The organism is Citrobacter sp. Cs237, from assembly GCF_030332325.1.
GTDB lineage: Bacteria > Pseudomonadota > Gammaproteobacteria > Enterobacterales > Enterobacteriaceae > Citrobacter_A > Citrobacter_A sedlakii.
In genome coordinates this window covers 57,672-115,342 of the sequence record NZ_JAOWIB010000106.1, presented here as the reverse complement: position 1 = coordinate 115,342, position 57,671 = coordinate 57,672, and the positions used below count along the sequence as shown (strand labels likewise).

Genomic DNA, 57,671 nt, shown 5'->3' with positions numbered 1-57,671 from the left:
GAGCTAAGTAAAGCGTTCGTGCGTATGGACAGCCGTTTCGGCGGCCTCGGGCTGGGGCTGAGTATCGTCAGCCGCATCACGCAGTTGCATCGCGGCGAATTTTATTTGCAAAACCGGGTGGATGCGACGGGAACCCGCGCGTCGGTGAGGCTGGAGAAGATCTAATAAGTGGTGACCCAGACGTACAAAAAACTGCTGACAATCAGCACGCTAAAGACAGTGGCGACACGTTCATAAAGACGCTTTTTCATCATACTCTCCTCCAGATTATGAAGGAGAGTATGCCCGTCAGAGATTAAGCAAACCTTAAGACGCCTTTACTCGTCGATACGTGGATGCTGCTGAACCAGACGAGTCCGTTTCTCCTGGAGTTCAGCAATTTCCTGATCGATATCTTCGATTTTCTGCTCGATGTTATCGTAGTGCTCGCCGAGGATTTCTTTCGCTTCCTGAATGTCAGACGCGGCAGGCGTCGCCCCTTTCAGTGGACGGTTGGCGGTCTCTTTCATGGTCATACCGGTAATGAAACCAATCACCGCAATCACCATCAGGTAATAGGCCGGCATCATCAGGTCCCGGGAGCTTTCCACCAGCCAGGCGGCCAGCGTTGGCGTCAGACCGGCAATCAGCACCGAGATATTAAATGCCGCCGCCAGCGCGCTGTAGCGAATGTGCGTCGGGAACATCGCCGGGAGCGAGGAGGCCATCACGCCGGTGAAGCAGTTCAGGATCACCGCCAGCATCAGCAGACCCGCAAAAATCAGCCCGATCACGTTACTGTTAATCAGGATAAATGCCGGAATCGCCAGCGCAAACAGCGCGATACTGCCCAGAATCACAAACGGGCGGCGACCAAAACGGTCACTCAGCAGCCCCATCACCGGCTGCACAAACAGCATCCCGATCATAATGGCGATAATAATCAGCACGCCGTGATCTTCCGAATAGTGCAGGTTATGCGACAGGTAACTCGGCATATAGGTCAGCAGCATGTAATAGGTTACGTTGGTGGCAATCACCAGACCGATACACGCCAGCAGGCTGCGCCAGTGTTTGGTCGCAATCTCTTTAAACGAAACTTTTGGACCTTCCTGCAAGCCTTCGCGGTCGCCCTGCTCCAGTTTTTCGACGTGCTGCTGGAACGCCGGGGTCTCTTCCAGCGCATGGCGCAGGTAAAGCCCGATAATCCCCAGCGGCAGCGCGATAAAGAACGGAATACGCCAGCCCCAATCAAGGAAGTTTGCTTCCCCCACCACCGTGGAGATCAGCACCACGACACCTGCGCCCAGCACGAATCCGGCAATCGAGCCAAAGTCCAGCCAACTGCCCATAAAGCCGCGTTTACGGTCCGGGGAATATTCCGCGACAAAGATCGACGCGCCGGTGTATTCGCCGCCGACCGAGAAGCCCTGCGCCATCTTGCACAGCAGCAGCAGGATAGGCGCCCAGATACCAATAGAAGCGTAGGACGGTATCAGGCCGATACAGAACGTACTGATCGACATAATGACGATGGTGATAGCCAGGATCTTCTGACGCCCATATTTATCGCCGAGCATACCGAAGAACAAACCGCCAAGTGGACGAATCAGGAAGGGAACAGAGAAAGTCGCGAGCGCGGCAATCATTTGCACGCTGGGGTCAGCCCCCGGGAAGAATACTTTACCTAACGCGTAGGCAACGAAGCCATAAACACCAAAATCAAACCATTCCATCGCGTTGCCGAGCGAGGCCGCGGTGATCGCTTTACGCAGTTTACCGTCATCAATAATGGTTACGTCGCGAAGCGTTATCGGTTTTACTTTTTTCCTTTTCAGCATAGCTGTCCTCATAGACTAAGCCCTGTCTCGCTGCATACCGCTTCATTGGCGCAAGCTGCGCGAACGTCACCGTCGAGCGTTGGAATCACGCAGGCGCAATTCCTTTACCAAGCGTAGCAGGTTTACTTACACTGACCGGTTAAGGACTGTACAACCGAACCTGTTGACGCCTGAAGTGGGCGGTTAATGACCTCTTTACCCTACCAGTGTTTAAATTTGTGATCAACTTCACATATATGTTTGTGTTTCGTCAAAGAACGTAAATAAGGTGATCCTCACTCTCTTTTTTGACGTGGCAACGTTGCGATTCTTTTTTGCTTTCGTTGCGATGACATTCATCGTCACGACCAAACATTTCCCGGCGACACTATTAATCTGCTATGCAAATTCCCCTGGCTTTTTTACACCTTGTTTACGTTTATTTTAAATAATCCAAAAGCCGCCGAATGTTTACATTAATTATGTGACAAAGATAACTAAAACACTGTTTCGTTTTCATTGAATCAATATTCCAATGAATGCAAGATAAGAGACGAGGCAACACCACCGGGGAGCGAAAGAGGCCGCCAGCAGGCGCAATCGCTACGTACAACGTAAAGGGAACGCAGTATTTTCTGCGCTTCGCTTCGATATAACAAACTGAATTCAATACCTTTTGCCACCTTGTCCGTTTGTTTCGCGGGTAAGAAGTGAGGACGTTTATGAAAATTAAAGCCACCATAGAACGCATCCCTGGTGGGATGATGTTGATTCCATTACTGCTCGGCGCCGTTTTAAATACCCTGGCGCCAGACACGGGCGCGTATTTCGGTTCATTTACTAAAGGAATGATAAGCGGCACGGTGCCCATTCTGGCGGTATGGTTCTTTTGTATTGGCGCTTCTATCGATCTGCGCGCAACCGGTACGGTATTACGTAAATCCGGTACGTTGGTAATCACGAAAATTGCCGTTGCGTGGGTGGTGGCGATGATCGCCGCCTCGTTTATTCCGGACACCGGCATTCAAACCGGTTTCTTCGCGGGTCTGTCTGTTCTGGCGATTGTTTCCGCAATGGACATGACCAACGGCGGCCTGTACGCCAGCCTGATGAACCAGTACGGCACCAAAGAAGAGTCCGGCGCGTTCGTGCTGATGTCACTGGAGTCCGGTCCGTTGATGACCATGGTCATTCTTGGTTCCGCTGGCCTCGCTTCTTTCGAGCCGCATCACTTTATCGGCGCCGTATTACCGTTCCTGATCGGCTTTGCCCTCGGCAACCTCGACCACGATCTGCGTGCGTTCTTCAGCAAGGCAACGCCAGTCCTGATTCCGTTCTTCGGCTTTGCGCTGGGTAACACCATTAACCTGAGCGTGATTGTTGATACAGGTCTGCTGGGCATCATGCTGGGCGTGGCGGTCATCATTATCACCGGTATTCCGTTGATTATTGCCGACCGCGTGATCGGCGGCGGTAACGGTACAGCGGGCGTAGCGGCGTCTTCTGCGGCGGGCGCTGCGGTGGCGAACCCGGTCATTATCGCCCAGATCAACCCGGCGTTTGAGCCCGTCGCGGCTTCCGCGACGGCGCTGGTTGCCGCCAGCGTGATTGTCACCGCCATCCTGGTGCCGATCATCACTGCGCTGTACGCCAAACGCTTCGGCAACGTTCAGCCTCCGGTCAATGCGGAAGAAAAAACCGCTGAATCCATGAATCACTAACCTTCAGTCGCCCTCCCGCTCTGCGCGGGAGGGCGCGACGTCTAACGACTGCGCCCGCTTCTCTTCGCGCCTTTCACCTCGCTTTCTTCCAGCCCCCCTTTCTTAAAACGCGAGTAGTCCCGACAACGTTGGGGATTTTGTGTATAATTGCCGCCTTTTTCGGCAATCTGCCATGCTTTTGGGGCGCGTTTGCCCCTGCTGACTTTTGAGGAACTCACCATGTCATTACCTAACTGCCCACAATGCAACTCCGAATACACCTACGAAGACAACGGCATGTATATCTGCCCGGAATGCGCCCACGAATGGAACGATGCCGAACCGGCGCAGGACAGCGATGAGCTGATTGTGAAAGACGCTAACGGCAACCTGCTGGCCGACGGCGACAGCGTGACCGTGATTAAAGATCTGAAGGTGAAAGGCAGTTCTTCGATGCTGAAGATCGGCACCAAAGTGAAAAACATCCGTCTGGTGGAAGGCGATCACAACATTGACTGCAAAATCGACGGTTTCGGCCCGATGAAGCTGAAATCGGAGTTTGTGAAAAAGAACTGATTGTTATCCTGCCTGCCTGATATTGCCCGGTGGCGCTTCGCTTACCGGGCCGGGGGTAACTACACTTAATGGGCTTCCCTTATCAGAGGTCCAGATCATGTCGTTAAGTCCCTATCTCTCTTTTGCTGGCAACTGTGCCGACGCCATTGCGTTTTATCAGCAAACGCTCGGCGCAGAACTGCTCTATAAAATCAGCTTCGGCGAAATGCCCCCGTCGGCGCAGGACAGTCAGGACGGCTGCCCGTCCGCAATGACCTTCCCCGATACCGCCATCGCCCATGCCAATGTGCGCATTGCGGGGAGCGACATTATGATGAGTGACGCCCTACCGTCAGGCACGGCGCACTATTCCGGCTTTACGCTGGTTCTTGACACGCAGGATGTCGACGAAGGAAAACGCTGGTTCGACCGCCTCGCTGCCGAAGGAAAAATTGAAATGGACTGGCAGGAAACCTTTTGGGCGCACGGTTTTGGCAAGGTCAGCGATCGTTACGGCGTCCCGTGGATGATCAACGTCGTTAAGCAGCAGGCAAACGGTTAACCTCGCGGGAGGCCCTGCCTCCCGCCCTGTCATCTGATTCCACTCAATTCTTCATCATCAGGTCATCACAACTTAACCCAAACGTCACATTAATCCGCCACGATGGGGCCACTTTTTTCAGAGAGGCCGCATCATGCAAACGATTATTCGCGTCGAAAAACTCTCCAAAACGTTCAATCAGCAGCAGGCGCTGCACGCCGTCGATCTGAACATCGTTTCCGGTGAGATGGTGGCTCTGCTTGGGCCGTCGGGTTCCGGCAAATCCACCCTTTTACGTCACTTAAGCGGGCTGATCACCGGTGACAAAGCGCCGGGCAGTCACGTCGAGCTGCTTGGTCGCACCGTCCAGCGCGAAGGCCGTCTGGCGCGCGATATCCGCAAAAGCCGCGCCCATACCGGCTATATCTTCCAGCAGTTCAACCTGGTCAATCGCCTGACAGTGCTTGAGAACGTCCTGATTGGCGCGCTCGGCAGCACGCCGTTCTGGCGCACCTGCTTTAGCTGGTTCACCCAGGAACAGAAGCAGCGCGCGTTACAGGCGCTGACCCGCGTCGGCATGGCGCACTTCGCGCACCAGCGCGTTTCTACCCTTTCCGGCGGCCAGCAGCAGCGCGTGGCCATCGCCCGCGCCCTGATGCAGCGGGCGAAAGTGATTCTGGCCGACGAGCCGATTGCCTCGCTGGACCCGGAATCCGCGCGCATCGTGATGGATACCCTGCGCGACATCAACCAGACCGACGGCATCACCGTCGTCGTCACACTGCATCAGGTGGATTACGCCCTGCGCTACTGCGGACGCATTGTGGCGCTGCGTCAGGGGCATGTGTTCTACGACGGCAGCAGCCAACACTTCGATAACGATCGCTTTGACCATCTGTACCGCAGCATGAACCGCGTCGAACAGAACGCGCAGGCTGCTTAATTCAAAAAGACCAGGCAAGTGAAATAGCCTGGAACAATGCGAGGATAATATGAATTACAAAACGGTTGCCGCGTTGGCGTTTACCAGCATGTTCAGCGTCAGCACCCTGCTCACCCCGGCACATGCCGAAGAACAGGAAAAAGCGCTGAACTTTGGCATTATTTCGACCGAGTCACAGCAAAACCTGAAACCGCAGTGGGACCCGTTCCTGAAGGATATGGAAAAGAAACTGGGGGTCAAGGTCAATGCCTTCTTCGCCCCGGACTACGCCGGGATCATCCAGGGGATGCGCTTTAACAAAGTGGATCTCGCCTGGTACGGCAATCTTTCCGCGATGGAAGCGGTAGATCGCGCCAACGGCCAGGTCTTCGCCCAGACTGTCGCCGCTGACGGATCGCCCGGCTACTGGAGCGTACTGATCGTCAACAAGGACAGTCCGATCAACACTCTCGACGATCTGATCGCCCAGCGCAAAGATCTCACTTTCGGCAACGGCGATCCTAACTCCACCTCTGGCTATCTGGTTCCCGGGTATTACGTCTTCGCAAAAAACAATATCTCCGCCAGCGACTTCAAACGCACCGTTAACGCCGGTCATGAAACCAACGCACTGGCGGTAGCGAACAAGCAGGTCGACGTCGCCACCAACAACACCGAAAACCTCGACAAGCTGAAAACCTCCGCGCCGGACAAGCTCAAAGAGCTGAAGGTGATCTGGAAGTCGCCGCTGATCCCGGGTGATCCCATCGTCTGGCGGAAAAATCTTTCTGAAACCACCAAGGACAAGGTGTACGACTTCTTTATGAATTACGGCAAAACGCCGGAAGAAAAAAGCGTGCTGGAACGTCTGGGCTGGGCGCCGTTCCGTGCCTCCAGCGACCTGCAACTGGTGCCGATTCGCCAGCTCGCCTTGTTTAAAGAGATGCAGGGCGTGAAGGACAACAAAGGACTGAGCGACGAAGAGAAAGCCAGCAAAACCTCAGCGATTAAAGGGCAACTGGACGATCTCGACCGTCTGACTGCCGCGCTCGGCGCCATGACCAGCGTAAACAAAGCGGTGCAATAACCCCTGGCTGTAGGCCGGATGGCGCAGCGCTTATCCGGCCTATACCCGCGTCAAATCGTCGTCACTTAGGGAGCAACTATGCAAACCATTACCGTCCCCCCGCCGAAGCGAAGCTGGTTCTCGCTCTTGAGCTGGGCCATCCTGCTGGCTGTACTGGTCGTGTCGTGGAAAGGCGCCGAAATGGCCCCGCTGACGCTGATTCAGGATTCCGGCAACATGGCGACGTTCGCCGCCGACTTCTTCCCGCCGGACTTCAGCCAGTGGCGGGACTACCTCGGCGAAATGGCCGTCACCCTGCAAATCGCCGTCTGGGGCACCGCGCTGGCGGTCATCCTGTCCATTCCTTTTGGTCTGATGTGCGCCGACAACCTCGTACCGTGGTGGATTTACCAGCCCATGCGCCGTCTGATGGACGCCTGCCGCGCCATCAACGAAATGGTGTTTGCGATGCTGTTCGTGGTCGCCGTCGGTCTCGGTCCGTTTGCGGGCGTGATGGCGCTGTTTATCCACACCACCGGCGTGCTGTCGAAACTGCTTTCCGAAGCGGTCGAAGCTATCGAACCCGGCCCGGTAGAAGGTATCCGCGCCACCGGCGCCAATAAGCTCGAAGAAATTCTCTACGGCGTACTGCCGCAGGTCATGCCGCTGCTCATCTCCTATTCGCTGTACCGCTTTGAGTCCAACGTCCGCTCCGCCACGGTGGTCGGCATGGTGGGCGCAGGCGGCATCGGCGTCACCTTGTGGGAGGCGATACGCGGTTTCCAGTTCCAGCAAACCTGCGCGTTGATGGTGCTCATCATCATCACCGTCAGCCTGCTGGATTTCCTCTCCCAGCGTTTACGTAAGCACTTTATCTGATTCGCGAGGCATTGATGGCTATGCACTTGTCTACACATCCGACCAGTTACCCGACGCGTTATCAGGAGATTGCCGCGAGACTTGAGCAGGAGCTTCGTCAACATTACCGCTGCGGCGACTATCTTCCGGCGGAGCATCAGCTTGCCGCCCGTTATGAGGTGAACCGCCATACCCTGCGCCGGGCCATCGATCAGTTAGTTGAACGCGGCTGGGTGCAGCGTCGTCAGGGTGTCGGCGTGCTGGTGCTGATGCGCCCGTTCGACTACCCGCTGAACGCCCAGGCGCGCTTTAGCCAGAATCTGTTGGATCAGGGCAGCCATCCCACCAGCGAAAAGCTGCTGGCGGTACTGCGACCGGCTTCCCGCCACGTTGCTGATGCCCTCAGCGTGCAGGAAGGCGACAACGTCATTCACCTGCGAACGCTACGCCGGGTCAACGGTATCGCCCTGTGCCTGATCGATCACTACTTTTCCGACCTCAGCCTCTGGCCGCTGTTGCAGGGCTTCCATAGCGGCTCGCTGCATGACTATCTGCGCGAACAGTCCGGGCTGACGCTGATGCGTACCCAGACGCGCATCAGCGCCCGCCGCGCGCAGGCGAAAGAGAGCAAGGTACTGGAAATCCCGAACATGGCGCCGCTGCTCTGCGTGCGCACCCTGAACCATCGTGAAGGTGAGGAGCAGGCAGCGGAATACTCCGTCAGCCTGACCCGCGCCGACATGATCGAATTCACTATGGAGCACTGAATGCATATCGATACCGCCACCCGCCAGCGCTGGATGCGCGCGTTGTCCTGGAGCAACGCCGAAACGCTGAACGCACTGATGCAGGCGCTGAAGCTGGCGCCGGACTACACACTTATCCGCGCGCCGGAAACCGGTCTGATGCAGATCCAGGCGCGCATGGGCGGCACCGGCAACCGTTTCTTTGCCGGCGATACCACGCTCACCCGCGCGGTGGTGCGCCTGAACAGCGGCACGCTCGGCTACAGCTACCTGCTGGGACGCAATAAACAGCACGCCGAACGGTGCGCCGTCGTCGACGCGCTGTTACAGGAGCAGGCCCATTTTCAGACGCTCATGGAAACCTTAATCGCCCCGCTGGAGGCCGAACGCGAGGCGCAAATCGCTGCCCGCCGCGCTGAAGTGAACGCCAGCCGGGTCGACTTCTTTACGCTGGTACGCGGAGATAACGAATGACACGATCCACGGAACTACAAACCGCCTTTACCCTGCCCGTTCAGGACGCGCAACAGAGCTTTCGCCGCCTGCTGAAAGCAATGAGCGAACCGGGCGTGATTGTCGCCCTGCATCAGCTTAAGCACGGCTGGCAACCGTTGAACCTTGCCACCACCAGCGTCCTGCTGACCCTGGTCGATGGCGACACGCCGGTATGGCTGTCACCTGCGGTGAACAACGACATCGCCAGCCAGAACCTGCGTTTTCATACTCAGGCGCCATTGGTCGAGCAGCCGCAGCTGGCAGCGTTTGCCGTCACCGACGAGCGCATCAGCCGCGAGCAGCTTAACGCCCTTTCCGCGGGTTCCGCCGTGGCGCCGGAAACCAGCGCCACGCTGATCGTCCAGGTCACCAGCCTCAGCGGCGGGCGGATGCTGCGCCTGACCGGGGCGGGGATCGCCGAAGAACGGATGATCGCGCCGCAGTTACCGGACTGTCTGATCCACGAACTGACCGAACGCCCGCACCCCTTCCCGCTGGGCGTCGATTTGATACTTACCTGCGGCGAGCGCCTGCTGGCCATCCCTCGCACTACCCACGTGGAGGTGTGCTGATGTACGTCGCCGTTAAAGGGGGCGAGAAGGCGATAGCCAACGCCCATGCGCTCCAGGAGAACCGCCGTCGGGGCGATGCCGCCATCGATGAACTGAGCGTGGCGCAGATTGAACAGCAGATGAACCTGGCGGTTGACCGGGTGATGACCGAAGGCGGTATCGCCGACCGCGAACTGGCGGCGCTGGCGCTGAAACAGGCCAGCGGAGACAACGTCGAAGCCATCTTCCTGCTGCGCGCCTACCGCACCACACTGGCGAAGCTGGCGGTGAGCGAACCGCTGAACAGCGCGGAGATGCGCCTGGAGCGGCGTATTTCCGCCGTCTATAAAGACATTCCCGGCGGGCAGCTTTTAGGCCCGACTTACGACTACACCCATCGCCTGCTCGATTTCACCCTGCTGGCGAACGGCGAAACGCCGCCTCTGCGCACCGCCGATCACCCAACGGAACCCGCGCCGCACGTCTTTTCCCTGCTGGCGAAGCAGGGGCTGGCAAAGCGCGAAGAGGATACCGGCGCACAGCCGGACGATATCACCCGCACACCGCCGGTCTACCCCTGCTCGCGCGCCTCACGCCTGCAACAGCTCATGCGCGGCGACGAAGGCTACCTGCTGGCGCTGGCCTATTCCACCCAGCGCGGTTATGGCCGCAACCACCCATTCGCGGCGGAGATCCGCAGCGGCTACGTTGAGCTGGAAACGGTGCCGGAAGAGCTGGGATTCGCGGTAAACGTTGGCGAACTGCTGGTGACCGAATGCGAAATGGTCAACGGCTTCGTCGCCCCGGACAATGATGCGCCTCACTTCACCCGCGGCTACGGGCTGGTGTTCGGCATGAGCGAACGCAAAGCCATGGCGATGGCGCTGGTGGATCGCGCGCTACAGGCACCAGACTACGATGAAACGGTCACAGGACCGGCGCAGGACGAGGAGTTCGTGCTGGCGCATGCGGATAACGTCGAGGCGGCGGGTTTTGTTTCGCACCTCAAGCTCCCTCATTACGTCGATTTCCAGGCCGAGCTGGAACTGCTTAAACGCCTGCAACAGGAGGCCGACCGTGACGACTAACCTCTCCGGCTACAACTTTGCGTACCTTGATGAACAGACCAAACGCATGATCCGCCGCGCTATCCTGAAGGCGGTGGCGATCCCTGGCTATCAGGTGCCGTTCGGCGGCCGCGAAATGCCGATGCCCTACGGCTGGGGCACCGGCGGCATTCAGATCACCGCCAGCGTGATCGGCGAACCGGACGTGCTGAAAGTGATCGACCAGGGTGCCGACGACACCACCAACGCGGTGTCGATCCGCAACTTTTTTAAGCGCGTCACCGGCGTAAACACCACCGAACGTACGGAAGACGCGACGCTGATCCAGACCCGCCATCGGATCCCGGAAACGCCGCTGACCGAAGATCAGATCCTGATCTTCCAGGTGCCGATCCCAGAGCCGCTGCGCTTTATCGAACCGCGCGAAACCGAAACCCGCACCATGCATGCGCTGGAAGAGTACGGCGTAATGCAGGTGAAACTGTACGAAGATATCGCCCGCTTCGGCCACATCGCCACCACCTACGCCTATCCGGTGAAGGTGAACGGGCGCTACGTGATGGACCCGTCGCCGATCCCCAAATTCGATAACCCGAAAATGGACAGGATGCCCGCTCTGCAACTGTTTGGCGCCGGGCGCGAAAAGCGCATCTACGCCGTACCGCCGTACACCCGCGTGGAGAGTCTCGATTTCGACGATCATCCGTTCAGCGTCCAGACCTGGAATGAGCCGTGCGCCATTTGCGGGTCAACCCATAGCTATCTCGACGAAGTGGTGCTCGACGACAGCGGCAAACGGATGTTTGTCTGCTCCGACACCGACTACTGCCGCCAACAGAGTGAGGCCCAACGCCAATGACGCAGCCGCTGCTTTCAGTGAATAACCTGACCCACCTTTACGCGCCGGGCAAAGGCTTCAGCGATGTCTCGTTTGACCTGTGGCCGGGCGAAGTGCTGGGCATTGTCGGGGAGTCCGGTTCCGGTAAAACCACCCTGCTGAAGTCAATCTCTTCGCGCCTGACGCCGCAGTCCGGCGAGATCCAGTATCAGAACCGTTCGCTGTATGCGATGAGCGAGGCCGACCGTCGCCGCCTGCTGCGCACCGAATGGGGCGTGGTGCATCAGCATCCGCTGGACGGCCTGCGACGCCAGGTCTCAGCGGGAGGCAACATCGGCGAACGGCTGATGGCGACCGGCGCGCGCCACTACGGCGAAATCCGCGCTACCGCGCAAAAATGGCTCGAGGAAGTGGAAATTCCGGCCTCGCGCATTGATGACCTGCCGACCACCTTCTCCGGCGGAATGCAGCAGCGTTTGCAAATCGCCCGCAATCTGGTCACCCATCCAAAGCTGGTGTTTATGGATGAACCGACCGGCGGGCTGGACGTCTCGGTGCAGGCCAAACTGCTGGACCTGCTGCGCGGGCTGGTGGTGGAGCTGGATCTGGCGGTGGTGATTGTCACCCACGATTTGGGCGTTGCGCGCCTGCTGGCGGACCGTCTGCTGGTGATGAAGCAGGGCCAGGTGGTGGAAAGTGGATTAACCGACCGCGTGCTCGACGATCCGCATCATCCGTACACGCAGTTGCTGGTGTCGTCGGTATTACAGAATTAAGAGGCCAACATGATTCGCGTTGAAAACGTCAGTAAAACCTTTGTTCTCCACCAGCAAAACGGCGTGCGTCTGCCGGTACTGCAAAACGCCTCGCTGACGGTAGCGCGCGGCGAATGCGTGGTGCTGCACGGTCACTCCGGCAGCGGAAAATCGACGCTGCTGCGCTCGCTGTACGCTAACTATCTGCCCGACGAAGGGCAGATCCGGATTCGTCACGGCGACGAGTGGGTGGATCTGGTGCAGGCGCCAGCGCGCAAGGTACTGGAAGTACGTCGTTCTACCATCGGCTGGGTCAGCCAGTTTTTGCGGGTGATCCCCCGCGTGTGTGCGCTGGACGTGGTAATGCAGCCGCTGCTGGACCTCGGCGCGCCGCGAGAAGCATGCGCCGCCAAAGCCGCGAGTCTTCTGACCCGCCTCAACGTACCCGAACGCCTGTGGCATCTCGCCCCCTCGACCTTTTCCGGCGGCGAGCAGCAGCGGGTCAACATCGCCCGCGGCTTTATTGTCGATTATCCCATCCTGCTCCTCGACGAGCCCACCGCCTCGCTGGATGCCAAAAACAGCGCCGCCGTGGTGGCATTGATTACCGAAGCGAAAGCGCGCGGCGCGGCGATTGTCGGCATTTTTCACGATGAATCCGTGCGCGACCGGGTGGCGGATCGTTTGCATCTTATGGGAACAACACCATGATTATCAACAATGTAAAGCTGGTGCTGGAAGACGAGGTAGTACAGGGATCGCTGGAAATGCACAACGGGATGATCCACGCTTTTGCCGAAACCCAGAGCCGTCTGCCGGAGGCGCTGGACGGCGAAGGCGGCTGGCTGCTGCCGGGACTGATTGAACTGCATACCGATAATCTGGATAAATTTTTCACCCCGCGCCCAAAGGTGGACTGGCCCGCCCATTCAGCGATGAGCAGCCACGACGCGCTGATGGTCGCCAGCGGTATCACCACCGTTCTGGACGCGGTGGCGATTGGCGACGTGCGTGACGGCGGCGACAGGCTGGAAAATCTGGAAAAGATGATTAACGCGGTGGAAGAGACGCAAAAGCGCGGCGTCAACCGCGCCGAGCATCGCCTGCATCTGCGCTGCGAGCTGCCGCATCACACCACCCTGCCGTTGTTTGAAAAGCTGGTCGGCCGCGAGCCGGTCACGCTGGTTTCCCTGATGGATCACTCGCCGGGCCAGCGCCAGTTCGCCAACCGCGAGAAGTATCGCGAATATTATCAGGGCAAATATTCCCTCACCGACGAGCAGATGGCCCGCTATGAAGAAGAACAGTTGGCGCTCGCCGCCCGCTGGTCGCAACCTAACCGCAGCGCTATCGCCCGGCTTTGCCGCGAGCGCAACATCGCGCTGGCAAGCCATGACGACGCGACGCCCGACCACGTGCGCGAGTCACATCAGCTTGGCAGCGTGATCGCCGAATTTCCCACCACCTTCGCCGCGGCGCAAGCGTCGCGCGAGCATGGCATGAATGTGCTGATGGGCGCGCCGAACATCGTGCGCGGAGGTTCACACTCCGGTAACGTCGCCGCGCATGCGCTTGCCGAACTGGGGCTGCTGGATATTCTTTCGTCCGATTATTACCCCGCCAGCCTGCTCGACGCCGCCTTTCGCGTCGCCGACGACGATGCCAACCGCTTTACCCTGCCGCAGGCCATTCGTCTGGTGACCCGCAACCCGGCGCGGGCGCTGAATCTGAACGATCGCGGCGTTGTCGCCGAGGGCAAACGCGCCGACCTGGTACTGGCGCACCGCAAAGGCGACCACGTGCATATCGATCACGTCTGGCGTCAAGGAAAAAGGGTGTTCTGACTATGGGAAAACTGATCTGGCTGATGGGGCCGTCCGGCTCCGGTAAAGACAGTTTGCTGGCGGCGCTGCGCCAGCAGGAACATGCGCAGCTCCTGGTCGCGCACCGCTACATTACCCGCGCGGCCAACGCCGGAAATGAAAACCATATCGCCCTGAGCGAACAGGAATTTTTCACCCGTGCGGGACATAACCTGCTGGCGCTGAGCTGGCACGCCAATGGTTTATACTACGGCGTCGGGGTGGAGATCGACCTGTGGCTGAACGGCGGATTCGACGTGGTGGTTAATGGCTCCCGCGCCCATCTTCCCCAGGCGCAGGCGCGTTACGGCACAGCGCTGATGCCGGTCTGTTTGCAGGTCTCCCCTGCCATTCTGCGCCAGCGGTTACAGGCGCGCGGACGCGAAAGCGAAGCGGAGATTGCCGCCCGTCTCGAACGCGCCGCCCGCTACGCGCCGTTTGACTGCCATACGCTGAACAATGACGGCAGTCTGCTACAGTCAGTCGATACGCTGTTAATGCTGATCGGACGAAAGGAGAAAAGCCATGCCTGCCTGTGAACTGCGTCGCGCCACGGCGGACGACACCCACGCCGTCTATGCCCTCATTTGCGAACTAAAGCAAGCCGAGTTCGATCATCAGGCGTTCAGCGCCGGCTTTGCAGCGAACCTGCGGGATAGCAATCTGCGCTATCAGCTTGCGCTGCTCGACGGCGAGGTGGTGGGTATGATTGGTCTGCATATGCAATTTCATCTCCATCACGTCAACTGGATCGGCGAGATTCAGGAACTGGTGGTAATGCCCCAGGCGCGCGGCCTGAAAATCGGCAGTCAACTGCTGGCCTGGGCAGAGGACGAAGCCAGACGCGCGGGGGCGGAGATGACCGAGCTTTCCACCAACGTGAAGCGTCTTGACGCCCACCGCTTTTACCTGCGCGAAGGTTACACCCAGAGCCATTTTCGCTTCACCAAAGCGCTGTGAGGCAACCGATGAGCCTGACCCTCACCTTAACCGGAACCGGCGGCGCACAAGGCGTTCCAGCGTATGGCTGCGACTGCGCGGCTTGCTGCCGGGCGCGCCAGCATGAAGCGTATCGTCGTCGCCCGTGTAGCGGCGTGATTAAATTTAATCATGCGGTAACATTGCTGGACGCGGGCTTGCACGATCTTGCGGATCGCTGGCCTGCCGGATCTTTTGAGCAATTTTTACTCACCCATTATCATATGGATCACGTGCAGGGGCTGTTTCCGCTGCGCTGGGGCGTGGGCGCGACGATCCCGGTGTACGGGCCGCCTGACGAACAGGGCTGCGACGATCTGTTTAAGCATCCCGGCATTCTCGACTTCAGCCATACCGTCGAGCCGTTTGTGGTGTTTGATTTGCAGGGATTGCAGGTGACGCCGCTGCCGCTGAATCACTCAAAGCTGACCTTTGGCTATCTGTTGGAGTCTGCCCACAGCCGGGTGGCGTGGCTTTCGGATACCGCCGGGCTGCCGGATAAGACGCTGAAATTTTTGCTCAACAACCGCCCGCAGGCGATAGTGATCGACTGTAGCCATGAACCGCGACCGGACGCGCCGCGCAACCATTGCAATTTAAACACCGTGATTGCGCTGAATGAGGTGATTGGCTGCCCACGGGTGATCCTGACGCATATCAGCCATCAGTTTGACGTGTGGATGATGGATAACCCGCTGCCGGACGGCATCGAAGCGGGGTATGACGGGATGGTACTGGTGCTGGACTAAGCGTTTTCCCTCCTCTGCGGGAGAGGGCAACAGACTGCCCTTACCACCGTTCGTAATCTTCTTCCAGCCTGCGTTCGTCCTCTTCTAATCGACGTCGGTCGTCATCCAGCTGGCGCTGGCGTTCGTCTAAACGGCGGCGCCTGTCTTCGAGCTGTCGGCGGCGATCGTCGTACTGTCGACTGTCGGTTTGACGGCTGCGATCGTAACGATCGTCATCATCGTCATTACGGCTGCTGCCGGGATTATAGGCGTCGTTGATCGCCTGCTGAATATTGCCAATGGCGTCATCAATCACATCGGCATACGCCGAAACGGTGCTCAGCGACAGTAAGCTGAATAAAAAGAGCGTGGAGTAGCGTTTCATAGCGTTAGCCTCAACGGTGGACTGGCTCTACGGTAATCATCGGTCATTCTCGCGAGTAGCGGAGGAATCTCAAATCCAGCCTGCCGGGCAGAATGAGCGCCCATCGCCGCCTTCGTCACGTCAAAACTGTCGACAGCCTGTTTTTCGTCAGGGTTTTGTCCAAAATTTGCCCGTAATATCAGGGAAAGTCCCCAATTAAAATGTGGCATAAAAGATGCATACTCAGGGCGACAAGCGTGTATGCGCGATTTGATTAACTGGAGCGAGACCGATGAAAAAAGTCGTCACGGTTTGCCCGTATTGCGCATCAGGTTGCAAAATCAACCTGGTGGTCGATAACGGCAAAATCGTCCGGGCTGAGGCAGCGCAGGGGAAAACCAACCAGGGGACCCTGTGTCTGAAGGGCTACTACGGCTGGGATTTTATTAACGATACCCAGATCCTGACCCCGCGCCTGAAAACCCCTATGATTCGTCGCCAGCGCGGCGGCAAACTGGAATCCGTTTCCTGGGATGAAGCGCTGAATTACGTCGCTGAACGCCTGAGCGCCATCAAGGCGAAATACGGACCCGACGCCATTCAGACGACCGGTTCGTCGCGTGGCACCGGGAATGAAACCAACTACATCATGCAAAAATTTGCGCGCGCCGTTATTGGTACCAATAACGTTGACTGCTGCGCTCGCGTCTGACACGGCCCATCGGTTGCAGGTCTGCACCAGTCGGTCGGTAACGGCGCAATGAGTAACGCAATTAACGAAATTGATAACACCGATCTCGTGTTTATCTTCGGGTATAACCCGGCGGATTCCCACCCCATCGTGGCGAATCATGTGATTAACGCGAAACGTAACGGCGCGAAAATCATCGTCTGCGATCCGCGCAAAATTGAAACCGCGCGCATTGCCGATATGCACATCGCGTTGAAAAACGGCTCGAATATCGCGCTGTTGAACGCCATGGGCCACGTCATTATTGAAGAAAACCTGTACGACCAGGCGTTTGTCGCTTCGCGTACGGAAGGCTTTGAAGAGTACCGTAAGATTGTCGACGGTTATACGCCGGAATCTGTTGAGGATATCACCGGCGTCAGCGCCCACGACATTCGTCAGGCGGCGCGGATGTACGCCGGGGCGAAAAGCGCATCGATCCTGTGGGGCATGGGCGTCACCCAGTTCTATCAGGGCGTGGAAACCGTTCGTTCGCTGACCAGCCTCGCGATGCTGACCGGTAACCTCGGTAAGCCGAGCGTCGGCGTCAACCCGGTGCGTGGTCAGAACAACGTACAGGGCGCCTGCGACATGGGCGCGCTGCCGGACACCTATCCGGGCTATCAGTACGTGAAGTTCCCGGAAAACCGTGAGAAGTTCGCCAAAGCCTGGGGTGTCGACAGCCTGCCGGAACATACCGGCTATCGCATCAGCGAGCTGCCGCACCGGGCGGCGCATGGCGAAGTGCGCGCGGCGTACATCATGGGCGAAGATCCGCTACAGACTGATGCCGAGTTGTCAGCCGTGCGTAAAGCGTTTGAGGACCTGGAACTGGTTATCGTGCAGGACATCTTTATGACCAAAACCGCGTCGGCGGCGGATGTGATTTTACCGTCTACGTCGTGGGGCGAGCATGAAGGGGTCTTTACCGCCGCTGACCGTGGTTTCCAGCGCTTCTTTAAAGCGGTCGAACCGAAGTGGGATCTGAAAACGGACTGGCAAATTATCAGTGAAATCGCCACCCGGATGGGCTACCCGATGCACTATAACAACACCCAGGAGATCTGGGACGAGTTGCGTCATCTGTGCCCGGATTTCTACGGCGCCACGTACGAGAAAATGGGCGAACTGGGCTATATCCAGTGGCCGTGTCGCGACACGTCCGACGCCGATCAGGGCACCTCGTATCTCTTTAAAGAGAAATTTGATACCCCGAACGGTCTCGCGCAGTTCTTTACCTGCGACTGGGTTGCGCCGATCGACAAGCTGACCGAAGAGTACCCGATGGTGCTGTCGACGGTTCGTGAAGTTGGCCACTACTCCTGCCGCTCAATGACCGGTAACTGCGCGGCGCTGGCTGCGCTGGCGGACGAGCCGGGCTATGCGCAAATCAACGCCGCCGACGCCGCGCGTCTGGGCATTGAAGATGAAGCGCTGGTCTGGGTTCATTCGCGTAAAGGCAAAATCATCACCCGCGCGCAGGTCAGCGAACGCCCGAACAAAGGGGCGATTTACATGACCTACCAGTGGTGGATTGGTGCCTGTAACGAGCTGGTCACCGAGAACTTAAGCCCGATTACCAAAACGCCGGAGTACAAATACTGCGCCGTACGCGTTGAGCCGATCGCCGACCAGCGCGCCGCCGAGCAGTATGTGATTGACGAATACAACAAGCTGAAAACCCGTCTGCGCGAAAGCGCAATGGGTTGATTCTGACATGCCTTACCTGGCATGTTTAACGACAGCAGCCTCCTCCATGGAGGCTGTTTTTTTATCCAGACGATCTCTTTATACTGTCTTTTCCGTACCCTAACTAAAACGCAAAATGAAACCACTTCTTGCATTGATGTTATTCATGACATTCTTTGCCCATGCTGCCGCCCCGGAACCGGGAAGCCAGTATTTGCAGGCCGCAGAGGCAGGAGACAGACGCGCACAGTATTACCTCGCTGACAGTTGGTTTAGCTTTGGCGACTTAAGCAAAGCCGAATACTGGGCGCAGAAATCCGCCAGTAATGGCGATGCCGACGCCTGTGCGCTACTGGCGCAAATCAAAATCACCAACCCGGTCAGCCTCGATTACCGTGAAGCGAAAACGCTGGCCGAAAGGGCGGCGCAAGCGGGCAGTAAAGCGGGCGAGATCACCCTCGCGCGGATTCTGTTGAACACCCAGGCCGGGAAGCCCGACTACCCGAAAGCGATTTCCCTGCTGCAAAACGCCTCGCAAAATCTCGAGAGCGACGTGGCGGTTGATGCGCAGATGCTGCTTGGACTGATTTACGCCAACGGCGTCGGCATTCCGGCAGACGATGACAAAGCGACCTGGTATTTCAAACGCAGTTCCGCCATTTCCCGTACCGGCTATTCCGAATACTGGGCGGGAATGATGTTTCTGAACGGTGAACAGGGCTTTATTGAGAAGAACAAACAGAAGGCGCTGCACTGGTTGAATCTGAGCTGCACCGAAGGATTCGATACCGGCTGCGAGGAGTTTGAGAAATTAACGAACGGGTGATGCAGGTTGCCGGATAACGCGATGCTTATCCGGCAACCTGTTAACCGTTACTGGGCGGTTTTATCAAATTTGCCCAGCACCTCGCGCTCGTAAGCCAGCGCTTTCTTGCGGTCAAACTTGTGTTCCCACTTGGAAATGACCAGCACCGCCAGCGCATTCCCCACCACGTTCAGCGCGGTACGCGCCATGTCGAGGATACGGTCGACACCAGCGATGAACGCCAGACCTTCCAGCGGAATGCCCACGCTGCCTAATGTAGCCAGTAGCACCACAAACGACACGCCCGGCACGCCGGCAATCCCTTTCGACGTGACCATCAGCGTCAGCACCAGAACGATCTCCTGCCACAACGACAGGTCGATCCCGTACAGCTGCGCAATAAAGATGGCGGCAATACTCTGGTACAGGGTGGAACCGTCAAGGTTAAAGGAGTACCCCGTTGGCACGACGAAGCTGGTAATCGACGCTGGCGCGCCGTAGGCTTCCATCTTTTCGATGATACGCGGCAGCACGCTCTCGGAGCTGGCAGTGGAGTAAGCCAGGATCAGCTCGTCTTTCAGAATGCGAATCAGGATCCAGACGCTCAGTCCACACAGGCGCGCGACAATCCCCAGCACCACCAGCGCGAAGAACAGAATCGCGAAGTGAACCAGCAGCACCAGTTTCGCCAGCGGCCACAGGGAGGCAAAACCGAAGTTAGCGACGGTCACGGCAATCAGTGCGAACACCCCGACCGGCGCATAACGCATGACCATATGGGTGACTTTAAACATGGTTTCGGAGATGGAGCGGAACACCGTCACCAGCGGTTCACGGTGTGTGGCAGGCAGCGAAGAAAGCCCCAGGCCAAACAGTACCGAGAAGAAGATGATCGGCAGCATATCGCCTTTCGCCATCGATGCCACGATGTTGGTTGGCACCAGCGAGAGTATGGTGCCCATCAGGCCATGTGCATGGCTCTGCACCTCCGCCGTCGTGTTCTGGTATTTCGAAATATCCACGGTCGCCAGTTGCGACATATCAATGCCGGAACCGGGTTGAAACACATTCGCCAGCGTGATACCCAGAATGATGGCGATGGTCGTGATCACTTCGAAATAGATAATGGTTTTGGCGCCGATACGCCCAAGCTGTTTGGCATCACCCACCCCGGCAATACCGACAATCAGCGTCGAAATCACGATAGGGACGACGATCATTTTGATCAGATGGATAAAGATATCCCCTGCCGGTGACAGCAGGTTAGCAATCAGCCATTCACGGCTGTCGCTGTGATAGTGCAGGTAACTCCCCAGTAGAATGCCCAGCACCATGGCAATCAAAATCTGCCAGGCCAGGCTGAGTTTAAAACTTTTCATAACAGCGGACTTCCTCAATGGAGCGCCAGTCCCCTCGTCAAAGCGGGAATGGATACATACTGAAAGGGTATGAATTGTGTTGCGTTGGGTTATAGAGTTTTTTAACGCGCATAATCAGTACCATTTGCAAGGCATCTTGCGCAACCCTTTCAGAACAGCGCATTTAGCTGAAATAATGCATAATAACGCGAGTTTATGGCGTTTATTATGAATAACTATTTGTTATGGAAAGATTTTTAAATGTGCGTTTTTGAATTATAACTTTCAGGAATTATTTTGCGCATGATGTTCATTTGCCTGTTTTTTAAACAGCAAAAACGACATAAATCACAAAAAAACAAAATCATTTCTGACGATTCTGCAACAACTTCGCCATATTTATTGCGTCAATCACCTGTGCGCGGTTTACCCGCGGTGAATTGAGATCGAGGGCTTTTTGCCACTGGATAATCGCCTCGCGGTAATCAGCCTGCATAAACGCATCCGAGGCCAGGAGCATCAGCGCGGTCACCTCACTGGCGTCCAGCGCTAATGCTTTATCAATCATCTCGCGGGCCAGCGGCGTCATATGCTGTCCCGCCTGATAGTAAAGCACCGTCGCCAGCGCGGCGTAAAGCTCGGCGTTCTCCCCGCGCAGTTGCAGCGCCTGACGATACGCCCGCTGCGCGTTAGCGTAGTCGTTACGCCAGAGGTAATACTCGCCGAGTAACGCCCACTTTTCGCTGTCCTGGGGATTCGCGCGAATCTGGTTCTGCAACGTTCGCAGTTGCGCTTGTGGGGTTTGCGCGTCGGTAAACGCATGCAGCGGATCTGCCAGACGCTGCTGTTCGCTGCGTACCGCCTGCCATTTCGGCGACAGCAGATAGCCGCTAAAGCAGATAATCACCATCAGCATGACGGCCGCCGCCAGACGTTTTACGGGCAGAGAACGGTGGGAGTCAGGCTGCATCATCGTTTGTCCTTTTGGGCGTTACCGCGCGCCACAGGATCCCCCCCACCACCAGCAGTAACAGACACGGCAGCGCCCAAAGCAGCAAAGTTTGTCCGTTCAGCGGTGGATTGTAGCGAACAAAGTCGCCGTAGCGTTCAGTCATCCAGACAGTAATTTCCGCTTCGCTTTTCCCCTCCGCCACCATTGTGTAGACCTGATGGCGCATACTGACCGCCACCGGCGCGTTGGATTCCAGTAAGTTCTGGTTCTGGCACTGGGGACAACGTAACCGGCTGGCGACAGAAAGCGCTTTCTCCTGCTGCTGCGGGTTAGCGAAGGTCCAGGTATCGACGACCTGAGCGTGGACGATAAGCGTGAAAAAAAGTAGCGTAACCAGGATGAACAGCCTGTGAAATGGCGCCGTATTACGCATCTTCCCTCCTCCCGCGCCAGCCGCTCAGTAGCGCGCCGACAATCATCAGCAGCCCACCGCCCCAGATCCAGCGCACGCCGCTTTGAACGTACAACCGCATGGCGTAACGTTCCGGACCGGTTTTCTCGCCCATTACCGCATACCAGTCGTGTATAAGGTTCCAGCGAATGTCCGGCTCCATCATCTGCTGGCGGCGCGCGGTATAAAACCGCCGCTCCGGTGTCAAATTGCCAATACGATTCTCCCCCTGCCACAGCGCAATCTGCGCTTTCTCGGTAGTGTAATTGCCCTTTGCTTCAAGCTCGAGCCGGTCGAAGCGGAAGGTGTATCCTGCCAGCGCCACCTGCTGCCCCGGACGTAAATTCAGGCTAATCTCCTGACGGCTGACGCTGGACACCACAATCCCCAGCGCCGCGATCAGCACGCCTGTATGGGCAATCAGCGCCGGAAGCTGTCGTCGCCAGGCAGATTTACGGTTTCTTATCGTCGCCACAACGATGACGACCAGCATCAGCAGGCCGAACGGCAGCGTAGCGCGATTGAAATAAGGCGCGCCTACGGAAAGACGTCCCCAGCCAAGCAGACCGTAAATCATCGGGTAAAGCGTCCCCACCAGCACGATCAGCAGTACCGCGCAAAAAAGCAGTAGCGTCGCGAGTATCAACGTTTCACGCGACCCGTTCCCCGCACGCGCTGTCGGTTGACCATCACGCGCCCGCCAGGCGTACAGCGCAAGCGAAGCGAGACTCAGCACGGCGAACAGCGCAAACAGCGGCGCCGCGCGCACGTTATCCAGCGCAAAAGCATGCACAGAGACCAGAATGCCGGAGCGCACAATCAGCGTGCCCAGCAGTGAAAGAATCAGGGTGACGATCGCCAGCAGCAGTGACCAGTGGCGAAAAATCCCCTGTCTGCGCGAAAGCGACAGACTGTGCAGCAGCGCGCTGGCGGACAGCCAGGGCAACAGAGAGGCGTTTTCCACCGGGTCCCAGAACCACCATCCGCCCCACCCCAACTCGCAGTACGCCCACCAGGAGCCAAGGATGATGCCGAGGGTCAGCGCGCACCAGCCGGGCAGCGCCCAGCGCCAGCACACCCGGGCGGCCGCGGCAGTAAAATCGCCGTGAAGCAGCGAGGCGAGCCCCACGCCCGTAGCCACCATCAGCCCGCCATAGCCCAGATACAGCAGCGGCGGATGCAGGATCAACCCCAGATGTTGCAGCATCGGGTTGAGATCGCGCCCTTCTATCGCGGGAGGGAAAATGCGTGCAAACGGATCAGACCACACCACCACAAACAGCAGCAGCAACGCGATGATCAGAGAAAGAAGGCTGAGCGTCAGCGGAAACAGCGCATCCGATTGTTGACGGTAGCGCCAGGCAAACAGCGCACTCCAGGCAGAAAGAAACAGCACCCATAGCAGTAAGGAACCTTCATGTCCGCCCCATACCGCCGCCAGCTTTAGCCCCCACGACAGCAAGCTGTGGCTGTGCTGCGCCACGTAGATGACCGAAAAGTCGCTGCTCAGAAAGGCGTTTATCAACAGCGTAAACGCCGCCAGCAGAAGCGCGAACTGCGTCCAGACGCCGACGCTCGCCAGGCGCATAACGCCCAGCCAGCGCCGCTGAATCCCGGTCAGCACGGCAAGCGGGGTCAACACGTTGACCCCAAGGCTTAACAACAGCGCCAGAAAACCGGCTTCAGGTAGGAACACGTCCAGGTTATGCAACCGTCAGTTGCCCCGCATACAGAATAAAGAAACGTAACAGCAGAACGCCGGTCAGGCTGGCGCCGCAGGCCGCCAGCACACCGTGGAAGGTGGATCCACGATTCGCCCACGGCTTCAACAGCATCGGCACAATCAGCCCCAGCCCCGCGACGCCGATCCAGAACCACCAGGTCCAGAATCCACCGCCTAACGCGGCGGAAAGCGCGCGCATTTTGCCGTCATCGCCCAACGCCAGGCCAACAAAAAAGGCCGCCAGCAGGAAGATTTCCAGCCACACCACCGGTGTTTCCATTCGGTGAACAAAGTGCGCTTCCGTACTGTGTGGGTTGCTGCGCTGGCGCAAGGCCATTGCAATGAGCGCCACCGCCGCGCCGGAAGAGATCCCCGAGAACAGGAACAACACCGGCAGGACCGGGTTATTCAGGAACGGGTAGGACTTGAGCGCGGAAAGCAAAAATCCGGTGTAGGCGCCAAGCAGTACCGCCAACACCAGCATCAGCGTTTCAAGCGCGCGATGAAACGGCGTGATGAGCGACAGCGCTTTTGGCAGCACACTCAGACGCGGCAGCCAACGCTGTTGCAGAGCAATCAGCTCTTTTTCAAAGATTTTCGCCAGCCACAGTACCAGCACCACCATGTACAACTGGAACAGCATGACCCCCATCGACATCACTGACGTAAAACTGTAGTGAAACATCAGTTTCCAGAAGGTCCACGGACGCGTCAGATGGAAGATCAGAATCAGCAGGCCGAGAATTATCGCCCCCGGCCCGACCACCAGCGTTGTACGCAGCAGCGTACTGTCAGCGCCGCCCGCCTCCGGATGGAAACGACGCAGCAGAATCGCCAGCGTGACCAGCCCGGCGGAGATACCGATCAAAAACAGATAGATGGCGATGGGCCAGTCCCACACCAGCGATTCAAAGTGGAAAGCAGATGCGTTTGTCATTGGCTCACCTCCCCAAATTTAAAGGGAACGCGGTAGACCTTCGGTTTCGTGCCCAGCGCCAGCTTGTAACGGTAGGTGGGTTTCTGCTGTAACAGCCGCGAAATATCGCTGTTGGGATCGTCAAGATTACCAAAGGTCAGCGCCTTCGTCGGGCAGGCCTCAACGCAGGCTGGCAGCTTGCCCGCTTTCAGGTTGGTCTTACGGCAGAAATCGCATTTATCCGCCGTTTTCGTCACCGGATGGATAAAGCGCACCCGGTATGGACAAGCGGCGATACAGTACTGGCAACCGACACAGAGATCCGGGTTGACGTCCACAATACCGTTGGCGGCATCGCGATAGGACGCGCCGGTCGGACAGACGTCCACGCACGGCGCATGATCGCAATGCTGGCATGAATGACGGAAAAAGCGGTACTTCACGTCCGGAAACGTCCCCTGCGGTTCGCTGCGAATAATCGTCAGCCGCGAGACGCCTTCCGGCACGTTGTTCACTTCCCGACAGGCATCCATACAGGCGGTACAGCCGATACATAACGATTCATCATGCACCATGCCGTAACGCACGCCGTTGATATTCAACGTTTTCGCTACCACGCGTCCTGCTGTGCCGCTAACCGCCACCAGCGCGCCGACGCGGGTGATAAACTGGCGACGGGAGCAGCTCATGGATGCTCCTTAAGCAAGGGAACCGACGCCGGATTAAAGTTCGGATTGTTGCGCTGATCGCTGTGGCAATCGACGCAGATTTTAATCCGCCCTTTATCGCTTAACGTCTGCATTGCGTCTTGCTTCGGATGCAGTGAGTGACAGCTGGCGCAGGCCACTTTCGTGACGTGAACATCGTGCGGCCAGAAAGCTTTTTGCAGTTGCTCGGGCAGGTGACAGGACATACAGACGCTGTTTTGCTGCTCGACGTTGTACATCGGCTCGTTAAAGCGCATCACATCCTTCACCCCTTCACGGTGCTGCGGCGACGGCTGGCCGTGGCAGTTAGTACAGGTGACCGGCAGTTTATTATTCGGATTGGTGGCGGACGCATGCTTGCCGTGCATCCCGTCGGTGTCCGGCTTATGACAGTCCAGGCAGGCGGCGTCCGGGCTACGCTGTGGCGTGACCTCCCAGCGATCAGACTCCTGCGGCGTTGGCGTGGCGGTTGCCCCACTCAGGCTCCATAACAGACCTGACGCCAGCACCCCAGCAGTTAATAACGAACGTAATACGCTCATATTCACTCCGTTGAGTAATCCGCCCCTGTGTGTGGGGCGGAAGGGGTTATTGGCTTAACAGACCGTTTTTACGCGCCTGGTCTTCCCACTGCGGAATCACCGTTTTGATGAAGTCCTGTTTTTCAGCGTTAATCTGCTGCATGTTCAGACCAATCGCCGCCTGGGCTTTCTCTTTGGTGGAGATATCCGGCAGGGCGATCTCGTGGGTGATGCCTTTGGTCGCCAGCAGACGCGCCAGTTTGGTACGGGCATCAGCGGCTTTATCCATCGCGCCGCCCAGCATCCGCAACCCTTCTTCCGGCGCATGCATATGAATGCCGTGAGAGGCGATCGACAGATCCCAGCGCCATTGCGCATGGCGAATGTCTTCCAGAATCGGCTTCATTTCCGCTTCCGTCGCTCCGGCATCCCAGGCCGCCTTCGCTTCGAAGTGAGCATGAACCAGTTGATCCTCGACGTTGATTTTCAGCTCGTTGATCGACTTTTTACGCTCGGCGACCACGTTTTGCAGCGCAGCCTTGTCCTGGGTATGGCAATTCGCGCAGGTCTGGGCGAAGTTGTCGAACGGGTTGCCAATCTTGTGGTCGGTGTAGAGTTTACCTTCCGCGTTCTGCACTTTTGGCATGTGACAGTCAATACAGGTCACGTTGTTTTTACCGTGAATACCCGCGCTCCAGGTCTCATATTCCGGGTGCTGCGCTTTTAACATGGGCGTTTTCGACAGCGAGTTGGTCCAGTCAGAGAACGCGATGGCGTCGTAGTATTTCTCCATGTTCTCGACCTTCATTCCCTCATCCCACGGGAACTTAACGGCTTTGTTTTTACCGTCGAAATAGTACTCCACATGGCACTGACCGCAGACCATTGACTGCTGGTCAAAGCGGCTGGCCTTATCGAACGGCTTGCCGATGGTTTCCATTGCGCGTTCCGCATAGGGGCGCGACAGGGTCAGTTCCGGCTTGCCTTTCGCGAAATCGGAGGATGCGGTGTTATGGCAGTCGGCGCAGCCTAAGTTATTGACGATCTCCGGTCCCCCACGCGCCCATTTGCCGTGGAAGTAGCCATCTTCCCCCTCTTTTTGGATCAAACGCGCCACGTCCGGGCTTTTGCAGCTCCAGCAGGCCATCGGCAGCGGACCGTCTTCGGCGTTTTTCGGCGCGCCCGTACGCAGGGTTTCCCGCACGTCGGTTACCGCATACGCGTGCCCGCGCGGTTTGTTGTAGTCACGAGAGAAGGGATAACCTGCCCACAGGATCACCAGCCGCGGATCTTCCGCCAGCGCGTCTTCCCGCGTGGACTGTTCCGACGTGGCTTTCCAGGAGAGGTATTGATCGGGATGTTGAGGCGCGAAGACGTCATTTTTCGCTTCAACGGTAACGGTTTTTGCGGGTGCGGCAGTTTGCTCAGCGTAAACAGCAGAAATGAAAAAAAGCGGTACTATCAGGCTGAAAAAACGGCGTGCACGATGTGTAATCCTTGTCATAGAGGTCTCATCCAGATTGCGCCATTGCTCTTAATGACGGTTCTTTTTTATTCTTTCCATGACGATAACCGCACATAACCGTCATGACATTGCCCTAATCTAGATGTAACAAAAAACCACACGGAAAATGTTGTCTTTAATCAATTGTAAGTGTATGTAAAATACCACTTTAGAGTTAGTCACCCCGTTTTATTGCTACTCCCTTTGTGCTTTTCCTCGTCGAAGCACCTTCATAAAAAATTAACATAACCGTCTGTTGCGAAAAGAATTCCACAACTTTTTTTGGCCTTCTTCAAAAAACGTATTGCCGATTATTTGCACAGTTCCGTTATTGCGTGATCTGCCGCGCAAATACTAAACAAAACTGACTAAACCCCTACATTTAACGTTTATGAGACATATTATTAACATCTTACAAGGAGAACAAAAGCCATGAGCCAAATACATAAACACGCCATTCCCGCCAATATTGCGGACCGTTGCCTGATAAACCCGGAGCAGTATGAGGCAAAATATCAACAATCAATTAACGAGCCGGATACCTTTTGGGGCGAGCAGGGCAAAATTCTCGACTGGATCAAACCGTATACACGCGTAAAGAACACCTCTTTCGCGCCGGGCAACGTCTCGATTAAATGGTACGAAGACGGCACGCTCAACCTGGCGGCGAACTGCCTTGACCGCCATCTGGCGGAAAATGGCGATCGCACCGCCATCATCTGGGAAGGCGACGACGCGTCGCAGAGTAAACACATTAGCTACCGCGAACTGCATCGTGACGTCTGCCGCTTTGCCAATGCCCTGCAGGCGTTAGGCATTAAGAAAGGCGACGTGGTGGCGATTTATATGCCGATGGTGCCGGAAGCCGCCGTCGCGATGCTGGCTTGCGCGCGCATCGGCGCGGTGCATTCGGTGATCTTCGGCGGTTTTTCGCCGGAGGCGGTTGCCGGACGCATTATCGACTCCAGCTCGAAGCTGGTGATCACCGCCGATGAAGGGGTGCGCGCCGGGCGCAGCATTCCGTTGAAGAAAAACGTCGACGACGCGCTGAAAAATCCGAACGTAACAAGCATCGAACACGTGATTGTGCTCAAGCGCACCGGCGGCACTATCGACTGGACGGAAAACCGCGATTTGTGGTGGAGCGACGTCATTGAAAATGCCAGTGCTGAGCATCAGCCTGTTGAAATGAATGCGGAAGATCCGCTGTTTATTCTTTATACCTCCGGCTCTACCGGCAAGCCGAAAGGCGTGCTGCATACCACCGGCGGGTATCTGGTGTATGCCGCGAGCACCTTTAAATATGTGTTCGACTACCATCCGGGCGACATCTACTGGTGCACCGCCGATGTGGGTTGGGTCACCGGACACAGCTACCTGCTGTACGGCCCGCTGGCCTGCGGCGCCACGACGCTGATGTTCGAAGGGGTGCCCAACTGGCCGACGCCAGCGCGTATGGCGCAGGTGGTCGATAAGCATCAGGTCACGATTTTGTATACTGCACCAACCGCGATCCGTGCGCTGATGGCGGAAGGCGACAAAGCGATCGAGGGCACCGACCGTTCCTCCCTGCGCATTCTCGGCTCCGTTGGCGAGCCGATCAACCCGGAAGCGTGGGAGTGGTACTGGAAAAAGATCGGCAATGAGAAATGCCCGGTGGTCGATACCTGGTGGCAGACCGAAACCGGCGGTTTCATGATCACCCCGCTGCCGGGGGCGACAGAGCTGAAAGCCGGTTCCGCCACCCGTCCGTTCTTTGGCGTGCAGCCTGCGCTGGTGGATAACGAAGGCAATCCGCAGGAAGGGGCGACCGAGGGCAACCTGGTGATCACCGACTCCTGGCCGGGTCAGGCGCGCACGCTGTTCGGCGATCATGAGCGTTTCGAGCAGACCTACTTTTCGACCTTTAAAAATATGTACTTCAGCGGCGACGGCGCGCGTCGTGACGAAGATGGCTATTACTGGATCACCGGTCGCGTGGACGACGTGCTGAACGTGTCCGGTCACCGTCTGGGCACCGCGGAGATTGAGTCCGCGCTGGTGGCGCATCCCAAAATCGCCGAAGCGGCGGTGGTGGGTATTCCGCACAGCATTAAAGGCCAGGCGATTTATGCCTACGTGACCCTGAACCACGGCGAAGAGCCTTCTCCGGAACTGTACGCGGAAGTGCGCAACTGGGTACGAAAAGAGATTGGTCCGCTGGCGACGCCGGACGTGCTGCACTGGACCGATTCCCTGCCGAAGACCCGTTCCGGCAAAATTATGCGCCGTATTTTGCGCAAGATCGCGGCAGGCGATACCAGCAATCTGGGCGATACCTCGACCCTTGCCGATCCTGGCGTGGTAGAGAAACTGCTCGAAGAGAAGCAGGCTATCGCGATGCCTTCATAATGAGAACAGGCCGGATGGCGCTGCGAAGCGTTTTATCCGGCCGACATTTCTGACCTTACCCCTCTCTTCATCGGGAGGGAATATATAAAACCCCCCAAAGGATTTCGTGTTGCAGGAAGGCGGCAAACGAACACATCCCCAGTCGCAGAGTGAACCAGGCGACTGGGGTGGGTAAGTGCGGCCAACGCACCTGTGGCGCGAAAGACGCAGGGGGCCTCTGGAGAGCTCTGTGATGAATGACACTATTTATCAGCGGATAGAAGACAGTGCGCGTTTCAGGGAGTTAGTCGAAAAAAGGCAACGGTTTGCCACCCTTCTGTCGGTCATCATGTTGGTGATTTATATCGGCTTTATTTTACTGATTGCTTTCGCGCCTGGCTGGCTGGGTACGCCGCTCCACGCGGGAACCAGCGTCACCCGGGGTATCCCCATTGGCGTCGGGGTCATTCTGATCTCCTTTATTCTGACCGGCATTTATATCTGGCGGGCGAACGGCGAATTCGACCGTCTTAATAATGCAGTACTGCACGAGGTTAACGCATCATGAAGAGAGTCCTGACGGCGCTTGCCGCCACACTACCCTTCGCGGCCAACGCGGCGGATGCCCTTAGCGGTACAGTAGAGCGCCAGCCAACCAACTGGCAGGCCATTATTATGTTTTTGATTTTTGTCGTATTTACGCTCGGAATTACCTACTGGGCCTCTAAACGCGTGCGTTCGCGCAACGACTACTACACGGCGGGCGGCAATATTACTGGTTTTCAGAACGGACTGGCGATTGCGGGCGACTACATGTCTGCCGCCTCTTTTCTGGGCATCTCCGCGCTGGTGTTCACTTCCGGCTACGACGGCCTGATTTACTCGCTGGGCTTCCTGGTGGGCTGGCCGATCATTCTGTTTCTGATCGCCGAGCGCCTGCGTAATCTGGGACGTTATACCTTTGCCGATGTGGCCTCCTACCGTCTCAAGCAAGGCCCGATCCGCATTCTTTCCGCCTGCGGTTCGCTGGTGGTGGTGGCGCTGTATCTGATCGCCCAGATGGTCGGCGCGGGCAAACTCATCGAACTGTTATTTGGTCTGAATTACCACATTGCGGTGGTGCTGGTCGGCGTGCTGATGATGATGTACGTGCTATTCGGCGGTATGCTGGCGACGACGTGGGTGCAGATCATCAAAGCGGTGCTGCTGCTGTTCGGCGCCAGCTTCATGGCCTTTATGGTGATGAAGCACGTCGGTTTCAGCTTCAATAACCTGTTTACCGAAGCAATGGCGGTTCATCCGAAAGGCACCGCCATCATGAGCCCTGGGGGGCTGGTAAAAGATCCGATCTCCGCGCTGTCGCTGGGCCTTGGTCTGATGTTCGGGACCGCCGGTCTGCCGCATATCCTGATGCGCTTCTTCACGGTGTCAGACGCGCGCGAAGCGCGTAAAAGCGTGTTCTACGCCACCGGCTTTATGGGTTACTTCTACATTCTGACCTTTATTATCGGCTTTGGCGCGATCATGCTGGTCGGGGCAAATCCGGCGTACAAAGACGCGGCGGGCGCGCTGATTGGCGGCAACAATATGGCGGCGGTGCATCTGGCTAACGCGGTCGGCGGCAATCTGTTCCTCGGCTTTATCTCCGCGGTCGCTTTCGCCACTATTCTCGCGGTGGTGGCCGGACTGACGCTGGCGGGCGCGTCGGCGGTTTCACACGATCTCTACGCCAACGTGTTTCGTAAAGGCGCCACCGAGCGCGAAGAACTGCGGGTGTCGAAAATCACCGTACTGGTGCTGGGCGTCATCGCCATTATTCTTGGCGTACTGTTTGAAAACCAGAACATTGCCTTCATGGTCGGCCTGGCGTTTGCCATCGCGGCAAGCTGTAACTTCCCGATCATCCTGCTTTCCATGTACTGGTCGAAGCTGACCACCCGTGGCGCGATGATGGGCGGCTGGTTAGGGTTACTGACGGCAGTGGTGTTGATGGTGCTTGGCCCGACGATTTGGGTACAGATCCTCGGTCACGAAAAGGCGATCTTCCCCTACGAATACCCGGCGCTGTTCTCCATTACCGTGGCGTTCCTCGGCATCTGGTTCTTCTCGGCCACCGATAACTCAGCGGAAGGAAACCGCGAACGCGAGCAGTTCCGCGCCCAGTTTATCCGTTCCCAGACCGGATACGGCGTCGAACAAGGCCGCGCCCATTAATCACTCTCCCACTCCCCGGTCTTTATGGCCGGGGATCACATTTTTCTTCCTGCGTTCTACCCATCTCCCGCGATAGCGCTACAGTACCCAAACAAGAGTGAAACGCTGTTTTTATTACATCAACACGTTAATTCATTTTAAGAGAAGGGAATGCGATGAAGAAATATGCCCTGGTAGGAACCGGCGGTCGCGCTGGACTGTATATTTCGGCAATTGGCGGGCAATGGAAAGAGAACGCCCGGCTGGTTGCCTTCTGCGATACCAACCAGACCCGGATGAACTACGCCAACACATTACTGGAAAAAGAGGGCGCTGCGCCGGTATCGACCTGGAAAGCGCAGCAGTTTGAGGAGATGATCCGTGAAACGCGCCCGGACATTATCATCGTTACCACCATGGACCGCACCCACGATGATTACATCGTCCGGGCGCTGCATGCGGGCTGCGACGTGATCACCGAAAAACCGATGACTGTCGACGAAAAGCGCGCCCTGCGTATTCTGGATGCCATTGAAGAAACAGGCCGCCAGGTGCGCGTCGCCTTCAACTATCGCTATGCCCCACACCACAGCAAAGTGCGCGAACTGCTGATGAACGGCACGATCGGCGAGGTTTATTCCGTCCACTTCGAATGGCTGCTGAACACCGAGCATGGCGCAGACTATTTTCGTCGCTGGCACCGCGAAAAGCGCAATAGCGGCGGCCTGCTGGTGCATAAATCGACCCACCATTTCGACCTGATGAACTTCTGGTTGGCCAGCACGCCAGCGCGCGTTTACGCTGAAGGCGGCCTGCGTTTTTATGGCAGAGAGAACGCCGAACGACGCGGCGTCACGCAGTTTTATCCCCGCGCCCACGGCTACCCGCAGGCGAAAGACGACCCATTTGCCCTGCAAATGGCAGAGAATCCGCAGTTGAAAGCGCTCTATCTGGATGCGGAACATGAGGATAGCTACTTCCGCGACCAGAGCGTGTTCAGCGACGGCATTACCATTGAAGATACGATGTCGGTGCTGGTGAAATATCAGAATGACGTACAGCTGACGTATTCACTGAACACTTATCTGCCCTGGGAAGGGCTGAACGTGGTCTTTAACGGCAGCAAAGGCCGTCTGGAGATGAAGATCGTCGAGAAATCGTACGTTAACGCTGGCGGCGAACGCGCCAACGAAGGCAGCCTCGAGACCTGCGATATCACCGTCTTCCCAATGTTTGCCGCGCCGTGGAAAGCTGACTTCACGCTGGGCGAAGGCGGACACGGCGGCGGCGACAACGCGATGCTCGCCGATCTGTTTGGCGAGGTGAAACACGACCCGCTTCAGCGCGCCGCCGACCACCGCGCCGGGGCGATGTCGATCCTCACCGGCATCGCCGGAAACCTCTCCATGCAGCAGCAGCGTCCGGTCCACTTTAACGAATTTGCGCTGGCGTCGCGTCTGACATAACCCAACCGCCGCTGGTTAGAACATCAGCTTCGCGACCAGCGGCGCAATGAGCACCATCACCACGCCGGAGAGCATCATCACCAGGCTGGCGACGACGCCCTCCTGCTGCCCCAGTTCGTAGGAGCGCGCCGTTCCTGCGCCGTGAGACGCCGCGCCGAATCCGGCGCCTTTCGCCATACCTTCGCGTATCGACAGCCGCAGAAACAGCGCATCGCCAACCGCCATGCCAAACACGCCAGTCACCACCACGAACAGCGCCACCAGATCCGGCTGTCCGCCGATAGGCTCCGCCGCCGCCAGCGCAAACGGGGTGGTCACCGAGCGAACGGCCAGGCTGCGCTGGATTTCATCGGAGAGCGTAAACAGCCGCGCCAGCCAGACCGAACTGGTGACCGCCACCACCGTTGCCGTCACCACGCCTGCGCTAAGGGACATCCAGTGACGTTTGATGATGGCAAAATTGTCGTAGACCGGCACTGCAAAGGCGATGGTCGCCGGACCAAGCAGCCACAATAACCAGTGCGACTCGCCAATATAGCTTTGCCAGGAGATATGCCCAAACACCAGCATCAACACCAGCAGCGCCGGGGTGAGCACCAGCGGCATCAGCGGCAGTCGGCGAAAGCGGCGATACAGGCGCTTGTTGAGAAAATAGATGACCAGTGTGATGACCAGACAGAGCGCGCTAAGCTGAAAATTACTCACGATTTAACCTGCGCAACTCATAGCGATACACCTTGTCCACCACCCACGCGGTCGCACCGAGTACCATCAGGGTGCTGAGCGCAATCACGGCAAAAATACGCCAGCCGTCGATCAACAGCAGTTGCGCATAGTTCACCACCGCCACCACCGCGGGCACAAAGAACAGCAGCATTTCCGCCAGCAGCCAGCGGGCCCCCGCCCGCACCCAGCGCAACGGCAGGATCCGACACACAATCAGCGTCAGCATTAGCACCATGCCCACCAGATTGGCCGGAAGCGGCAAATGCAGCCAGGAGACAAGGTTTTGCGCAACGATAAACAGACCAGCGTACAGCAGAACCTGAACCGGAACCTGAAGTCGCTGTACGACAACAGGCGTAATGCGGCGTATCGCCACAGCCATGAAGGGATGTCCTGAAAAATAATTCGGAGCGCCAGTATAGAGAGCGCCCGTCGATGAAAGAAATGAATTAAAATCATTGCGGGCATAGTCGTAAGGAATAGTCATGGACATCAGAACGCTGCGTTATTTTGTCGAGGTGGTGCGTCAGCAGAGTTTCACCCGCGCGGCGGAGAAGTTGTATGTCACGCAACCCACCATCAGCAAGATGTTAAAAAATCTTGAAGACGAGCTTAACTGCACGCTGCTGATCCGCGACGGGCGCAAGCTTTTGCTCACGGACACCGGACGGGTGGTGTTTGAGCGCGGGCTGGCGATTCTGGCGGAGTTTCGCCAACTGGAAGCGGAGCTGGGAGACATCAACCATCTCAACAAAGGCCTGCTACGGTTAGGCATTCCGCCCATGGTCGGCATGTTGATGGCGGGTCCTATCAGTCTGTTTCGCCAGCGCTATCCGGGCGTCGAGCTGAAGGTCGCGGAGTTTGGCGGCCTGACGGTGCAACAGGCGGTGATGAATGGCGAACTGGACGTGGCGATGACCGCGCTGCCGATAGAAGCTGAAAGCGGTCTGGCGACCCTGCCGCTGTTTAACCATCCGCTTTGCGTCCTGGCGCCCCGTGCCGGTCAGTGGACAACCTGTGAGTCCGTTTCCCCCGAAACGCTGGCAGAGCACCCGCTGCTGATTTACAACGAAGATTTCGCCCTGAGCCGTCAGCTGATGCAGCTTTTTAGCGAACGCAACGTCAAGCCGCGCATTGCGGTACGCAGCGGACAGTGGGATTTTCTTGCGGCGATGGTACAGGCAGGCGTCGGCATTGCTATTCTGCCGGAGCCCATCTGTGAACGGCTGGATAAAAACACGCTGCGCTGGATCCCGCTGGAAAGCGAACTGCGCTGGCAGCTCGGGATGATTTGGCGCGAAGGGGTCTACCTTTCCCATAGCGCCAAAGCGTGGCTTTCATGTTGCGAAGGATTCTGGGCAGGGGCATCGCAAACCATCAACCCGGCAAAAAACTAAAGCGCCACAAGGGCGCTTTAGTTGTTTTCCGGTCTTTGTCTTTCTCTCTATCCCGCTGAGTTCACGGGAGGGTTTCCCCCGACGTCAACACCCCTCATTCGAGCACGTGGTGGAGGTTCCGGTTTGTGTTGATACTGTAAGTGTATGCCGAGGCCGCCTGTTTGCCAGCCGACGTGGTGATTTTTTAGCCGAATTTTTTTCGTCATCTTCCACAATTTTCTATAGTTAAGAAGATGAATTCACAGGAGCCTCACATGCTAACGGTACATCATTTAAACCAGTCTCGTTCCCAGCGCATTCTCTGGGCGCTGGAAGAACTATCGCTGCCCTACCAGATTGTCCGTTACCAGCGTGAAAAGACCCTGCTTGCCCCGCCGGCGTTGAAAAAAGTGCATCCGCTCGGCAAGTCGCCCGTGGTGGAGGATAACGGCGTCGTCATTGCGGAATCGGGTGCAATCCTTGAATATTTGCAGGAAACCTACGACAGCGAAGGCAAATTTAAACCCGCCGACGCGGAACAGAAGCGGCAGTACCGATTCTGGCTGCACTATGCGGAAGGTTCGCTCATGCCGTTACTGCTGATGAAACTGGTCTTTGTCAGTCTTGGCAAGCCGCCGGTTCCCTTTGGCTTGCGCACGCTGGGCGGTGCGCTGGGAAAAGGCGTGCAGAAAGCGTATCTCAATCCACAACTGGAAACCCACGCGCGTTTCATTGACGCTCACCTTGCCGAACATCTCTGGTTTGCCGGAGAACCGTTCAGCATGGCCGACATTCAGATGAGTTTCCCGCTGTTTGCTCTACTGGCGCGCGGCGGCATCGATAATCTCTCCCACATCGAGGCATGGAAAAAACGGGTGGAAATGCGTCCGGCCTGGCAGCGAGCGATTCAACAGGGCGGCCCCTTTGAGATCCCCGGCGGGTGAGGACGAAAATGTCTCCTGTGCCCCGCGCATGGGCGAAACGACACGGCAAATTATGTTGCCAGATTGCGCATCGACGGTAACGTTTGCGCATCAGTTGATGATTTCTTCGTCGTTAACGCAAGAAATGCATAAAAAGCGACAAAGTTCAGTTGAAAATCGCCATATGATCGCTGGATAATCGTTTGCTTTTTTTTACTACCCGTTTTTTTATGCGCGGAGCTAAACGTTTGCTTTTTGCGACTCCCCTTTTGTCGCGACAGAGCACAGGGAATTGACGTTTCGCTGGCAGTGGATTGTCCACCACGCATAAAGACGAAAAATAAACTCTCAGGGGATGTTTTCTATGTCTACGCCTTCAGCGCGTACCGGCGGTTCACTTGACGCCTGGTTTAAAATTTCACAACGTGGAAGCACTGTCCGTCAGGAAGTGGTTGCCGGGTTAACAACGTTTCTGGCGATGGTGTACTCGGTTATCGTGGTGCCGGGCATGCTGGGCAAAGCTGGCTTTCCGCCTGCTGCGGTATTTGTCGCGACCTGTCTGGTGGCGGGGTTAGGCTCCATCGTTATGGGGCTGTGGGCGAATCTGCCGCTGGCGATCGGTTGCGCCATTTCACTGACCGCATTTACCGCGTTCAGCCTGGTGCTCGGTCAGCAGATCAGCGTGCCGGTGGCGCTGGGCGCGGTATTCCTGATGGGGATTCTGTTTACCATTATCTCTGCGACCGGCATTCGTAGCTGGATTTTGCGCAATCTGCCGCAGGGCGTCGCGCATGGCACCGGTATTGGTATCGGCCTGTTTTTGCTGCTAATTGCGGCAAATGGCGTAGGCCTGGTAATCAAAAACCCACTGGATGGCCTGCCGGTGGCGCTGGGTGACTTCGCAACGTTCCCGGTGATCATGTCGCTGGTCGGACTGGCGGTAATCCTCGGCCTTGAAAAGCTGAAAGTGCCGGGCGGCATTTTGTTGACCATCATTGGTATTTCGATTGTCGGGCTGATCTGTGATCCGGCGGTGAAATTCTCCGGCATTTTCGCGATGCCGTCGCTGAGCGATGAAAACGGCAAATCGCTGATTGGCAGCCTGGATATCATGGGCGCGCTGAATCCGGTGGTGCTGCCAAGCGTGCTGGCGCTGGTTATGACCGCAGTGTTTGACGCAACCGGCACCATCCGCGCCGTGGCGGGGCAGGCGAATCTGCTCGACAAAGACGGCCAGATCATCGACGGCGGCAAAGCGCTGACCACAGATTCCCTGAGCAGCGTGTTCTCCGGTCTGGTGGGCGCAGCGCCGGCAGCGGTGTATATCGAATCCGCGGCAGGGACGGCAGCGGGCGGTAAAACCGGCCTGACAGCGATCACCGTCGGCGTTCTGTTCCTGCTGATCCTGTTCCTCTCTCCGCTGTCCTATCTGGTGCCGGTATACGCGACGGCGCCTGCGCTAATGTACGTGGGCCTGTTAATGCTGAGCAACGTGGCGAAAATTGATTTCGCCGACTTCGTCGACGCGATGGCGGGTCTGGTCACAGCGGTGTTCATCGTGCTGACCTGTAATATCGTTACCGGCATCATGATCGGCTTTGCCACGCTGGTGATTGGTCGTCTGGTTTCCGGCGAATGGCGCAAGCTGAACGTGGGTACGGTGGTGATCGCCATCGCGCTGGTGACGTTCTACGCGGGCGGCTGGGCGATTTGATCGCGAAGTGATTCCGAAAACGGGTGGCTTTGGCCGCCCGTTTTTATTTTCACCGCACATTTCGTTGTCTTTTGCGATACTCTGAAAAAGGTAAAATCGAGGCACGAAGCCTCTCAGGCACATAAAAAACATCGCAAACAGGGAACGCATGGAAATTTTTTTCACAATACTCATCATGACCCTTGTGGTCTCGCTGTCCGGGGTATTTACGCGCGTATTGCCCTTCCAGCTCCCCTTACCCCTCATGCAGATTGCCATCGGCGCACTGCTGGCATGGCCCACATTTGGTCTGCATGTGGAATTTGATCCCGAACTGTTTTTAGTTCTGTTTATTCCGCCGCTGCTGTTCGCCGACGGCTGGAAGACGCCGACGCGCGAATTCCTTGAACACGGGCGAGAGATCTTCGGCCTGGCGCTGGCGCTGGTGATTGTCACCGTTGTCGGCATCGGTTTTCTGATTTACTGGCTGGTGCCGGGCATCCCGTTGATACCCGCTTTTGCGCTGGCGGCGGTGCTGTCGCCAACCGATGCGGTGGCGCTTTCCGGCATCGTCGGTGAAGGACGTATTCCGAAGAAGATCATGGGCATTTTACAGGGCGAAGCGTTAATGAATGACGCTTCTGGCCTGGTGTCGCTGAAGTTTGCCGTCGCGGTGGCGATGGGCACAATGATCTTTACCGTTGGCGGCGCAACCGTGGAATTTCTTAAGGTGGCGATTGGCGGTATCCTCGCGGGCTTTGTGGTCAGTTGGCTGTACGGGCGTTCGCTGCGTTTTCTTAGCCGCTGGGGCGGCGATGAACCCGCGACACAGATCGTGCTGCTGTTCCTGCTGCCGTTCGCCTCTTACCTGATTGCCGAACACATCGGCGTGTCGGGAATTCTGGCGGCAGTCGCCGCCGGGATGACCATCACCCGTTCCGGCGTCATGCGCCGCGCGCCGCTGGCTATGCGTCTGCGCGCCAACAGTACCTGGGCGATGCTGGAGTTTGTGTTTAACGGCATGGTCTTTTTACTGTTGGGCCTGCAACTGCCTGGTATTCTCGAGTCGTCGCTGGTGGCGGCGGAAGCCGATCCAAACGTCGAAATCTGGATGCTGTTTACCGACATCGTGCTGATTTACGTCGCGCTGATGCTGGTGCGCTTCGGCTGGCTGTGGACGATGAAAAAATTCAGCATGCGTTTTTTGAAAAAGAAACCGATGGAGTTTGGATCGTGGACCACGCGTGAAATTCTTATCGCCTCTTTCGCGGGGGTGCGCGGGGCGATCACGCTGGCGGGTGTGCTCTCCATTCCTCTGCTGCTGCCGGATGGCAACGTTTTCCCGGCGCGTTACGAACTGGTGTTCCTCGCCGCCGGGGTGATCCTGTTCTCGCTGTTCGTTGGCGTGATAATGCTGCCGATACTGCTGCAACATCTGGAAGTGGCTGACCATTCGCAGCAACTGAAAGAGGAACGCATCGCGCGCGCGGCAACGGCAGAAGTGGCGATAGTAGCGATTCAGAAAATGGAAGAGCGCCTGGCGGCGGATACCGAGGAGAACATCGACAACCAACTGCTGACCGAAGTGAGTTCGCGGGTCATCGGTAACCTGCGTCGCCGCGCTGACGGACGCAACGATGTCGAAAGTTCGCTACAGGAAGAGAACCTCGAGCGTCGTTTCCGCCTTGCCGCGCTGCGTTCTGAACGCGCGGAGTTGTACCACCTGCGCGCCACGCGTGAGATCAGCAATGAGACCCTGCAAAAGCTGCTGCATGACCTTGATTTGCTGGAAGCGCTGTTGATTGAGAATCAGTAATCCTGTCGCCCGGATGCGCTTAGCGGTCCGGGTCGGCGAAAAACGTTAATCATCCTCCAGCAGCCGCGCGCCGGTACCCTGTTCACCAAGTCGGTCGCCAGGGTTCCGCAACGGGCAATCCTTACGCGATAAGCAGCCGCAGCCGATACAACCGTCCAGCTCATCGCGCAGCGCCACCAGCGTATGAATGCGCCGGTCCAGTTCATCCCGCCATTGCGAAGAGAGCTGCTTCCACTCCTTCGCACTCAACGTATGGCCTTCCGGCAGTACCCCAAGCGCCTCGCTGATGGTCGCCAGCGGAATGCCGATCCGTTGGGCAATCTTAATGATCGCCACATAACGCAACACATCGCGCTTATACCGCCGCTGATTGCCGCTGTTACGAGTACTGCTAATCAACCCTTTACTTTCATAGAAGTGCAGCGCGGATACCGCCACACCGCTGCGTTTCGCCACTTCGCCCGGCGTCAGCAAGGCTTTTATGCGGGGTAATTTCTTTTCCATAAATCGCTTTACCTCAAGTTAACTTGAGGAATTATACTCGCCCGCAGACAAAAGACGAATCGAACCCTGAAAAAGAGGCAACGCTATGTCCCATCAGCAAATTATTCAGACCCTTGTTGAATGGATTGATGAACATATCGACCAACCGCTGAACATTGATGTGGTCGCGAAAAAATCAGGCTATTCAAAATGGTATTTACAAAGGATGTTCCGCACCGTGATGCGCCAGACGCTCGGCGACTATATCCGCCAGCGCCGACTGCTGTTAGCCGCCGTGGAGTTGCGTAATACCGAGCGACCCATCTTCGATATCGCTATGGATTTAGGCTACGTATCACAACAGACCTTTTCCCGCGTTTTTCGCCGGGAGTTTGATCGTACCCCCAGCGACTACCGCCATCGTCTGTAAGTTTACTGCCCGCGCGACATCAGACGTGCGGGCGGCTGCTGTAGCCAGTCGATGAACGCCTGCGGCGGCAGCGCTTTCGCGAAGTGCCACCCCTGACAATACTGTACGCCGCGCTTAAGCAACCAGTTGACCTGATCCGCCGTTTCCACGCCTTCCGCGATGGTTTTCAGCCGCAGGCTTTGGGCCATCTCGATAATATGCTCCGCGATCAGGTGGCTGGTGCTGTTCGTGGTGAGTGTGTCGATAAACGATTTATCGATCTTCAGGATATCCACCTTCAGGGAATACAGGTTATGCAGGTTGGAATAGCCGGTGCCAAAGTCATCGATCGCCACTTCGTAGCCCGCCTGACGAAACGCCTGAATAACCGGCGTGGTTTTCGGCACGTCGATAAAGCCCCGCTCAGTGACTTCCACTTTGATCTGTTGCGCAAGCACACCGTACTGACGCGCTTTGTTGGCGATCAGGGCAATCAGTCGGGAAGAATGGAAGTCTGACGCGGAGAGATTGATCGAAATATACAGCGACGGGTTTGCCGCCAGAAACGCCCCCATCTCCCGGAAAACGTCCTCCACCACATAATCGGTGATCTGCGCGATCATCCCCTCTTTTTCCGCCAGGGGGATAAATTCGGCGGGACTCATGACCTGTCCGTTGTATCCAGGCCAGCGCAGCAACGCTTCCGCGCCCACGCATTTCTCATTTTTGATGTCCATAATCGGCTGATAGTGTACGCACAGTTGGCGCTGTTTAAGCGCCCGCTGCAGCATCCGCGGCGGCGACCTGTATTGCCGACGCGCCCGCGACCAGAGCAGCAACAGCAGTATGCTGCAAAGCACGGCAAGCGGAAGGGTGAAAAGCAGTTGCTGGTACAGATTTTGATAAAATCGACCGGTCGTTGTCGAAACAATCACCGCGATGGGGCGTTTATCGGAATGAACGAGCGTGTAAAAACGGCCATCCTGCTGAAACACGGACTGACCGCGGCGCACCAGCGGCAATAGCTCCGCAACCCACGCTTTTTCGCTGACGGAAAAGAACGTATCGGTAACCGTGTCGAAAACGCCCCAGGCAAGCGCCGGATCTTCTGTCATCACTTCGCTGAAGGATAAGGGATTGATCACTGCAACGTAATTGCCACGCTGCATATACGCCATTTTGTAGCCTGTAAAAAAGGGCGTGTCACGGAAGTAATAAATCGCGACATCAGGTTTTCGTTTATACTCAGCGTCCGGCATAATAAAGGGTGTGGTCGGCGCCATGACCGTTGAACATAAAAAGCGATTACCCTGCGCATAAATTAACTCATTGATATAAAGACGCCCACGAATAATATTTAACATTCTTTGCCGATGTGCGGGGGTACAGGCTTGTCCCTGATACTGTTCGGCGGCGTCGCGCGCTAAGTCAGCCTGTAAAATAACCAGTTCAGTTTTATCTAATGTCAGTTGTGCGAATATACGCAATTGATGACTGGTCTGGGATACGGCTCGCAATTGGGCAAACCATAGCGCTAACATCATGGGAAGCAACACCACCATGATTATCCCGAGAAACCTCAGCATCTTCCGTCGCGCCTGATGATTCATTTCAGCCCTATATCCCTGCATATTATACGCCTGTTATTATCGAGGCCGGATGCCATACCTGGATAATTGCCATTGCCGCCAACGCACGGGCAATCTGAAGCATGACAGGTATAAATCACACAGGGGTGTTACGTTGCATGAATCCTACAATATTAGCAACTGACTTTTATTAGTAAAAGTCTGATAATATCAGGGGTTATTAATATCATTTCGTGGTTCATTCCTGGCAAGCCATCATTTCTATTAAGCAGTGGCGTTCAATTTCCCGGTATTATTTTGGACAAACCAAAAAAGGTCGACTTAATCGCGCGTTATTAACGGTCTATTCCGACCAGACGCCCCGATGCTTTTACTTCCGCTGAACACCTTTACCCACACGCAAAGCATGGTTAAAAAGCAAACAAAAAATCCTCGCCCTGGCTGGAAAATAAGCTCATTAACGTGATATAGTTCACATAAATTATGAAACAGAAACAACGTTTCATTCGTGTTAATGTGAATGCCTGTCGATAGCCAGAGTGTTACACGCCCGTGAAAACGCCGCGCTGTCCGGGCACCCTGCTTTTCAGAGGAAATGTTTCATGGCAACCCTAACCACTGGCGTGGTGCTTCTCCGCTGGCCACTGCTGAGCGCCGTGCTGATGTTTTTAGCCAGTACGCTGAATATCCGTTTTCGTAAATCCGACTATATTGGCCTGGCTGTTATCAGCAGCGGTTTGGGCGTTATCGCCGCCTGCTGGTTTGCCACCGGGCTGCTCGGCATCACCCTGATGGATATCTCCGCCATCTGGAAAAACATCGAATCCGTTATGGTCGAAGTGATGAGCCACACCCCGCCCGAATGGCCGATGGTATTGACCTGATTCCCGGCACCGCGTTTGCAATCCCGACGGGGGCCTGGTCAGTCCATTACCGCCCCCGCATTCCGTATTCATGCCGCTGGCAAATGGGACACTGTGTGTCGTCTGCGCCAAACGTGGCGAACACCCGGCGACAGTCCCGGCAGACCTTACGCGTAAACGGATAGTGCTGTGGCTGACTCTCGCCCACGCTGTGCCTGGTCGTAATCGCTTTTGTCGGGCAAACTACCGCGCAGTTATTGCACCCCGTACAACGTGACATCTCTGCGCGTAACGCCCGTTCGCCAATCTGAATCGCCTTCTCCTGACAAACCCGTTCACACGCTCCGCAGAGTACGCAACTGGCGATATCAAGCTGTAGCGCATAGTCCTGCATGTGCGGCATACGGCTTCGGCGCAAACGCGGCGACGGGTTCACGCTCGCGGTCTGCACCTTCTCTTCGCTGACGTGCAGTAAATGACGGCGCGCCACGTTCACGCGCTTCGCGGACGGCGGAATCACTTGCCAGAGTGGTTCCCCCAGCGCCCTAAGGCGAATATTTAACGCCGCCACGGCAAGCGCCCACGTGGGATATGCATCGATGTCGATTTCCAGTCCGCGAATCTGATACTGAAGATGCCACATCAGCAGTTCTTCTACACTCGCCGCCTGGGCGGTAAACGGCGCCACCAGCGTTTGCTGACGGTAAGAACGCCGGGCGGTTGGCAGATCTTCCAGCGCATCGACAGGACAAACAAACGTACAATGACCGCATCGAATGCAGCGATCGTTGTCCAGCGTAACCGTAGAGGCAGAAAACGAAATGGCCTGCGCCGGACAGGCCTGACGGCAGGCGTCACAGGTATGTTGAGGAAAACGCTTACGTACGCAGGAGGCGCCCACACCCGGCGGTGTGGGCGTTTTCATCAGGGTAAAAAGGGCCATTAAAGAATGCTGAAGAACATAAAGCGCAGCAGCGCCTCAGCCACAACCAGCCCCAGCCCGCCCAGCAGCATCGCCGTGCGACACGAGCGCCATGCGCCAATGGCGAACAGCAAGGAACCCAGTACGGAAAGTCCCCAGGCAACGTTTCTTAGCCCTGTCAGTTGGTGAAACGCGACCAGCGGCTGATGCGGCAGCGTGACCACCTCGTTCAGGCTTGCGGATGCCAGAAAGTTGACATAGTCCGGCTGCACCAGCAGACGAATGGCGGTGATCGCCACCACCAGCACCGCGGCCATCCGCAGAAGCCGTGTGATACCCGGCAGCAGGCCGTTGCCGATCGCCGCACCCAGAATGCCCGCCGCGCCAAAGAACATGACCCAGGTATTGATATGCTGCCAGGTCACGACCGACGAATGGACATAAATTGCGCCCATGCAGTAGATATCCACCAGTCCGGCCAGGGTCGCCAGCGCCAGCAGGAGGCGCGAAGGCTGTTTTTTCAACATCACCAGCAGCGTTGCCAGGCCCAGAATCGCCAGATAGAGGCTGGCAAAGACGATCTCCCGGCTCAGCCATGAACTTTCCACATGGCGCAGCGCATTAAACGCATTCAGCGGGTAACCGAGGTGCAGCGTCGAGGCGATCAGCCCCAGTCCGCCCATCACGCAGGAAACCAGCATCGCCGGCAGCAGCGACCGCTTCTCGCCCGTCGCCAGGGCAATAAACAGCGTCAGCCCTACGGAGCCCTGCACCAGCAGGGTGAAAATCAGCAACGGTAACTCATGCATGGCGTTTACCTCCCTTCTCTGCGCCCTGGTGCGGTTTGATCACTAAATTCGGATGGGTAATGGAGGAGTCTGGCAGCCCCTGCACATCGCAAACATCGCCGTATTTAGCGCGCAGTTCGTCAATCGGACCGAACTTAATCGCCTCCAGAGGACAGGTCGCCACGCACACCGGCTGCTCGCCTTTTACCAGCAGGTCGATGCACATATCGCATTTCGACATCTGTCCGGCCTCGGTGTCCATCTGCGGCGCGCCGTAGGGACATGACCAGGCGCAATAGCCGCAGCCGACGCATTTATCGGTATTGACCCGCACAATGCCGTCGCCTGGACGTTTGTGCATCGCCGTGGTCGGGCAGTTCTTAGTGCAAATCGGGTCGTCACAGTGGTTGCACGAGATCGACATCGTGTACGCGTAAACGTTGTTCGCCACACCGCCCTGTCCGGTGGCGATAAACCCTCCGCCATTGACTTCATACACCCGACGAAAACGGCGTCCCACTTCCAGATTATGGCGATCTTTGCATGCCACCTGACACGCCTTACAGCCGGAGCAGCGCGACGTATCGATAAAGAAACCAAGCTGTTTGTCGCTAACGGGCGGATACTCTTTAAATTGACTCATGCTTTAACGACCTCCACCAGCATGGTTTGATGTGAATTCCCTTTTGCAAGAGGCGTAATACGCGTTGAGCTCAGCACGTTCGGACAACCGCCATGATCAACGCCCTCTGCGTCAGGTTGCCACCACGCGCCGGCCTGCATCGCCACCACGCCGGGAATAATGCGCGGCGTGACCTCAGCGGGCACCTGGCAAATACCACGGTTGTTGTGGATGCGCACGGTGTCGCCGTGGGCAATGCCGCGTTTTTGTGCATCAACCGGGTTAATCCACAGCTTCTGTTCCTGCACTTCCTGCAGCCACGGGTTCGCGTACTGGGTAGAGTTCGCGCGGTTTTTGCCTTTCCAGGTGATCATCTGTAACGGGAAGGATTTCGTTAGCGCGTCCTGTGGCCCCTCGTGTGCGGGCACGTAGTGCGAAAGCGCCGGAATTTCCGGATGCTGCATGTCGTAGAGACGCTTCGAGAAGATCTCAATTTTACCCGACGGCGTTGGGAACGGATGGTTTTGCGGATCGCGGATGTTGTCCTCGAAAGCCACATACGGCTTGCTCTTGAACAGATGGCGACGCTTCACCTGTAATTCAGCAAAGTCCGGCAACTGCTGTTCCGGCATTGACAGCCGCGTCTGTTCCCAGATGTGCTCAATCCACTCTTTCTCACTGCGCCCCTCGCTGAACGCGGGCTCCACGCCGAGCTTCGCCGCCACTTCGCGGATCCAGTCGTAGTCGGAGCGACGCTCAAAGTCGGGTTCCACCAGTTTTTCCGACAGCACCAGGTAGTTTGCCGTTCCCCAGGTTTCGCCAATGTTCCAGCGCTCCATAAAGCTGGTTTCCGGCAGCAGAACGTCGGCATATTTCGCGCTCGGCGTCATATACAAATCGCTGACCACGATGAACTCGATTTTCGACTCGTCGGCGAGGATCTTTGCCGCCTGATTAACGTCCGGGTTCTGGTTCACCAGATAGTTGCCCGCCAGCGAAAAGAGAATGCGGATGTTGCTCTTAAGCTGCTCTGCATCCTTCAGCCCTTGTTCCGGGGTCACCTTGCTGGCATCGTCCGCCGCCTGCACCCAGTTCATGATCGAGATTTTCTCTTTCACCGGGTTTTCCGGCATTTCCGGACCGGTGGTGAACAGGCGATTGCCGCAACCGCCGTAGCCCGCCGCCCAGCCACCTTTAACGCCAACGTTGCCGGTAATGGTCGCCAGCAGAGTGGAACCGCGCGCGGTACGTTCGCCGCAGATATGACGCTGTGGGCCCCAGCCCTGAATCAGCGCCGCCGGCTTGGTGGTGGCATAGTCGCGCGCCAACTGGCGGATGGTCTGCGCAGGCACATGGGTGATTTTTTCCGCCCACTCCGGCGTTTTAGGTACGCCGTCTTTATCGCCCATCAGGTAAGCGACCAGCGACTCGTTCGCCGGAACGCCTTCCGGCATGGACGCTTCATCAAAGCCGAGCGTATAGCGTTCAATAAACGCTTTATCATGCAGGTTTTCGCTGATGATGACGTACATCATCGCGTCCATCAGCGCGTTATCGGTGGTCGGAAGCAGGGGGACCCATTGATCGGCCAGCGATGAAACGGTGTCGGAATAACGCGGGTCCACGACAATAAAACGCGTGCCGTTCTGCTTCATCCGCTGGAAATAGTGGTTGGTATGACCAAAAATGGTTTCTGTCGGGTTATGCCCCCACAGTATCACCAGCGGTGTATTTTCCAGCGTATCCAGCGAGTTGCCGCTGGCGGCGACGCCGTAGGTATAGGGGGTGGCGGCAACCGTATTGCCAAGACTCACCGAATGGTAATATTCCAGATAGCCGCCGGTTTGATTTAACAAGCGACGAATCATTTTATCGCCGGAAAAAGTTCCGCCGCTGGTCGCGGTGTTATTATGAACAAAGCGAGAAGCCGGGCCATATTTTTCGGTAATACGTTGTAAATTATCCGCAATAAGTGTGACGGCTTCCGCCCAGGAAATACGTTCAAACTTTCCTTCACCGCGTTTTCCCACGCGTTTCATTGGGTATTTCAGACGGTCGGGATGATAAACAAATTTACGATAACCCCGTCCGCGCACGCAGGCGCGCATAATGGGCATATCCGGATCTAATTCATTATCGGGACGGGTGGTGATTTGCGTCACCACGCCATCGCTAACGTGGGCGCGGATATCGCACTTTCCGCCACAGTCGAAGGTGCTACAGGTAGGTACTACACGCTCTGCCGGGGTATCTACCGACGCGTCGGCGTGTCCGGTCTCTGCGGCTTTTGCCTGTTCCGACAAAATAAAAGGCAGCGTGACTAACGCTGCGCTCGCTTTTAACATGCCCCGCCGGGAGACATTCAGAGAGGGCGTATCCTCTCTTATTTCGTGATCTTGCATTTCATCCCCTCAAAAAGCGTATCATCAGGGGTAATTCATTTTGGGTATTTGATTTTTATCAACCGAAATAAATAGCCATGGTGTTTTTGAAGACTTTTTATAATAATAAGAAGCATTACCAAATATTTTTACTTTCTCTTTAACTCATTATTCACGAAATAATTGTTTTCCTAACACTTACTCAAAAAAGGGAAAAAAAGCACAACCTCCCGGTGTGAAAAAAAATCGTCCACAAATTTGAAGTGAGAACTATTCTCATATTAATGGGTGCCAGGAAAAATTAACTGTCGAAACGATTGGCTAAGTCTACTCCTGTTCATTGCGCACCTTATGCGCCTGAGCACCACGACGGGTTAACGTCCGGGCGAGCGCGCAAAGTGCGGTTGGCCTTTGACACCAACGAGATGGCAGGTTACGTCGATTGTTCTGTGGGATGAACCCACAACCCGCCTCGACTCAATGAGCAGGTAGTATTGATGGACATTCAGGCAAGCGGGAAAAACGGTGGCGCAAGGAGACGCCGCCCACGTAATGCAACCTCGTGTTTTATAGCAAATATGTAATATTCATACTGAAATACCTCCTGAACCTGTTTTTGGAAAACCACTGTGTATTTTCCGTTAACGACACGTGGTCTGATTAATTACCAGACCGCGTATAGGATAATTATTAAAACTGCATAAGAATCTGCCTAATGTCATTATTATTCAGGTTTTAAAAGTTATGTAAGGAAGACTATTTTTATTCCTTTCAACCCAGATATTTTACGAAAGCATAGGTTGAAATACCGCTGACAACCGCAACTACTATCGCAAAAATAATCAATGCAATCAATCTCTTGCCATTATAAATGCCAAACATACACCCTCCTTTCTAAAATTTACAAAAGCCATTAAGACACTGAGCGACATGAATAATTCGCTACCAATGGCAACGATAAAATAATATTTAGCGAAACGCTATTGATTAATATCAAAAACCGGAACGCATTATTCCAATAGCATGCGCTGGCTTTTTAAATATTATAATTTTTATACTTCGAGGAATTTTACATTGACCAGAATGCCGAACAGCAATCGTCTCCATTCTGCGCCATGCGCTGGAAAAAAACCGTACCAGCTTTCTGTGGATGAGGTCTTAAACAACCTGCGGAGCCAGTCAAGTGGACTGACTCAAAACGAAGCCAGCGCCCGTCTCGCCAGAGACGGCGCTAACGTCCTGCCGGAAAAAGCCGGTAAACCCGCCTGGCTGCGCTTTCTGACCCATTTTCATGATGTATTAATTTACGTGCTGATAGCCGCTGCGGCCCTGACGGCCATTATGGGTCATTGGGTCGATACCGCCGTCATTCTTGGCGTGGCGGTCATCAACGCCCTGATTGGGCACGTTCAGGAAAACAACGCCGAGAAATCGCTAAAAGGCATTCGCAATATGCTTTCCAGCGCCGCCGTGGTGATTCGCAACGGTCAGCATGAAACGGCGCCGACCACCGAACTGGTCGTCGGTGACATAGTGGTGTTACGCGCGGGGGATCGTATCCCCGCCGACCTGCGTGTCATGGAAGCGCATAATCTGCGGGTGGAAGAAGCCATCCTGACCGGCGAATCCACCGTGGTCGATAAGACGGCGGAAGCGCTGGAAGGGGAGCTGCCGCTCGGCGATCGTAAAAACCTGCTGTTTTCCGGCACCACTCTCAGCGCAGGCGCCGGACTTGGCGTGGTCATTGCCACCGGCGAAGCCACAGAGCTGGGCCACATCAATCAGATGATGACCGCCATCGAGAAGCATCGTACGCCGCTGCTGGTACAGATGGATAAGCTCGGCAAAGCGATCTTCTCTCTGATTCTTGCCATGATGGTTGGGCTGTTTATTTTCAGCCTGCTGCTGCGCGATATGCCAATGGGCGAACTGCTGCTGTCGCTCATTAGCCTTGCTGTCGCGGCGGTTCCGGAAGGCCTGCCCGCCATTATTTCTATCATCCTGTCGCTCGGCATCCAGACGATGGCCCGCAAACGCGCCATTATCCGTAAGCTGCCAACGGTCGAAACGCTGGGCGCCATGTCGGTGATTTGTTCCGATAAAACGGGCACCCTGACGATGAACGAGATGACGGTGAAAGCCATCATTACGGCAGATAAAAACTATCGCGTACAGGGTAACAGCTACGAACCCACGGGCGAGATCCTCGTTGAGAACGACGCCACGACGGCGGAAATGCGTCCGGGTAGTGTGCTGGAAACCTACCTGCGCACGATCGATCTGTGTAATGACAGCCAACTGATGCGGAACGAGCAGGGGCACTGGGGCATTACCGGCGGGCCAACCGAGGGCGCGCTAAAAGTGTTGGCCGCAAAAGCGAACCTGCCCGCCATCGATACAGAAATGCGCAGCAAGATTCCGTTCGACTCGCAGTACAAATATATGGCGACCCATTTCCGTATCGGCCAGGACGAGCGCGTGCTGGTAACCGGCGCGCCGGACGTTCTGTTTAAACTCTGTCAGCAGCAGCAAACCGCCACCGGAACAGAAGCTTTTACTCAGGCACACTGGGAAGCAGAAATCGCCCGCTATGCCAAAGAGGGGTTGCGCATGGTCGCCGCCGCCTGGAAACCCACGCGTGCCGATGCCGGTACGCTAACGCATGACTGCCTGAGCGATGGGCTGATCTTCCTCGGCATTGCCGGAATGATGGATCCACCGCGCCCGGAAGCGATTGATGCGATCGGCGCCTGCCAGCAGGCTGGGATCCGCGTCAAGATGATCACCGGCGATCATCCGCAAACGGCCATGAGCATTGGCGGTATGCTCGGGATTCATAACAGCGCCCACGCGGTGACTGGCTATGAGCTGGAGCAAATGGACGACACCGCGCTAGCTGAAGCCGCTGTGACGTACGATATTTTTGCCCGCACCAGTCCGGAACATAAGCTGCGCCTGGTGAAAGCGCTGCAAAATAAAGGCGAAATTGTTGGCATGACGGGCGATGGCGTGAACGATGCCCCAGCCCTTAAGCAGGCTGACGTTGGCATCGCGATGGGGATCAAAGGCACCGAAGTGACCAAAGAGGCCGCTGACATGGTGCTGACGGACGACAATTTCGCCACCATTGCCAGCGCGGTGCAGGAGGGGCGCCGCGTCTACGACAATCTGAAGAAAACGATCCTGTTTATTATGCCAACCAACCTCGCGCAGGGATTGTTGATTATTGTCGCGCTGCTGGCCGGAAACCTGATGCCCCTGACGCCGGTACTGATTCTGTGGATGAACATGGCGACGTCCGCTACGCTGTCGTTCGGCCTGGCGTTCGAAGCCGGAGAGCGCAATATTATGCGCCGCCCGCCACGCCGGCCCCACGAAAACGTGATGGATGGTTTTGCTATCTGGCGCGTCGGCTTTGTTGGCACGCTGATTGCCGCCAGTGCCTTTATGCTGGAAGCCTGGCTTCAGCCGCGCGGCCATAGCCCGGAGTTTATTCGAACCGTACTGCTGCAGACGCTGGTCACGGCGCAGTGGGTCTATATGCTGAACTGCCGCGTATCGGACGGTTTCTCGCTGGGGCGTGGCTTGCTGATGAACAAAGGCATCTGGCTGGTGAGCGGCATTCTGCTTCTGCTACAGCTGGCCATTATCTATGTGCCTTTCCTGCAAATGATGTTTGGTACCGAAGCACTGCCGCTGCGCTACTGGGGTATCACGTTGGCCATTGGCGTCGCGCTGTTCCTGATTGTTGAAATCGAGAAACCGCTGACCCGCAAATTCCGCCGGATTGCGTAATCAGAATAACGTAAAGGCCTCCATTTTCGGAGGCCTTTACGCTGGAATGCCTGACGGCGCGCTTAGAACGGAATATCGTCGTCAAAGTCCATTGGCGGTTCGTTAGACGGTGCCGGTGCAGACTGCTGCTGCGGACGAGACTGCGCGCCGCCGCTGAACTGGTTGCCGCCCTGAGGCTGCTGCGGCTGACCCCAACCGCCCTGCTGCTGCTGACCGCCTGCCGGCGCGCCGCCGCCCTGACGGCCACCCAGCATCTGCATGGTGCCGCCCACGTTAACCACAACTTCCGTGGTGTATTTGTCCTGACCGGACTGATCGGTCCATTTACGGGTACGCAGTTGACCTTCGATGTATACCTGAGAGCCTTTACGCAGATATTCGCTGGCCACTTCCGCCAACTTACCGAACAGCACAACACGGTGCCATTCAGTCTGCTCTTTCATTTCACCGGTCTGCTTATCACGCCAGGATTCGGAAGTAGCCAGCGTAATGTTGGCAACTGCGCCACCATTCGGCATGTAGCGTACTTCCGGGTCCTGGCCCAGATTACCCACGAGAATAACCTTATTTACGCCTCTGCTGGCCATGATCGAGTCTCCTGAAAAACGTTTCTTAATAAGTGTAAACGCGCGATTGTAGCATTACCAATGGCGGTTTTACCACGTTGTGACGCTGATTCCGCGAAACAACCTTAGCCGGACATTGTTACACACTACACTGCGTTTTGCATTCCAATACTGTATATCCATTCAGGTTATATTGTGTCATAATTAACCGTTTGTGATCGCCGGTCGCACCATGCATGCAGCCGGGCAAAAAGCGTTTAATCCGGGAAAGGTGAATGGATAAGATCGAAGTTCGGGGCGCCCGCACCCATAATCTCAAAAACATCAACCTCGTTATCCCTCGCGACAAACTGATTGTCGTGACCGGGCTTTCGGGGTCTGGCAAATCCTCGCTTGCTTTCGACACGCTGTATGCCGAAGGGCAGCGTCGTTACGTAGAATCCCTTTCCGCCTATGCGCGTCAGTTTCTGTCGCTAATGGAAAAGCCGGATGTCGATCACATTGAGGGGCTGTCTCCGGCTATCTCAATTGAACAAAAATCGACGTCACATAACCCGCGTTCCACGGTCGGCACCATTACTGAGATCCACGACTACCTGCGTCTGCTGTTCGCCCGCGTCGGCGAACCGCGCTGTCCGGATCACGACGTGCCGCTGGCGGCGCAGACGGTGAGTCAGATGGTCGACAACGTGCTCTCACAGCCGGAAGGCAAGCGCCTGATGCTGCTGGCGCCGGTGATTAAAGAGCGTAAAGGCGAGCACACCAAAACGCTGGAAAACCTGGCAAGTCAAGGGTATATCCGTGCCCGTATCGACGGTGAAGTGTGCGATCTCTCCGATCCGCCGAAGCTGGAACTGCAAAAAAAACACACCATTGAGGTGGTGATTGATCGCTTCAAAGTGCGTGACGATCTCAGCACCCGTCTGGCGGAGTCGTTTGAAACCGCGCTGGAACTTTCCGGCGGTACGGCAGTGGTTGCCGATATGGACGATCCGAAAGCGGAAGAGCTGCTTTTCTCGGCGAACTTCGCCTGCCCGATCTGCGGCTACAGCATGCGCGAGCTGGAACCGCGCCTGTTTTCGTTCAACAACCCGGCGGGCGCGTGTCCGACCTGTGACGGCCTCGGCGTACAGCAATATTTCGACCCGGACCGCGTGATCCAGAATCCGGACCTGTCGCTGGCTGGCGGCGCAATCCGCGGCTGGGATCGCCGTAACTTCTACTACTTTCAGATGTTGAAATCGCTGGCGGAGCACTACAAGTTCGACGTAGACGCGCCGTGGGGAAGCCTCGACGCCAGCGTGCATAAAGTGGTGCTGTACGGTTCCGGCAAAGAGAACATTGAATTTAAATACATGAACGATCGCGGCGACACCTCGGTGCGTCGCCATCCGTTCGAAGGCGTGCTGCACAATATGGAGCGGCGTTATAAAGAGACGGAATCCAGCGCGGTACGCGAAGAGTTAGCCAAGTTTATCAGCAACCGTCCGTGCGCCAGCTGCGAAGGGACACGTCTGCGTCGCGAAGCGCGCCACGTCTTTGTTGAAAATACGCCGCTGCCGACCATTTCCGATATGAGCATCGGTCATGCGATGGACTTCTTTAATAATCTCAAACTGTCCGGCCAGCGAGCGAAAATCGCCGAGAAAGTACTGAAAGAGATTGGCGATCGCCTCAAATTCCTGGTGAACGTCGGTCTGAACTACCTCACGCTTTCCCGCTCAGCCGAAACGCTTTCCGGCGGCGAAGCGCAGCGCATTCGTCTGGCAAGCCAGATTGGCGCGGGGCTGGTCGGCGTCATGTATGTCCTTGATGAGCCGTCCATCGGTCTTCATCAGCGCGATAACGAGCGTCTGCTGGGCACACTGATTCATCTGCGTAATCTCGGGAATACGGTCATTGTGGTGGAGCACGACGAAGACGCGATTCGCGCCGCCGACCACGTGATCGACATCGGTCCGGGCGCGGGCGTCCACGGCGGTGAAGTGGTTGCCGAAGGTCCGCTGGAAGCGATTATGGCGGTGCCGGAATCGCTGACCGGGCAGTACATGAGCGGCAAACGGAAAATCGACGTGCCGAAACAGCGCGTTCCGGCGAATCCGGAAAAAGTGCTGAAGCTGACCGGCGCGCGCGGTAACAACCTGAAAGACGTGACGTTGACGTTGCCGGTGGGCCTGTTCACCTGCATTACCGGGGTGTCCGGCTCCGGTAAGTCGACCCTGATCAACGATACCCTGTTCCCGATCGCCCAGCGTGCGCTGAACGGCGCGACGATCGCCGAACCTGCGCCCTATCGCGACGTTCACGGGCTGGAGCATTTCGACAAAGTAATCGACATCGACCAAAGCCCGATCGGGCGCACGCCGCGTTCTAACCCGGCGACCTATACCGGCGTATTCACACCGGTTCGCGAACTGTTTGCCGGTGTGCCGGAAGCGCGTTCGCGCGGCTATACGCCGGGACGTTTTAGCTTCAACGTTCGCGGCGGGCGCTGCGAAGCCTGTCAGGGCGACGGCGTCATTAAGGTTGAGATGCACTTTCTGCCGGATATTTATGTCCCCTGCGACCAGTGCAAAGGCAAGCGCTATAACCGCGAAACGCTGGAGATAAAGTACAAGGGCAAAACCATCCATGAAGTGTTGGACATGACCATTGAAGAAGCGCGCGAGTTCTTTGATGCCGTACCGGCGCTGGCGCGTAAGCTGCAAACCCTGATGGACGTGGGGTTGACCTACATCCGTCTCGGCCAGTCGGCGACCACCCTCTCCGGCGGCGAGGCCCAGCGCGTGAAGCTGGCGCGCGAACTGTCGAAGCGCGGCACCGGCCAGACGCTGTATATTCTGGATGAGCCGACCACCGGTCTGCACTTTGCCGATATCCAGCAACTGCTGGACGTACTGCACCAGTTACGCGATCAGGGCAACACCATCGTGGTGATTGAGCATAACCTCGACGTAATCAAAACCGCGGACTGGATTGTTGATCTCGGTCCTGAAGGCGGGAGCGGCGGCGGGGAAATCCTCGTCTCCGGTACGCCGGAAACGGTGGCGGAATGTCAAGCGTCCCACACCGCCCGCTTCCTCAAGCCGATGTTGTAAAACGAAAAACGCCGTTCATTGTCAGAAGAACGGCGTTTTTCTTTATGACTGTACCAGCAGCTTACGTTTTTCTTCCGGCAGCGTGTTCACCGCCTGCTGATACGACGCATCCACCAGATAGTAAATCTGCGAGTCCGGCAGCGAACCGTCAAGGTATACGGTGCTCCAGTGCGCTTTGTTGAGATGCCGGCTCGGGCGCACATCGCTGTGCTGCTGGCGCAATAATTCCGCCAGTTCGGGGCTGGTTTTCAGAGATACCGCCGGGCGTTCTTCCACCTCTTTCACCATGGCAAACAGCACATCTTCAACTTTAATCTGGGTGGCTTTCCAGTCGCTGTGCACGCTCTGTTCTGCGCCAGGTTTTGCCATGCAGTATTGCAGTAACTCTGAGTTAGTCATCTTTATTCCCCTTGTAGTGTCGCGATTATCTGGCGCGAACCGCCGTGGATGCGATGCTCACCGAGCCAGATGCCCTGCCAGGTACCCAGCTTTATTCGCCCTTTATGAACCGGCAGCAGTAGCGATACGCCAAGCAGGGACGATTTGATATGCGCTGGCATATCGTCTGGCCCTTCGTAGTCATGTTCGTAGTTGCCATGATCGGGAACGGCTTGCAGAAAGAAGCGTTCCATATCGTGCCGAACGGTGGGATCACAATTCTCGTTAAGCGTCAGAGAAGCGGAGGTATGTTGCAGCAAAAGGTGCAGCAGCCCGGTCTCTACGCGCGGCATATCCGCCAGAAGCCCGAGGATCTCATCCGTGACGAGATGAAACCCGCGCGGCTTCGTGTGTAAAGTCAGGGTTTGCTGATACCACATAGGCTGCTCCTTGTTGAAACGTCTTTATTCAGTTTGCAGCAAGTCAGCGAAAGGTAAAAGCTACGCGCTCATTTTTGTTTAAAAAAACAGCGAATCGCGGGCGTTTCTTAATATTCCGAATTGACGATCACCTCTTCGCCATACGCTCCTGCCTGCGGCAAGGGTTTATAGGTCGAGTTGGACGCGCGCAAAATGCGGATGCCGCGAATACCCATTTCGCGCGCAGCGCTGATATCGTTATCCGAATCGCCGTAGAAGATGCGAATATTTTTCGCCTGTAGCCACTGGGTTTTGGTGTTCTGTCCCGGCTTATCGCCCGCGAAGATCACCGGATTCATATTTGCCGCCGGAATATGAAAGTCATCGGCCAGCGTTTTCGATACCGTTTCGGTTTTGGTCTGGCTTCGTCCGGTGACAAAGTAAATGTCGTCGCCACGACGCACATGCAAGGCGATCAGCTGGCGCGCCACCTCTTTGGGAATGCTGAACTCATCCCAGCCGTTATTCATCTTTTCCCAGAATGCCGGATTCGTCAGATACGCTTCGCTGTCCGGCGAGTACATTTTCTTTCCGCGCCAGAAGCCCGGGCTGGAAAATAATACGGTATCGTCGATATCAAACCCGACCGCCATCGGCGGACGCCCGGTGAGGCTGTTTTCGATCTGTGTGACCGACACCCAGTGGACCGGCGCTTGTTCAGCGAGTTTTGCAACGTTAGTGCCCGGATTAAGCGGAGACGGCGGGGATGCAAGCGCGCTGGCGGAGTGATTTAACGTGAAAAGCAGACAGAGGGCGCTGAAGGCCAGTGTGATCTTACGCATATTTTTCCCTTCAAAGTCATTTAGTTATGATTTTTAGTGCGACTATTCAAAACGCTCTGACCTTAACCCCGACGACAAATGAAGGGAAGAAATTTCTACGGTTTTGTCATAGAAAAAGAGAATGATCACAGCTGAAGAAAGTAAGCCCATAAGCCGGATGAACAATGTGCCATCCGGCCTGCTGACGTAAAAATGTTACATAACGGCGGCAAAGGCTTTTGCCACGCGCTGAACGTTGCCGGTGTTTAGCCCGGCGACGCACATGCGTCCGCTGGCGATAAGGTAAACGCCGAACTCGTCGCGCAGGCGATCCACCTGGGCGGCGCTCAGGCCGGTATAGCTGAACATGCCGCGCTGTTTTAGCAGATAGTCAAAGTTTCGCCCTGGAATGGTCGCCGTCAGCACGTTCACCAGTTCCTGACGCATCGCCAGAATCCGGGTGCGCATCGTTTCCACTTCCGCCAGCCAGTTCGCTTTCAGCGTCTCATCGCCCAGCACTGTCGCAACCAGTTGCGCGCCAAAGTTTGGCGGGCTGGAGTAGTTACGCCGTACGGTGGCTTTAAGCTGTCCCAGTACGCGCCCGGCGGCTTCTGCATCGTCGCAGATCACGGAAAGGCCGCCGACGCGCTCGCCGTAGAGAGAGAAAATTTTAGAAAAAGAGTTGCTGACCAGCGCGGGCAATCCGGCGCTGGCAATAGCGCGAATCGCCCAGGCGTCATCGTCCATCCCTGCGCCAAACCCCTGGTAGGCGATGTCGAGGAACGGGATCAGA

The 57,671-nt window shown here is 56.5% G+C and carries 54 protein-coding genes and 1 pseudogene (2 of these 55 cut by a window edge); 32 read left to right on the top strand and 23 right to left on the bottom strand.

Annotated elements, in window-relative coordinates; genetic code table 11:
* Positions 1–165, top strand: the end of a protein-coding gene (pmrB, locus tag OGY07_RS13960) for a two-component system sensor histidine kinase PmrB (protein WP_269536229.1). 915 nt of this gene lie to the left of the window's left edge; the window shows 165 of its 1,080 coding nt (coding positions 916–1,080); its start codon lies off the left edge, out of view; it ends in the stop codon at positions 163–165.
* Here pmrB and pmrR read toward each other — a convergent pair.
* Complete coding sequence (gene pmrR, locus OGY07_RS13955; protein ID WP_060570378.1) at positions 162–254, bottom strand: LpxT activity modulator PmrR; 93 nt, start codon at positions 252–254, stop codon at positions 162–164. The genes pmrB and pmrR overlap by 4 nt on opposite strands.
* Before the next feature lie 63 nt (positions 255–317).
* Positions 318–1,820 carry a glycine betaine/L-proline transporter ProP gene (proP, locus tag OGY07_RS13950; RefSeq protein WP_042291054.1) on the bottom strand — a complete coding sequence of 501 codons (1,503 nt, stop codon included), beginning with the start codon at positions 1,818–1,820 and terminating at the stop codon, positions 318–320.
* Between the two features lie 701 nt (positions 1,821–2,521).
* On the opposite strand from proP, the gene kdgT reads away from it, so the two are divergent.
* The 17 genes from kdgT (at position 2,522) to phnP (ending at position 15,482) form a co-directional block, all read left to right on the top strand.
* Positions 2,522–3,520 (top strand): 2-keto-3-deoxygluconate transporter, encoded by a 999-nt coding sequence (gene kdgT, locus OGY07_RS13945; RefSeq protein ID WP_042291058.1) that lies wholly within the window; start codon positions 2,522–2,524, stop codon positions 3,518–3,520.
* Between the two features lie 219 nt (positions 3,521–3,739).
* Entirely contained in the window at positions 3,740–4,075 is a 336-nt protein-coding gene (locus OGY07_RS13940) for a zinc ribbon domain-containing protein YjdM (RefSeq protein ID WP_042291061.1), read from the top strand.
* 97 nt (positions 4,076–4,172) lie between these two features.
* A complete protein-coding gene (gene yjdN / locus OGY07_RS13935) occupies positions 4,173–4,616 on the top strand; it encodes a VOC family metalloprotein YjdN (protein ID WP_042291063.1) in 444 nt (147 codons plus the stop codon).
* Between the two features lie 133 nt (positions 4,617–4,749).
* The gene (gene phnC, locus OGY07_RS13930) at positions 4,750–5,538 is read left to right on the top strand and encodes a phosphonate ABC transporter ATP-binding protein (RefSeq protein WP_286601248.1); all 789 of its coding nucleotides are present in this window, start codon (positions 4,750–4,752) and stop codon (positions 5,536–5,538) included.
* 49 nt (positions 5,539–5,587) lie between these two features.
* Entirely contained in the window at positions 5,588–6,604 is a 1,017-nt protein-coding gene (gene phnD / locus OGY07_RS13925) for a phosphonate ABC transporter substrate-binding protein (RefSeq protein ID WP_060570379.1), read from the top strand.
* A 78-nt stretch (positions 6,605–6,682) separates the two neighbouring features.
* Positions 6,683–7,462: a phosphonate ABC transporter, permease protein PhnE gene (gene phnE, locus OGY07_RS13920; RefSeq protein ID WP_042291069.1), complete on the top strand. Its 780-nt coding sequence runs from the start codon at positions 6,683–6,685 to the stop codon at positions 7,460–7,462.
* Between the two features lie 20 nt (positions 7,463–7,482).
* The gene (gene phnF / locus OGY07_RS13915; RefSeq protein ID WP_060570380.1) at positions 7,483–8,208 is read left to right on the top strand and encodes a phosphonate metabolism transcriptional regulator PhnF; all 726 of its coding nucleotides are present in this window, start codon (positions 7,483–7,485) and stop codon (positions 8,206–8,208) included.
* Entirely contained in the window at positions 8,209–8,661 is a 453-nt protein-coding gene (gene phnG, locus OGY07_RS13910; RefSeq protein ID WP_286601245.1) for a phosphonate C-P lyase system protein PhnG, read from the top strand.
* On the top strand, positions 8,658–9,254 hold the full coding sequence (gene phnH / locus OGY07_RS13905; RefSeq protein ID WP_042291077.1) for a phosphonate C-P lyase system protein PhnH: 597 nt from the start codon (positions 8,658–8,660) through the stop codon (positions 9,252–9,254). The genes phnG and phnH overlap by 4 nt, the downstream gene beginning before the upstream one ends.
* Positions 9,254–10,321 carry a carbon-phosphorus lyase complex subunit gene (locus OGY07_RS13900; protein WP_286601242.1) on the top strand — a complete coding sequence of 356 codons (1,068 nt, stop codon included), beginning with the start codon at positions 9,254–9,256 and terminating at the stop codon, positions 10,319–10,321. Before phnH ends, OGY07_RS13900 begins: the two co-directional genes overlap by 1 nt.
* A gap of 46 nt (positions 10,322–10,367) precedes the next feature.
* Positions 10,368–11,159 carry an alpha-D-ribose 1-methylphosphonate 5-phosphate C-P-lyase PhnJ gene (phnJ, locus tag OGY07_RS13895; RefSeq protein ID WP_060570450.1) on the top strand — a complete coding sequence of 264 codons (792 nt, stop codon included), beginning with the start codon at positions 10,368–10,370 and terminating at the stop codon, positions 11,157–11,159.
* Complete coding sequence (gene phnK, locus OGY07_RS13890) at positions 11,156–11,914, top strand: phosphonate C-P lyase system protein PhnK (RefSeq protein ID WP_181822168.1); 759 nt, start codon at positions 11,156–11,158, stop codon at positions 11,912–11,914. Before phnJ ends, phnK begins: the two co-directional genes overlap by 4 nt.
* Positions 11,915–11,923: 9 nt before the next feature.
* A complete protein-coding gene (gene phnL / locus OGY07_RS13885; RefSeq protein ID WP_042291083.1) occupies positions 11,924–12,604 on the top strand; it encodes a phosphonate C-P lyase system protein PhnL in 681 nt (226 codons plus the stop codon).
* Complete coding sequence (phnM, locus tag OGY07_RS13880; RefSeq protein ID WP_269536223.1) at positions 12,601–13,737, top strand: alpha-D-ribose 1-methylphosphonate 5-triphosphate diphosphatase; 1,137 nt, start codon at positions 12,601–12,603, stop codon at positions 13,735–13,737. The genes phnL and phnM overlap by 4 nt, the downstream gene beginning before the upstream one ends.
* Before the next feature lie 2 nt (positions 13,738–13,739).
* Positions 13,740–14,294: a ribose 1,5-bisphosphokinase gene (phnN, locus tag OGY07_RS13875; RefSeq protein WP_042291088.1), complete on the top strand. Its 555-nt coding sequence runs from the start codon at positions 13,740–13,742 to the stop codon at positions 14,292–14,294.
* Positions 14,281–14,715 carry an aminoalkylphosphonate N-acetyltransferase gene (gene phnO, locus OGY07_RS13870; protein ID WP_286601233.1) on the top strand — a complete coding sequence of 145 codons (435 nt, stop codon included), beginning with the start codon at positions 14,281–14,283 and terminating at the stop codon, positions 14,713–14,715. Before phnN ends, phnO begins: the two co-directional genes overlap by 14 nt.
* Before the next feature lie 8 nt (positions 14,716–14,723).
* Positions 14,724–15,482, top strand: coding sequence for a phosphonate metabolism protein PhnP (gene phnP / locus OGY07_RS13865; protein WP_286601231.1), 759 nt, complete (start codon positions 14,724–14,726; stop codon positions 15,480–15,482).
* 40 nt (positions 15,483–15,522) lie between these two features.
* Here the strand turns inward: phnP and yjdP are convergent, their stop codons facing one another.
* Positions 15,523–15,846, bottom strand: coding sequence for a DDRRRQL repeat protein YjdP (yjdP, locus tag OGY07_RS13860; RefSeq protein WP_205612951.1), 324 nt, complete (start codon positions 15,844–15,846; stop codon positions 15,523–15,525).
* Positions 15,847–16,117: 271 nt separating this feature from the next.
* Between yjdP and fdhF the strand changes: the two genes are divergently transcribed.
* Positions 16,118–18,265, top strand: a complete 2,148-nt coding sequence (fdhF, locus tag OGY07_RS13855) for a formate dehydrogenase subunit alpha (protein WP_084589031.1) — start codon at positions 16,118–16,120, stop codon at positions 18,263–18,265.
* Between the two features lie 115 nt (positions 18,266–18,380).
* Positions 18,381–19,070 (top strand): Sel1 family TPR-like repeat protein YjcO, encoded by a 690-nt coding sequence (yjcO, locus tag OGY07_RS13850; RefSeq protein WP_042291118.1) that lies wholly within the window; start codon positions 18,381–18,383, stop codon positions 19,068–19,070.
* Between the two features lie 47 nt (positions 19,071–19,117).
* On the opposite strand, the gene gltP is transcribed toward yjcO, so the two are convergent.
* The 7 genes and pseudogenes from gltP to nrfA all read right to left on the bottom strand — a co-directional run bounded on the left by gltP (position 19,118) and on the right by nrfA (position 27,181).
* Positions 19,118–20,428, bottom strand: coding sequence for a glutamate/aspartate:proton symporter GltP (gene gltP / locus OGY07_RS13845; protein WP_042291121.1), 1,311 nt, complete (start codon positions 20,426–20,428; stop codon positions 19,118–19,120).
* A 343-nt stretch (positions 20,429–20,771) separates the two neighbouring features.
* Complete coding sequence (gene nrfG / locus OGY07_RS13840; protein ID WP_042291123.1) at positions 20,772–21,380, bottom strand: heme lyase NrfEFG subunit NrfG; 609 nt, start codon at positions 21,378–21,380, stop codon at positions 20,772–20,774.
* Positions 21,367–23,521 (bottom strand): annotated as a pseudogene (gene nrfF, locus OGY07_RS13835) (heme lyase NrfEFG subunit NrfF). The gene nrfG and the pseudogene nrfF overlap by 14 nt, the downstream one beginning before the upstream one ends.
* Entirely contained in the window at positions 23,514–24,470 is a 957-nt protein-coding gene (nrfD, locus tag OGY07_RS13830) for a cytochrome c nitrite reductase subunit NrfD (RefSeq protein WP_042291132.1), read from the bottom strand. Before nrfD ends, nrfF begins: the two are co-directional and overlap by 8 nt.
* Positions 24,467–25,138 carry a cytochrome c nitrite reductase Fe-S protein gene (gene nrfC, locus OGY07_RS13825; RefSeq protein WP_042291135.1) on the bottom strand — a complete coding sequence of 224 codons (672 nt, stop codon included), beginning with the start codon at positions 25,136–25,138 and terminating at the stop codon, positions 24,467–24,469. Before nrfC ends, nrfD begins: the two co-directional genes overlap by 4 nt.
* Positions 25,135–25,698: a cytochrome c nitrite reductase pentaheme subunit gene (gene nrfB / locus OGY07_RS13820; protein ID WP_042291137.1), complete on the bottom strand. Its 564-nt coding sequence runs from the start codon at positions 25,696–25,698 to the stop codon at positions 25,135–25,137. The genes nrfC and nrfB overlap by 4 nt, the downstream gene beginning before the upstream one ends.
* A 46-nt stretch (positions 25,699–25,744) precedes the next feature.
* Complete coding sequence (gene nrfA / locus OGY07_RS13815; RefSeq protein ID WP_199957606.1) at positions 25,745–27,181, bottom strand: ammonia-forming nitrite reductase cytochrome c552 subunit; 1,437 nt, start codon at positions 27,179–27,181, stop codon at positions 25,745–25,747.
* Positions 27,182–27,613: 432 nt separating this feature from the next.
* Here nrfA and acs point away from each other — a divergent pair, with 432 nt between their 5' ends.
* The 4 genes from acs to OGY07_RS13795 all read left to right on the top strand — a co-directional run bounded on the left by acs (position 27,614) and on the right by OGY07_RS13795 (position 33,210).
* A complete protein-coding gene (acs, locus tag OGY07_RS13810) occupies positions 27,614–29,572 on the top strand; it encodes an acetate--CoA ligase (RefSeq protein ID WP_060570391.1) in 1,959 nt (652 codons plus the stop codon).
* 232 nt (positions 29,573–29,804) lie between these two features.
* A complete protein-coding gene (locus OGY07_RS13805) occupies positions 29,805–30,119 on the top strand; it encodes a DUF485 domain-containing protein (protein ID WP_042291143.1) in 315 nt (104 codons plus the stop codon).
* Positions 30,116–31,765 (top strand): cation/acetate symporter ActP, encoded by a 1,650-nt coding sequence (gene actP, locus OGY07_RS13800; protein WP_042291146.1) that lies wholly within the window; start codon positions 30,116–30,118, stop codon positions 31,763–31,765. Before OGY07_RS13805 ends, actP begins: the two co-directional genes overlap by 4 nt.
* 155 nt (positions 31,766–31,920) lie before the next feature.
* The gene (locus OGY07_RS13795; RefSeq protein WP_286601219.1) at positions 31,921–33,210 is read left to right on the top strand and encodes a Gfo/Idh/MocA family protein; all 1,290 of its coding nucleotides are present in this window, start codon (positions 31,921–31,923) and stop codon (positions 33,208–33,210) included.
* A gap of 15 nt (positions 33,211–33,225) precedes the next feature.
* On the opposite strand, the gene OGY07_RS13790 is transcribed toward OGY07_RS13795, so the two are convergent.
* Together OGY07_RS13790 and OGY07_RS13785 are read right to left on the bottom strand one after the other, a co-directional pair.
* Positions 33,226–33,915, bottom strand: a complete 690-nt coding sequence (locus OGY07_RS13790; protein ID WP_042291151.1) for an LrgB family protein — start codon at positions 33,913–33,915, stop codon at positions 33,226–33,228.
* Complete coding sequence (locus OGY07_RS13785; RefSeq protein WP_211934952.1) at positions 33,908–34,318, bottom strand: CidA/LrgA family protein; 411 nt, start codon at positions 34,316–34,318, stop codon at positions 33,908–33,910. The genes OGY07_RS13790 and OGY07_RS13785 overlap by 8 nt, the downstream gene beginning before the upstream one ends.
* 103 nt (positions 34,319–34,421) lie before the next feature.
* On the opposite strand from OGY07_RS13785, the gene OGY07_RS13780 reads away from it, so the two are divergent.
* From OGY07_RS13780 to OGY07_RS13765, 4 genes are all read left to right on the top strand, one after another.
* Positions 34,422–35,333, top strand: a complete 912-nt coding sequence (locus OGY07_RS13780; RefSeq protein ID WP_042291157.1) for a LysR family transcriptional regulator — start codon at positions 34,422–34,424, stop codon at positions 35,331–35,333.
* A gap of 254 nt (positions 35,334–35,587) precedes the next feature.
* Positions 35,588–36,256, top strand: coding sequence for a glutathione S-transferase family protein (locus OGY07_RS13775; RefSeq protein ID WP_060570394.1), 669 nt, complete (start codon positions 35,588–35,590; stop codon positions 36,254–36,256).
* A 343-nt stretch (positions 36,257–36,599) separates the two neighbouring features.
* A complete protein-coding gene (ghxP, locus tag OGY07_RS13770) occupies positions 36,600–37,949 on the top strand; it encodes a guanine/hypoxanthine transporter GhxP (RefSeq protein ID WP_042291165.1) in 1,350 nt (449 codons plus the stop codon).
* 148 nt (positions 37,950–38,097) lie between these two features.
* On the top strand, positions 38,098–39,744 hold the full coding sequence (locus OGY07_RS13765) for a Na+/H+ antiporter (protein WP_042291168.1): 1,647 nt from the start codon (positions 38,098–38,100) through the stop codon (positions 39,742–39,744).
* A gap of 45 nt (positions 39,745–39,789) precedes the next feature.
* Here the strand turns inward: OGY07_RS13765 and soxR are convergent, their stop codons facing one another.
* On the bottom strand, positions 39,790–40,248 hold the full coding sequence (gene soxR / locus OGY07_RS13760) for a redox-sensitive transcriptional activator SoxR (RefSeq protein WP_042291170.1): 459 nt from the start codon (positions 40,246–40,248) through the stop codon (positions 39,790–39,792).
* An 85-nt stretch (positions 40,249–40,333) separates the two neighbouring features.
* Between soxR and soxS the strand changes: the two genes are divergently transcribed.
* Positions 40,334–40,657: a superoxide response transcriptional regulator SoxS gene (gene soxS, locus OGY07_RS13755; protein ID WP_042291172.1), complete on the top strand. Its 324-nt coding sequence runs from the start codon at positions 40,334–40,336 to the stop codon at positions 40,655–40,657.
* A 2-nt stretch (positions 40,658–40,659) separates the two neighbouring features.
* Here the strand turns inward: soxS and pdeC are convergent, their stop codons facing one another.
* Positions 40,660–42,246 carry a cyclic di-3',5'-guanosine monophosphate phosphodiesterase PdeC gene (pdeC, locus tag OGY07_RS13750; protein ID WP_286601866.1) on the bottom strand — a complete coding sequence of 529 codons (1,587 nt, stop codon included), beginning with the start codon at positions 42,244–42,246 and terminating at the stop codon, positions 40,660–40,662.
* Between the two features lie 581 nt (positions 42,247–42,827).
* Here pdeC and OGY07_RS13745 point away from each other — a divergent pair.
* Positions 42,828–43,109 (top strand): YjcB family protein, encoded by a 282-nt coding sequence (locus tag OGY07_RS13745; protein WP_042291177.1) that lies wholly within the window; start codon positions 42,828–42,830, stop codon positions 43,107–43,109.
* Positions 43,110–43,155: 46 nt separating this feature from the next.
* On the opposite strand, the gene OGY07_RS13740 is transcribed toward OGY07_RS13745, so the two are convergent.
* From OGY07_RS13740 to OGY07_RS13725, 4 genes are read right to left on the bottom strand one after another with little or no spacing between them, the layout of a single operon-like run.
* Complete coding sequence (locus OGY07_RS13740) at positions 43,156–44,031, bottom strand: 4Fe-4S binding protein (protein ID WP_060570396.1); 876 nt, start codon at positions 44,029–44,031, stop codon at positions 43,156–43,158.
* Positions 44,031–44,819 (bottom strand): dimethyl sulfoxide reductase anchor subunit family protein, encoded by a 789-nt coding sequence (locus OGY07_RS13735; RefSeq protein WP_060570397.1) that lies wholly within the window; start codon positions 44,817–44,819, stop codon positions 44,031–44,033. Before OGY07_RS13735 ends, OGY07_RS13740 begins: the two co-directional genes overlap by 1 nt.
* The gene (locus tag OGY07_RS13730) at positions 44,812–45,441 is read right to left on the bottom strand and encodes a DMSO/selenate family reductase complex B subunit (RefSeq protein ID WP_199957611.1); all 630 of its coding nucleotides are present in this window, start codon (positions 45,439–45,441) and stop codon (positions 44,812–44,814) included. Before OGY07_RS13730 ends, OGY07_RS13735 begins: the two co-directional genes overlap by 8 nt.
* Positions 45,438–47,822: a DMSO/selenate family reductase complex A subunit gene (locus OGY07_RS13725; RefSeq protein WP_042291185.1), complete on the bottom strand. Its 2,385-nt coding sequence runs from the start codon at positions 47,820–47,822 to the stop codon at positions 45,438–45,440. Before OGY07_RS13725 ends, OGY07_RS13730 begins: the two co-directional genes overlap by 4 nt.
* Positions 47,823–48,884: 1,062 nt before the next feature.
* On the opposite strand from OGY07_RS13725, the gene OGY07_RS13720 reads away from it, so the two are divergent.
* Positions 48,885–51,596, top strand: coding sequence for a cation-transporting P-type ATPase (locus tag OGY07_RS13720; protein ID WP_286601864.1), 2,712 nt, complete (start codon positions 48,885–48,887; stop codon positions 51,594–51,596).
* A 62-nt stretch (positions 51,597–51,658) separates the two neighbouring features.
* Here OGY07_RS13720 and ssb1 read toward each other — a convergent pair whose 3' ends face one another.
* The gene (gene ssb1, locus OGY07_RS13715; protein WP_042291190.1) at positions 51,659–52,183 is read right to left on the bottom strand and encodes a single-stranded DNA-binding protein SSB1; all 525 of its coding nucleotides are present in this window, start codon (positions 52,181–52,183) and stop codon (positions 51,659–51,661) included.
* A gap of 254 nt (positions 52,184–52,437) precedes the next feature.
* Here ssb1 and uvrA point away from each other — a divergent pair, with 254 nt between their 5' ends.
* The gene (gene uvrA / locus OGY07_RS13710) at positions 52,438–55,260 is read left to right on the top strand and encodes an excinuclease ABC subunit UvrA (RefSeq protein WP_286601210.1); all 2,823 of its coding nucleotides are present in this window, start codon (positions 52,438–52,440) and stop codon (positions 55,258–55,260) included.
* 42 nt (positions 55,261–55,302) lie between these two features.
* Here the strand turns inward: uvrA and OGY07_RS13705 are convergent, their stop codons facing one another.
* From OGY07_RS13705 to tyrB, 4 genes are all read right to left on the bottom strand, one after another.
* The gene (locus OGY07_RS13705) at positions 55,303–55,659 is read right to left on the bottom strand and encodes an MmcQ/YjbR family DNA-binding protein (RefSeq protein WP_042291198.1); all 357 of its coding nucleotides are present in this window, start codon (positions 55,657–55,659) and stop codon (positions 55,303–55,305) included.
* Between the two features lie 2 nt (positions 55,660–55,661).
* A complete protein-coding gene (locus OGY07_RS13700; RefSeq protein WP_042291200.1) occupies positions 55,662–56,078 on the bottom strand; it encodes a secondary thiamine-phosphate synthase enzyme YjbQ in 417 nt (138 codons plus the stop codon).
* Between the two features lie 107 nt (positions 56,079–56,185).
* Complete coding sequence (gene aphA, locus OGY07_RS13695; protein ID WP_286601204.1) at positions 56,186–56,899, bottom strand: acid phosphatase AphA; 714 nt, start codon at positions 56,897–56,899, stop codon at positions 56,186–56,188.
* Positions 56,900–57,094: 195 nt separating this feature from the next.
* Positions 57,095–57,671: the 3' end of an aromatic amino acid transaminase gene (gene tyrB / locus OGY07_RS13690; RefSeq protein ID WP_042291207.1), read on the bottom strand. It continues 617 nt past the right edge of the window; 577 of the gene's 1,194 nt are visible here — the last part of the coding sequence; the start codon falls outside the window, past its right edge; it ends in the stop codon at positions 57,095–57,097.

Coding starts and splice junctions, on each gene's coding strand:
- pmrR (WP_060570378.1), bottom strand. CDS start 254: ATGATGAAAAAGCGTCTTTATGAACGTGTCGCCACTGTCTTTAGCGTG.
- proP (WP_042291054.1), bottom strand. CDS start 1,820: ATGCTGAAAAGGAAAAAAGTAAAACCGATAACGCTTCGCGACGTAACC.
- kdgT (WP_042291058.1), top strand. CDS start 2,522: ATGAAAATTAAAGCCACCATAGAACGCATCCCTGGTGGGATGATGTTG.
- OGY07_RS13940 (WP_042291061.1), top strand. CDS start 3,740: ATGTCATTACCTAACTGCCCACAATGCAACTCCGAATACACCTACGAA.
- yjdN (WP_042291063.1), top strand. CDS start 4,173: ATGTCGTTAAGTCCCTATCTCTCTTTTGCTGGCAACTGTGCCGACGCC.
- phnC (WP_286601248.1), top strand. CDS start 4,750: ATGCAAACGATTATTCGCGTCGAAAAACTCTCCAAAACGTTCAATCAG.
- phnD (WP_060570379.1), top strand. CDS start 5,588: ATGAATTACAAAACGGTTGCCGCGTTGGCGTTTACCAGCATGTTCAGC.
- phnE (WP_042291069.1), top strand. CDS start 6,683: ATGCAAACCATTACCGTCCCCCCGCCGAAGCGAAGCTGGTTCTCGCTC.
- phnF (WP_060570380.1), top strand. CDS start 7,483: ATGCACTTGTCTACACATCCGACCAGTTACCCGACGCGTTATCAGGAG.
- phnG (WP_286601245.1), top strand. CDS start 8,209: ATGCATATCGATACCGCCACCCGCCAGCGCTGGATGCGCGCGTTGTCC.
- phnH (WP_042291077.1), top strand. CDS start 8,658: ATGACACGATCCACGGAACTACAAACCGCCTTTACCCTGCCCGTTCAG.
- OGY07_RS13900 (WP_286601242.1), top strand. CDS start 9,254: ATGTACGTCGCCGTTAAAGGGGGCGAGAAGGCGATAGCCAACGCCCAT.
- phnJ (WP_060570450.1), top strand. CDS start 10,368: ATGATCCGCCGCGCTATCCTGAAGGCGGTGGCGATCCCTGGCTATCAG.
- phnK (WP_181822168.1), top strand. CDS start 11,156: ATGACGCAGCCGCTGCTTTCAGTGAATAACCTGACCCACCTTTACGCG.
- phnL (WP_042291083.1), top strand. CDS start 11,924: ATGATTCGCGTTGAAAACGTCAGTAAAACCTTTGTTCTCCACCAGCAA.
- phnM (WP_269536223.1), top strand. CDS start 12,601: ATGATTATCAACAATGTAAAGCTGGTGCTGGAAGACGAGGTAGTACAG.
- phnN (WP_042291088.1), top strand. CDS start 13,740: ATGGGAAAACTGATCTGGCTGATGGGGCCGTCCGGCTCCGGTAAAGAC.
- phnO (WP_286601233.1), top strand. CDS start 14,281: ATGCCTGCCTGTGAACTGCGTCGCGCCACGGCGGACGACACCCACGCC.
- phnP (WP_286601231.1), top strand. CDS start 14,724: ATGAGCCTGACCCTCACCTTAACCGGAACCGGCGGCGCACAAGGCGTT.
- yjdP (WP_205612951.1), bottom strand. CDS start 15,846: ATGAAACGCTACTCCACGCTCTTTTTATTCAGCTTACTGTCGCTGAGC.
- yjcO (WP_042291118.1), top strand. CDS start 18,381: ATGAAACCACTTCTTGCATTGATGTTATTCATGACATTCTTTGCCCAT.
- gltP (WP_042291121.1), bottom strand. CDS start 20,428: ATGAAAAGTTTTAAACTCAGCCTGGCCTGGCAGATTTTGATTGCCATG.
- nrfG (WP_042291123.1), bottom strand. CDS start 21,380: ATGATGCAGCCTGACTCCCACCGTTCTCTGCCCGTAAAACGTCTGGCG.
- nrfD (WP_042291132.1), bottom strand. CDS start 24,470: ATGACAAACGCATCTGCTTTCCACTTTGAATCGCTGGTGTGGGACTGG.
- nrfC (WP_042291135.1), bottom strand. CDS start 25,138: ATGAGCTGCTCCCGTCGCCAGTTTATCACCCGCGTCGGCGCGCTGGTG.
- nrfB (WP_042291137.1), bottom strand. CDS start 25,698: ATGAGCGTATTACGTTCGTTATTAACTGCTGGGGTGCTGGCGTCAGGT.
- nrfA (WP_199957606.1), bottom strand. CDS start 27,181: ATGACAAGGATTACACATCGTGCACGCCGTTTTTTCAGCCTGATAGTA.
- acs (WP_060570391.1), top strand. CDS start 27,614: ATGAGCCAAATACATAAACACGCCATTCCCGCCAATATTGCGGACCGT.
- OGY07_RS13805 (WP_042291143.1), top strand. CDS start 29,805: ATGAATGACACTATTTATCAGCGGATAGAAGACAGTGCGCGTTTCAGG.
- actP (WP_042291146.1), top strand. CDS start 30,116: ATGAAGAGAGTCCTGACGGCGCTTGCCGCCACACTACCCTTCGCGGCC.
- OGY07_RS13795 (WP_286601219.1), top strand. CDS start 31,921: ATGAAGAAATATGCCCTGGTAGGAACCGGCGGTCGCGCTGGACTGTAT.
- OGY07_RS13785 (WP_211934952.1), bottom strand. CDS start 34,318: ATGGCTGTGGCGATACGCCGCATTACGCCTGTTGTCGTACAGCGACTT.
- OGY07_RS13780 (WP_042291157.1), top strand. CDS start 34,422: ATGGACATCAGAACGCTGCGTTATTTTGTCGAGGTGGTGCGTCAGCAG.
- OGY07_RS13775 (WP_060570394.1), top strand. CDS start 35,588: ATGCTAACGGTACATCATTTAAACCAGTCTCGTTCCCAGCGCATTCTC.
- ghxP (WP_042291165.1), top strand. CDS start 36,600: ATGTCTACGCCTTCAGCGCGTACCGGCGGTTCACTTGACGCCTGGTTT.
- OGY07_RS13765 (WP_042291168.1), top strand. CDS start 38,098: ATGGAAATTTTTTTCACAATACTCATCATGACCCTTGTGGTCTCGCTG.
- soxR (WP_042291170.1), bottom strand. CDS start 40,248: ATGGAAAAGAAATTACCCCGCATAAAAGCCTTGCTGACGCCGGGCGAA.
- soxS (WP_042291172.1), top strand. CDS start 40,334: ATGTCCCATCAGCAAATTATTCAGACCCTTGTTGAATGGATTGATGAA.
- pdeC (WP_286601866.1), bottom strand. CDS start 42,246: ATGAATCATCAGGCGCGACGGAAGATGCTGAGGTTTCTCGGGATAATC.
- OGY07_RS13745 (WP_042291177.1), top strand. CDS start 42,828: ATGGCAACCCTAACCACTGGCGTGGTGCTTCTCCGCTGGCCACTGCTG.
- OGY07_RS13740 (WP_060570396.1), bottom strand. CDS start 44,031: ATGGCCCTTTTTACCCTGATGAAAACGCCCACACCGCCGGGTGTGGGC.
- OGY07_RS13735 (WP_060570397.1), bottom strand. CDS start 44,819: ATGCATGAGTTACCGTTGCTGATTTTCACCCTGCTGGTGCAGGGCTCC.
- OGY07_RS13730 (WP_199957611.1), bottom strand. CDS start 45,441: ATGAGTCAATTTAAAGAGTATCCGCCCGTTAGCGACAAACAGCTTGGT.
- OGY07_RS13725 (WP_042291185.1), bottom strand. CDS start 47,822: ATGCAAGATCACGAAATAAGAGAGGATACGCCCTCTCTGAATGTCTCC.
- OGY07_RS13720 (WP_286601864.1), top strand. CDS start 48,885: ATGCCGAACAGCAATCGTCTCCATTCTGCGCCATGCGCTGGAAAAAAA.
- ssb1 (WP_042291190.1), bottom strand. CDS start 52,183: ATGGCCAGCAGAGGCGTAAATAAGGTTATTCTCGTGGGTAATCTGGGC.
- uvrA (WP_286601210.1), top strand. CDS start 52,438: ATGGATAAGATCGAAGTTCGGGGCGCCCGCACCCATAATCTCAAAAAC.
- OGY07_RS13705 (WP_042291198.1), bottom strand. CDS start 55,659: ATGACTAACTCAGAGTTACTGCAATACTGCATGGCAAAACCTGGCGCA.
- OGY07_RS13700 (WP_042291200.1), bottom strand. CDS start 56,078: ATGTGGTATCAGCAAACCCTGACTTTACACACGAAGCCGCGCGGGTTT.
- aphA (WP_286601204.1), bottom strand. CDS start 56,899: ATGCGTAAGATCACACTGGCCTTCAGCGCCCTCTGTCTGCTTTTCACG.